Annotated in this window: 41 protein-coding genes and 1 pseudogene; 31 read left to right on the top strand and 11 right to left on the bottom strand. The window is 60.1% G+C overall.

Annotation, left to right across the window (positions count from 1 at the left end):
• From BLW21_RS21315 to BLW21_RS18575, 8 genes and pseudogenes are all read right to left on the bottom strand, one after another.
• A pseudogene (locus tag BLW21_RS21315) lies at positions 1-326 on the bottom strand (DUF6503 family protein); the annotation flags it as partial.
• A gap of 40 nt (positions 327-366) precedes the next feature.
• A complete protein-coding gene (locus BLW21_RS18605) occupies positions 367-717 on the bottom strand; it encodes a hypothetical protein (RefSeq protein ID WP_092743226.1) in 351 nt (116 codons plus the stop codon).
• Between the two features lie 49 nt (positions 718-766).
• Positions 767-1,075 (bottom strand): hypothetical protein, encoded by a 309-nt coding sequence (locus BLW21_RS18600; RefSeq protein WP_092743224.1) that lies wholly within the window; start codon positions 1,073-1,075, stop codon positions 767-769.
• A 44-nt stretch (positions 1,076-1,119) separates the two neighbouring features.
• A complete protein-coding gene (locus BLW21_RS18595; protein ID WP_092743222.1) occupies positions 1,120-1,434 on the bottom strand; it encodes a DUF6122 family protein in 315 nt (104 codons plus the stop codon).
• Between the two features lie 72 nt (positions 1,435-1,506).
• The gene (locus BLW21_RS18590; RefSeq protein ID WP_245711961.1) at positions 1,507-2,112 is read right to left on the bottom strand and encodes a DUF305 domain-containing protein; all 606 of its coding nucleotides are present in this window, start codon (positions 2,110-2,112) and stop codon (positions 1,507-1,509) included.
• Between the two features lie 140 nt (positions 2,113-2,252).
• Positions 2,253-2,879 (bottom strand): helix-turn-helix domain-containing protein, encoded by a 627-nt coding sequence (locus BLW21_RS18585; protein WP_092743218.1) that lies wholly within the window; start codon positions 2,877-2,879, stop codon positions 2,253-2,255.
• Between the two features lie 5 nt (positions 2,880-2,884).
• Positions 2,885-3,262, bottom strand: coding sequence for a cupredoxin domain-containing protein (locus tag BLW21_RS18580; protein WP_092743216.1), 378 nt, complete (start codon positions 3,260-3,262; stop codon positions 2,885-2,887).
• Positions 3,263-3,298: 36 nt separating this feature from the next.
• Positions 3,299-5,632: a heavy metal translocating P-type ATPase gene (locus tag BLW21_RS18575; RefSeq protein WP_092743214.1), complete on the bottom strand. Its 2,334-nt coding sequence runs from the start codon at positions 5,630-5,632 to the stop codon at positions 3,299-3,301.
• A 367-nt stretch (positions 5,633-5,999) separates the two neighbouring features.
• On the opposite strand from BLW21_RS18575, the gene BLW21_RS18570 reads away from it, so the two are divergent.
• The 13 genes from BLW21_RS18570 (at position 6,000) to BLW21_RS18515 (ending at position 17,909) form a co-directional block, all read left to right on the top strand.
• Positions 6,000-6,506, top strand: a complete 507-nt coding sequence (locus BLW21_RS18570) for a hypothetical protein (protein WP_139255311.1) — start codon at positions 6,000-6,002, stop codon at positions 6,504-6,506.
• Positions 6,507-6,637: 131 nt separating this feature from the next.
• Positions 6,638-6,769 carry a hypothetical protein gene (locus BLW21_RS22010; protein WP_262490459.1) on the top strand — a complete coding sequence of 44 codons (132 nt, stop codon included), beginning with the start codon at positions 6,638-6,640 and terminating at the stop codon, positions 6,767-6,769.
• Between the two features lie 65 nt (positions 6,770-6,834).
• Positions 6,835-7,794, top strand: a complete 960-nt coding sequence (locus tag BLW21_RS18565; RefSeq protein WP_092743210.1) for a heavy metal-binding domain-containing protein — start codon at positions 6,835-6,837, stop codon at positions 7,792-7,794.
• Between the two features lie 58 nt (positions 7,795-7,852).
• On the top strand, positions 7,853-8,554 hold the full coding sequence (locus BLW21_RS18560; protein WP_092743208.1) for a DUF305 domain-containing protein: 702 nt from the start codon (positions 7,853-7,855) through the stop codon (positions 8,552-8,554).
• Positions 8,555-8,602: 48 nt separating this feature from the next.
• Positions 8,603-9,157: a heavy metal-binding domain-containing protein gene (locus BLW21_RS18555; RefSeq protein ID WP_092743206.1), complete on the top strand. Its 555-nt coding sequence runs from the start codon at positions 8,603-8,605 to the stop codon at positions 9,155-9,157.
• A 104-nt stretch (positions 9,158-9,261) separates the two neighbouring features.
• On the top strand, positions 9,262-10,509 hold the full coding sequence (locus tag BLW21_RS18550) for a TolC family protein (RefSeq protein WP_092743204.1): 1,248 nt from the start codon (positions 9,262-9,264) through the stop codon (positions 10,507-10,509).
• A 12-nt stretch (positions 10,510-10,521) separates the two neighbouring features.
• The gene (locus BLW21_RS18545) at positions 10,522-11,151 is read left to right on the top strand and encodes a hypothetical protein (protein WP_092743202.1); all 630 of its coding nucleotides are present in this window, start codon (positions 10,522-10,524) and stop codon (positions 11,149-11,151) included.
• Between the two features lie 12 nt (positions 11,152-11,163).
• The gene (locus BLW21_RS18540; protein WP_092743200.1) at positions 11,164-12,309 is read left to right on the top strand and encodes an efflux RND transporter periplasmic adaptor subunit; all 1,146 of its coding nucleotides are present in this window, start codon (positions 11,164-11,166) and stop codon (positions 12,307-12,309) included.
• A 61-nt stretch (positions 12,310-12,370) separates the two neighbouring features.
• On the top strand, positions 12,371-12,856 hold the full coding sequence (locus BLW21_RS18535) for a YybH family protein (protein ID WP_217633891.1): 486 nt from the start codon (positions 12,371-12,373) through the stop codon (positions 12,854-12,856).
• Positions 12,857-12,956: 100 nt separating this feature from the next.
• Positions 12,957-16,178 carry an efflux RND transporter permease subunit gene (locus BLW21_RS18530; RefSeq protein ID WP_092743196.1) on the top strand — a complete coding sequence of 1,074 codons (3,222 nt, stop codon included), beginning with the start codon at positions 12,957-12,959 and terminating at the stop codon, positions 16,176-16,178.
• A gap of 10 nt (positions 16,179-16,188) precedes the next feature.
• Positions 16,189-16,773: an AraC family transcriptional regulator gene (locus tag BLW21_RS18525; protein WP_092743194.1), complete on the top strand. Its 585-nt coding sequence runs from the start codon at positions 16,189-16,191 to the stop codon at positions 16,771-16,773.
• Positions 16,774-16,888: 115 nt separating this feature from the next.
• Positions 16,889-17,224, top strand: coding sequence for a four-helix bundle copper-binding protein (locus BLW21_RS18520; protein ID WP_092743230.1), 336 nt, complete (start codon positions 16,889-16,891; stop codon positions 17,222-17,224).
• Positions 17,225-17,318: 94 nt separating this feature from the next.
• The gene (locus BLW21_RS18515; RefSeq protein WP_092743192.1) at positions 17,319-17,909 is read left to right on the top strand and encodes a ceramidase domain-containing protein; all 591 of its coding nucleotides are present in this window, start codon (positions 17,319-17,321) and stop codon (positions 17,907-17,909) included.
• A gap of 353 nt (positions 17,910-18,262) precedes the next feature.
• On the opposite strand, the gene BLW21_RS18510 is transcribed toward BLW21_RS18515, so the two are convergent.
• Positions 18,263-19,819 (bottom strand): IS1182 family transposase, encoded by a 1,557-nt coding sequence (locus BLW21_RS18510; RefSeq protein ID WP_139255310.1) that lies wholly within the window; start codon positions 19,817-19,819, stop codon positions 18,263-18,265.
• Positions 19,820-19,971: 152 nt separating this feature from the next.
• On the opposite strand from BLW21_RS18510, the gene BLW21_RS22005 reads away from it, so the two are divergent.
• From BLW21_RS22005 to BLW21_RS18475, 9 genes are all read left to right on the top strand, one after another.
• Positions 19,972-20,097, top strand: a complete 126-nt coding sequence (locus BLW21_RS22005) for a hypothetical protein (protein ID WP_262490458.1) — start codon at positions 19,972-19,974, stop codon at positions 20,095-20,097.
• Between the two features lie 92 nt (positions 20,098-20,189).
• Positions 20,190-20,570, top strand: coding sequence for a DUF6799 domain-containing protein (locus BLW21_RS18505; RefSeq protein ID WP_092743228.1), 381 nt, complete (start codon positions 20,190-20,192; stop codon positions 20,568-20,570).
• Between the two features lie 108 nt (positions 20,571-20,678).
• A complete protein-coding gene (locus tag BLW21_RS18500) occupies positions 20,679-21,326 on the top strand; it encodes a class I SAM-dependent methyltransferase (protein ID WP_217633890.1) in 648 nt (215 codons plus the stop codon).
• Between the two features lie 179 nt (positions 21,327-21,505).
• The gene (locus BLW21_RS22000) at positions 21,506-21,631 is read left to right on the top strand and encodes a hypothetical protein (RefSeq protein ID WP_262490457.1); all 126 of its coding nucleotides are present in this window, start codon (positions 21,506-21,508) and stop codon (positions 21,629-21,631) included.
• 127 nt (positions 21,632-21,758) lie between these two features.
• On the top strand, positions 21,759-21,968 hold the full coding sequence (locus BLW21_RS18495) for a heavy-metal-associated domain-containing protein (protein ID WP_092743187.1): 210 nt from the start codon (positions 21,759-21,761) through the stop codon (positions 21,966-21,968).
• Positions 21,969-22,341: 373 nt separating this feature from the next.
• Positions 22,342-23,589 carry a DUF2231 domain-containing protein gene (locus tag BLW21_RS18490; RefSeq protein ID WP_092743185.1) on the top strand — a complete coding sequence of 416 codons (1,248 nt, stop codon included), beginning with the start codon at positions 22,342-22,344 and terminating at the stop codon, positions 23,587-23,589.
• Between the two features lie 6 nt (positions 23,590-23,595).
• Complete coding sequence (locus BLW21_RS18485) at positions 23,596-25,977, top strand: multicopper oxidase domain-containing protein (RefSeq protein ID WP_092743183.1); 2,382 nt, start codon at positions 23,596-23,598, stop codon at positions 25,975-25,977.
• A 436-nt stretch (positions 25,978-26,413) separates the two neighbouring features.
• Entirely contained in the window at positions 26,414-28,939 is a 2,526-nt protein-coding gene (locus BLW21_RS18480) for a multicopper oxidase domain-containing protein (protein WP_092743181.1), read from the top strand.
• A gap of 107 nt (positions 28,940-29,046) precedes the next feature.
• Positions 29,047-29,517 (top strand): DUF305 domain-containing protein, encoded by a 471-nt coding sequence (locus BLW21_RS18475; protein ID WP_092743179.1) that lies wholly within the window; start codon positions 29,047-29,049, stop codon positions 29,515-29,517.
• Positions 29,518-29,971: 454 nt separating this feature from the next.
• Here BLW21_RS18475 and BLW21_RS21760 read toward each other — a convergent pair whose 3' ends face one another.
• Together BLW21_RS21760 and BLW21_RS18465 are read right to left on the bottom strand one after the other, a co-directional pair.
• A complete protein-coding gene (locus BLW21_RS21760) occupies positions 29,972-30,547 on the bottom strand; it encodes a DUF6122 family protein (RefSeq protein WP_217633889.1) in 576 nt (191 codons plus the stop codon).
• A 320-nt stretch (positions 30,548-30,867) separates the two neighbouring features.
• The gene (locus tag BLW21_RS18465; RefSeq protein ID WP_092743177.1) at positions 30,868-31,482 is read right to left on the bottom strand and encodes a DUF305 domain-containing protein; all 615 of its coding nucleotides are present in this window, start codon (positions 31,480-31,482) and stop codon (positions 30,868-30,870) included.
• A gap of 187 nt (positions 31,483-31,669) precedes the next feature.
• Here BLW21_RS18465 and BLW21_RS18460 point away from each other — a divergent pair, with 187 nt between their 5' ends.
• The 9 genes from BLW21_RS18460 to BLW21_RS18420 form a co-directional block, all read left to right on the top strand.
• A complete protein-coding gene (locus BLW21_RS18460) occupies positions 31,670-32,071 on the top strand; it encodes a hypothetical protein (protein ID WP_175471044.1) in 402 nt (133 codons plus the stop codon).
• 274 nt (positions 32,072-32,345) lie between these two features.
• Positions 32,346-32,888, top strand: a complete 543-nt coding sequence (locus BLW21_RS18455) for a hypothetical protein (protein WP_092743173.1) — start codon at positions 32,346-32,348, stop codon at positions 32,886-32,888.
• Position 32,889: 1 nt separating this feature from the next.
• Entirely contained in the window at positions 32,890-33,189 is a 300-nt protein-coding gene (locus BLW21_RS18450; protein ID WP_092743171.1) for a hypothetical protein, read from the top strand.
• Between the two features lie 48 nt (positions 33,190-33,237).
• A complete protein-coding gene (locus BLW21_RS18445; RefSeq protein WP_092743169.1) occupies positions 33,238-34,290 on the top strand; it encodes a tyrosine-type recombinase/integrase in 1,053 nt (350 codons plus the stop codon).
• 112 nt (positions 34,291-34,402) lie between these two features.
• On the top strand, positions 34,403-37,123 hold the full coding sequence (locus BLW21_RS18440; RefSeq protein WP_092743167.1) for a TrlF family AAA-like ATPase: 2,721 nt from the start codon (positions 34,403-34,405) through the stop codon (positions 37,121-37,123).
• Between the two features lie 182 nt (positions 37,124-37,305).
• Positions 37,306-38,892 (top strand): site-specific DNA-methyltransferase, encoded by a 1,587-nt coding sequence (locus BLW21_RS18435; protein WP_092743165.1) that lies wholly within the window; start codon positions 37,306-37,308, stop codon positions 38,890-38,892.
• 9 nt (positions 38,893-38,901) lie between these two features.
• Positions 38,902-41,559 carry a DEAD/DEAH box helicase gene (locus tag BLW21_RS18430; protein ID WP_092743164.1) on the top strand — a complete coding sequence of 886 codons (2,658 nt, stop codon included), beginning with the start codon at positions 38,902-38,904 and terminating at the stop codon, positions 41,557-41,559.
• Positions 41,560-41,613: 54 nt separating this feature from the next.
• On the top strand, positions 41,614-41,778 hold the full coding sequence (locus BLW21_RS22165; protein ID WP_092743162.1) for a DUF3606 domain-containing protein: 165 nt from the start codon (positions 41,614-41,616) through the stop codon (positions 41,776-41,778).
• A 228-nt stretch (positions 41,779-42,006) separates the two neighbouring features.
• On the top strand, positions 42,007-42,398 hold a 392-nt coding region (locus tag BLW21_RS18420), incomplete at its 3' end, for an Abi family protein (RefSeq protein ID WP_092743160.1).

Raw genomic sequence — 42,398 nt, 5'->3', positions numbered from 1 at the left:
TAGGCCAGTTTTTTATCTTCTGACAGGTCAATCCTTTTGCCATTCACTTCCCGGTAAAAGCCGTTGTTCTGCAGCACGTCCTTCACCTGGCCAGAAGAATCGCTAAAAGCTCTTGTATAGGTAAAAAAGCCACCCTTTCTAAAAGCTGTATACTGCCTTTCTCGGAAGGTGAAGCGAACCCGGATTTTATCAAACAATTTGCCGCCGTGCGCTTTGATAGATAAGTCTACCACCTCCTGGGCTTTGCTGTTAGCCTTTTTAGAAACGGTTATTTTATCAACTCCCTCCTGGCACGAAAGAAGCGCGACGGCGGGTATTACAGCCAAAAAAAAATTACACCCTCGAAACCAATTATTTCTCATAAAATCAGCTAATCAAAGAAATACCTGTACCCAGTAGGCAGGCAAGAACGAGTTTCCTACTACCAACCTTTCGGACTGCTATTCCATCTTTGCTCATCTCTTGTACCCTTGTCATAACCTGGCTTTTGTTCCAGTACCACCAGGGTGTCCCCTTCAGCTGCCGCTGCATATGCTGCCCCAAGTTCCACAACTTGGCAATAGGAACCACGCCCCGCTTCGTTTTGCCCACGTTCTTACCCTCCTTGGTGAAGAGAAACGGGTAACAGGCGACGTAGGCCACTGACAAGGCGGTCAAGGCAAACCAAATCCACAGCAGGTACTCGGGAAACAGTGGTTCAGACATCTGGTGCTGCATGGGACGGGGAAGTAATGAAAAAAGACAGGAAGCAAGCAAGAGCGGAGCTTTAGCGCGGTGGCAGGCGCAGCTGGGCCTCCATGGTGGCGGTCAGCGGGTCGGCGTATACGCCATAGGCATTGACGAGTACGCCCCGTAGGTCGAGGCCGGGGGCACTGATGGCGTAAAGGATGGACTGGTCGGCCGGGTCGGAGGGCCCCTCAAACCGAAAAACGGCGTCCACCTTAAACTGCTCGGGCGCTAGCCGCAGGTCGCGGGCCACGCAGTACAGGCAGTCGGGCCGCAGGTTAAAGTCCTCAGCATAGCCCCGGCCGCGCAGCTGCTGCATGGTGGTGGAGAGCGTATCGGAAGGTTCCATAGAAGAGAAGTAAGGAATGAGTGCGCAAGAAACTGGACAGCTGATTACTGCGGCCAGATGATGCCTAGTTGCCAGCACTCGGCGTAATCGAGGACCATGTGCAGCAAAAATCCCACGCCCCACACGCGGGTAACCCGTGGGAAGAGCATCAGGACGTAGCCGCCCATGGCCCAGTAAGTATGCAGCGGGTGGAAGTTAATGCTGCAGCGGGCGGGGTCGAACATGGGCGTGGCCAGCACGTGGTCCACGTCCAGCAGCAGCGCCGCCGCCAAAATGAGCCAGGCCCGGCGCCAGCGCGGCCGGTAAAACAGCAGGGCCACGACACCGGGCACCAGCAAATGAAGAAGAATGTGCACCATAGGCAGCAAGTAATGAAAAGCAAAAGAGCGGCCCCACTGGAGCCGCTCTTGGAGAAGTGAATGAGCCGCAGACTAATACTTTTTGTTGGCCAGCAGAAAATCCTGGAGCATCTTGATTTCCATCTTCTGGTCTGTGATAATTTGCTGAGCAAGCGTCTTGGTGGCGTTTTCGCGGCCGTACTTGAGCAGGGCGTCGGAGTTCTCCACGGCGGCCTGGTGGTGGTCAATCATGAGTTGAGCGAAGTCGAAGTCCGGGTCACCGGTCAAGGGGCGCAAATCCACGGCTTTCATCATCTGCATCATGTTCATCATTTGCAGGGCGTTGAACTCGGGCACGGCCGGGGCGTGCGCCGGGTGGCCAGCCAGGAAGGCGTTGAACTGGGTAATTTCGGCCAGTTGCTTGTCGATAATCGACTGGGCCATGGCCTTCATCTCGGCGCTTTTACCGCTTTTGAGCTCCTCCTGGCTGTTTTTGATGGCTATCTGGTGGTGCATAATCATCATGGTGGAGTAGTCGTTGTCGGGGTCGCCGGTTTTGGGCATGGCTTCCATCATGGCCATGCCCTCGTGCATGTTGCGCATGTACACGCTTTCATCGTGGGCAATGACCATCAGGCCATCGGAATCGTCTTTGTTACAGGAAGTCAGCGCGCCAAAAGCCAGAAGGGAAGCGAGCAAGGGGAGTCGAAGGGTGCGTAGCATAGGGTAGGGTTTTGTAGTGAAGCAACAACATGTGTTGCGCTGACTAAACGGCATACTTCCTCCCCCGGTTCGTGCACTATTCCCCCTATTTAGTTGCAAAGTTTCCAGCCCTAACCCTACGCCAGGTTGTGGAGGCTCAGCCGGCCGGCGCTGCCGGGGCCCAGGGCCTGGAAGTCCGAAGGCGACAAGCCCGTCACCTGCCGGAACTGGTTGGTCAGGTGCGCCGCGCTGCTGTAGCCCAGCAGGCGGGCCACCTCGGCCACCTTAGCGTCTTGGTAGCTGAGCAGCTCCTTGGCACGCTCCACTCGCTGGCGGATGATATACTTCTCCAGCGTCAGGCCCTCGCGCAGCGAGAACTGGTGCGAGAGGTAGGCGTAGGACCGGCCCAGCCGCTCGCTGATGAAGTGGGAGTAGGTCTGATAGGGCTGCAACTCGGCCGGGGTGTAGTGGATGAGCTCCACCACCAGGGCCTTCACCTGCTCCACCAGTTGGTCGCGCGGGTCGTCGACGAGGGCGAAGCCGAACGCCTGCAAGGCGGTTTCCACCGCCGGCATATCCACCGGGCTGCCATCGGCCGTGTGCACGTTGGCGGCCCCCAGGGCCACATTATCCACCACCAGTCCGGCCTTTTCCAGCTCGCGCTGCACTACCCGCAGGCAACGGGGGCACACCATGTTGCGAATGGAGAGGCGGGTGGCCCCGGCCGCGGGGGCCGGCAAAACCGAGGTAGCAGATTGCAGCATCACACTTATTTAACGACCAGGCTCCCCCGCAGCATGTGCATGCCGCAGGTGAACTCAAAGGTACCGGCTTGCTTGGGCAAAAACTCAATGGCCGTGGTTTTAAACGGGGCCAGGTCCCGCCGGATGTTGAAGTCGGGCAGCAGCAGCTCTTCCGAGCAGGTGCTTTCCTCGTCGCGGTAGAAATTGAGCTGCACGGGCTTACCGTGCTCCACCTCAATAACGTTGGGCGAGTAGCCGCCCTTCACCAGGATGTCCACTTGCTGCACGCCCGCCGAGGAGGATACGGCCGCCGCCACCCGGTGCGGCGCCAGAAAGAAAAACCAGCCGACAAACGCCAGCAGGCCCACCCCAACCACAGTCACGATTATTTGAGAAGTATCCATGAGAACGAGAACAAAAGGGAGAGAAATAGCCCGGCGTTAGGCCTTGGCCTGATAGCCGCGCAAACGCAGCGAGTTGGTGAGCACCGACACCGAGCTCAGGGCCATGGCCGCCGCGGCAATCATAGGAGAAAGCAGCCACCCCGTGAACGGGTACAGCAGCCCGGCCGCGATGGGAATGCCCAGCGTATTGTAGATAAAGGCAAAAAACAGGTTCTGCTTGATGGTGCGCATGGTCTGGCGGGAGAGGTCGATGGCCGTGACCACGCCCTGCAAGTCCGAGCGCATCAGCGTGATGCCGGCCGCTTCCATGGCCACGTCGGTGCCGCCGCCCATGGCCAGGCCGATGTCGGCCTGCGCCAGAGCCGGCGCGTCGTTGATGCCGTCGCCCACCATGGCCACCACGCGGCCCTCGGCCTGCAGCTCTTTCACCTTGCTGGCCTTATCGGCCGGCAGCACTTCTGCGAAGTAGCGTTTAATACCCACCTGCTCGGCCACCTTGGCGGCCGTCTGCTGATTGTCGCCGGTCATCATCACCACTTCGATTCCGTCGGCCTGCAGGGCCTGAATGGCCGCCAGACTAGACTCGCGCACCGTGTCGGCCACCCCAATCAGGGCGGCTACGTGCCCGCCGATGGCGGCGTAGAGCACGGTTTTCGCCTGGCCCAGTAGTTGGGCCGCGGCTTGCTCGGTATCGTTGGAAAGCACCACGTTGTTTTCGCTGAGCAGGCGCCGATTGCCGAGCAGAATCACTTGTCCGTCGACGGTGGCGCCGGCGCCCCGGCCTTCGTAGGCCTGAAACGCGGTGGCCACTAGCGGCGCACTACCCTGGTTATCGGCGTAGCGCACCACGGCTTCGGCCAAAGGGTGCTCGCTCTGCCGCTCCACTGCCGCCAATATGGGCAGCAGGTGGGCGGGGGTGTCGCCGTTGGTGGGCACGAAGTCCGTCACGGCGGGCTCGCCACGGGTGATGGTGCCCGTTTTATCCAGCAGCACGGTGGTCACTTTCTCGGCTTTTTCCAGGGCTTCAGCGTTGCGAATCAACACACCGTACTCAGCCCCTTTGCCCGTGCCGACCATGATGGCCGTGGGCGTGGCCAGCCCAAGCGCGCAGGGGCAGGCAATGATGAGCACGGCCACGAAATTGACCAGCGCCAGCGGCACGCGGCTCGCTTCGGGGGCAAAGTCAAACCAGAGCACGAACGTGGCAATGGCAATCATGATGACCACGGGCACGAACACGGCGCTGACCTTGTCGGCCAGCTGCTGGATGGGGGCGCGGCTGCCCTGGGCTTCCTCGACCAGCTTCACAATCTGGGCCAGCATGGTTTCGGCGCCTACCTTGCTCACGCGGAAACGGAAGGAGCCGGTTTTGTTGAGGGTGGCGCCGAACACGTTGTCACCTTCCTTCTTCTCAACCGGCAGGCTCTCGCCGGTAAGCATGCTCTCGTCCACGGCCGAGCGGCCGGTGAGAATCAGGCCGTCGGTGGCCACCTTTTCGCCGGGGCGCACCACTACTTCGTCGCCCACCAGTACCTGCTCGATGGGGATGTCCAGCTCCTGGCCGTTGCGCACCACACGGGCTGTTTTGGCCTGCAAGCCCATCAGCGCCTTGATGGCGGCCGAGGTTTTGGACTTGGCCCGGCTTTCCAGCACCTTGCCGAGTAGAATCAGGGCAATGATGGTGGCCGTGGTATCGTAATAGACTTCGGGCATTATGCCGTGCCCCATGAACCAGTCAGGAATCAGCGTCGCGGCCAGGCTGTAGAGGAAAGCCGCGCCGGTGCCCACGGCAATCAGGGTGTCCATGCTGGCGGTGCGGTGCATAAACCCATTCCAAGCCGAAACGAAGAATTCGCGCCCGCTGTACAGCAGCACGGGCAGGGTCAGGGCCAAGAGTACGTAGTTGAGAATGGGCGTTGAAATACGGCTCATCATCGCGGGCCAAAGCATGAGCATGCTCAATACCATGACAATTACCGCCAAGACCACGGCCACCTGAAACCGGCGCTTCAGGTTCGCGTAAGCGGCCGCCTTGCGGGCGTCGAGCTCCTCGTCGGAGGCCAGCACGTTGGCGGCCACGGCGGGGTTGGCCTCGTGCACGCCGTACCCGGCCTGCTCCACGGCGGCTTTCAGGCCGGCGCGGTCAATCTGGCCCGGCAGGTATTCAATGGTGGCCTTTTCACTGGCCAGGTTTACCGTGGCGCTTTTGACGCCAGGCGTGCGGCTCAGGGCCTTCTCCACGAAGTTGGAACAGGAGGCGCAGGTCATGCCTTCGATGTTGAGGGTCGCCGTTTCGGTGCCGGCGGCCGGCGCCGGGGGCAGACCCACGGGCGCCGCCGGAGCTGGATGGTGAGGATGAATGGTTTCCATAAGTAGTAAGGTACAGGGCGAAGCAGCAAACCGCTGACGTCTTATCAACACCAACTAAACTCCTTTCGGTTGGCAATAGATGTGTAGAATTGAGCGTAGCGCTTGCAACATTCCTGGCCGAGGCCAACATTCTGCCACAGTTGTACATGATTAGGCCGCTGGGCTTGTAAGATTTCCAGAGCCGAAGGGTAGTGAGCAAATTGGGCAAGGGCTTGGCGGGTGGGCTCCAGGGCCGGTTACCGCCCTGAAACCCGCATTTTCAGTTTGGTAGAACATGGGCCGCTCAAGCTGTCTGGCCGCAGGAAGGAGGCAAGCGCGTTGCGGGCCTTTCAAACCTTTCGAATAATTTTGTCGTTGCTTCGTACCAATGTTCCGACTTAAGACCTATTCCCGACGCACGATGGCGGCCTCCTTGCTGGTGGTCTTCCTCAACGTGTTCTTTGGGCAGGTCGTCTGCGCGCTGGCCATGCCCACCACGCCGGCCGTCGGACAGCAGCACAAGCACCCGGCCGGTACGCCAGCGCACAAGCACGAGCACCAGGTGCCGCACTCCCACGGCAAAGAACACGGCGCTACCGCCAAGCACGAACACCAGCACGACGATAAGCAAACGCCGGGTTCGCACAAGCACGGCGCTAAAGGAGCCTGCTGCGAGGACGATGCCGCTGCCGTGTGGGCTTCGCTGGCGCACCCACCGAAAGCTGGCATCGAGAAGATAACGTTTATGCCGGTGGCGTTGCCCCCGGCCCCGCTGGCCCTGGTGGTCCGCTTTCAACAATGGGACCGCACGCGGCCCGTGCTGCTGGTGGCCCGCCGGCAGCTGAAACCCAAAATACCCGACATCCGCATTTTCATCCAGTCGCTGACTGTCTGATTGCTCCGACGCGCTAAGGCTTGCGCCGGCACAGCTATGCTGTGTCCGGGGCGGGCCTTTTCGTTTGCCCGTCGCGCCGCTTAAGCCGGCTATTTCTCCCCCCTAATCTTCCGGGTTTACCCTGCTCCGCAATGAAAGATTGTTGCGAACCGGCCGCCGGCCCGCCACCCCGCGGCCCGCTGCGCCGGCTGCTCACGGGTCTGCTCTACGCCGTGCTGGCGGCCGCCCTGGGCTTCGTGCTCTGGCAGCAGTGGCAGGCCTAACGCAGCTGCCGCCGGGGTCGCCGATGCTGGCGCCCCACCCCATTTTCTCACCCAACCCTCATTTTATGTTCCGCATACCCATTTCCCTGCTGGCCCTGGCCAGCCTGTTAACCGTGGCCAGCTGCTCGTCCGATTCCGCGTCGAGCAGCGCCACCAAAACCGTTACGACCCCTACGGATGGGCCGGCCGAAGGCACGGCCGACCACGCCAGCGGCCACACCTACGCCTGCCCCATGCACCCGGAGGTGACCAGCACCAAGGAAGGGGAGACGTGCCCCAAGTGCGGCATGAAGCTCGAACACAACGACCAAGTTGCCAATGGTAAGTCCTACGCCATGAAGTTTGAGCCGCAGCCCATGCAGCTCACGGCCGGCCAACCTTCGCAGCTGGCCTTCACGCCGCAGGAAGTTGGCAATGAGGCGGCGCCCGTCCCGCTGGCCGTGGTGCACGAGAAGAAAATTCACCTCATCATCGTGAGCAAAGACCTGGGCCAGTTCTACCACGAGCATCCCGAGTACACGGCCCAGGGCAACTACAAAGTCAACTACACTTTCCCCAAGGGTGGTGACTACGTGCTGTTTCAGGACTATACGCCCACGGGCTCGGGCCATCAGTTGGGCCGCCAGCCTATTTCGGTGAAGGGCCCGACCTATGCGCCGGTCAAGTTTAAGAACGACGACATGCAGTGGGAAAAGGACGGCTACTCGGCCACCCTGGCGTTCGACAAGCCGCTGAACACGGGCCAGCTGCTGGGCATGAAAATCACCATTAGCAAGGACGGCCAGCCTGTCACCGACCTCGACAACTACCTCGGCGCGCTGGGCCACGTGGTGGTTATCAGCGAGGACACGGAGCGCTACCTGCACGTGCACCCCAACGACCAGGCCGACAAAGGCCCCGCCATTGGCTTCAACACCAACTTCGAAGCCCCCGGCCTGTACCGCGTGTTCCTGCAGTTCAACCACGCCGGCAAAATTCACACCGGCGACTTTACCATTAATGTGAAAGGCCCGGCCGCCAGCTAGGCAGCCCGGTTCTCCGCGCTTTTCCCACTCGTTTTTCCTGCCCTAATCCCTCAAACTCATGAAAACCCAAGCCATTTTTTGCGCCCTGCTGTGTTCCGGCACCCTGTTGCTGAGCAGCTGCGACACCAAAACCACTACGGAAACCGCCGCCACCGAAACCGGCGCGGCCGGCGATATGACAGCTATGGACCATTCTGCCATGGGCAATGCCGCCACAGCCGGCACCTCGCCTCTGAACGCCTCAATGGATGAGATGATGGCCAAAATGGACGCCATGAAAATGAAGGGCAACACCGACCACGACTTTGCCCACATGATGCTCGAGCATCACAAAGGCGCGGTGGCCATGGCCGACATTCAGCTGCGCGACGGCAAAGACGCCACCATGCGCCAGATGGCCGAGAAAATCAAGGCCGACCAGCAGCAGGAAATCGGGGAGCTGGAAGCCGTGGCCACCCGCCTCGACAATGCCCCGACCAACTACCAGCCCCAGGACCCGAACGACCCGTTCACGGCCCAGATGAAGATGTCGATGACGACCATGATGACGAACACGCCCAAAACGGTGGCCAACCCGGATATGAACTTCAACATGCTGATGACCACCCATCACCAGAGCGCCATGGACATGGCCAAAGCCGAAGTGGCCCACGGCAAAGACAGCAAGCTCAAGGCCATGGCCGAGAAGATGATAGCCACCCAGCAGAAGGAAATTGACGCCTTCAAGACCTGGCACGCTAACAACGCCGACAAAATGTAGCCTTCCGTGCTACCTGCTTTTTTCTCGCAACTCACTTTCCCCTTCCCCATGAAGATTTATCAGATTCTGCTCGCCGCCGCCCTCGTGGCCACTGCTTCTTTCTCGGCCCAGGCCCAGCACAGCCACAAGCCCGGCGCCGCCGCCCACGGCCATAAAGCGGCCGGCGAAACCCACGCCCACCAGTCGCCCCACGGCGGCGTGGTGCGCACGGCTGGCGCCTACCACCTGGAGCTGGTGCAGCAGGCCGGCGAAGTACACGTGTACCTGCTCGACGCCAACGAAGCCACCATGGCCCCCACGGGCACCACCGGCTCGGTGATGCTGCTGACCACGGCCGGCAAAACCAGCACTGCCGCCTTCAAGCTCACCGGCGACCACCTTGTGGCGCAGGTTCCAGCGGGCACCACCGTGCGCACGGCCATTGTCAGCCTCAAAGCCCAGGGCAAGTCGCTGTCGGCCCGGTTCGAAAAGCTTGACGCAGCGGCTAAAACCGGCAAAGCCGTGAGCGCCGCCTACCAGTGCCCCATGCAGTGCGAAGGCAGCGCCAGCGACAAGCCGGGCGCGTGCCCGAAGTGCGGCATGGCCCTGGTCAAAAAAGCCTAGGCGGAGCCTGTTTTTCGGACGCAGTGCGTCCGGGCCTTTCTCCGTCTTGGGCCGTCTGCTGCTGCAACGGTGGGCGGCCCTATGACTGGCCTTAACCTGACTATATGAAGTATTTGAAAATGAAACATGCGGCGAGCCGGCTGCTGCTGCTGACCCTGGTACTCCTGGGTCTGGGCCCGGCGGCGGTGCGCGCGCAAACCGTCGTGCGCCTAGACAGCGCCGAGGCCCAGACCCTGCGCCGGCACCCGCGGCTGCGCCAGTCCGACCGCGAAATCGAGGAGCAGCGGGCCCTCAAGCGCGGCTCGTTCGCGCCGGCCAACCCGGACTTTCTGTTCTCGGCGCCCACGGGCGAGATGTGGGCCCCGGGCGTGGTGCAAACCATCGACCTGCCCAACGTGTACCGCCAGCAGTCTAAAGTGGCGCAAGCCGGCATCACCCTGGCCGAGCGCAACCGCGACGTGAGCCGGGCTAGCGTGCTGCGCGACACCCGCCTGGCCTACCTAGCGCTGCAGTTTGCCGAGGCCCAGGTGCGGCAGCTCACCTACCAGGACAGCCTGTTCCGGGTGCTGCGCCTGGCCACCGAGCGCTTGTTCACGGCCGGCGAAGTCACCTCGCTGCAGCGCATCAGCACCGACGCCGAAGCCCGGCAGGTGAGTGTGCAGCTGCAGCAGGCCACCGCCGACCGGCAGGCCGCCCAGCGCCGCCTGGGGTTGCTGCTGGGGCGGCCCAACGAAGCCCTGGCCACCAGCACCGACCTGGGCCGCACCGGCACGGAGCTGGCCCAAACCGGCACCGCGCTACTCGCGGGCCTGCCCGCCGAAGACAGCACGGCCCTGGTGCGCAGCCCCACGCTGGCCGCCGCCGCCCAGAATGTGGCGCTCAGCCAGTCGGGCATCAGTTTGGTGCGGGCCCGCCGCACGCCGGCACTGACGGTGGGCTATCAGAACCAAGCGTTTGAGAATTCCGCTTTGAAGTACCGCTTTCAGTTCGGCGTGTCGGTACCCATCTGGTTCTGGACCTACCGCTCCCAGCTGCAGGCAGCCACCGCCCGCTCCCAGGCAGCCGGCTACCAGCTGCAAGCCCAACGGCTGGAACTCAGCTCGCAGTACCAGCAGGCGCTGGCTGACACGCGCAAGTTCTCGGCCTCGCTGGGCTACTACGAGCAGACCGGCGTGCCGCAGTCGCGGGCCATCATCAGCCAGTCGCAGCGCCTGTTCCGGGCCGGGGAAGTGAGCTACCTGCAACTCATCCTGAGTTTGAACCAGGCCTTTGCCATCCAGAATACCTACCTGACCACCATCCGCGACTACCGCCAAGCTTTGGTCGAGCTTAACTACCTGCGGGGCGAATAACCGTCAACCATCATGAAACAACTCCTGATTTTGCTGCTGGGCCTGCTGCTAAGCGGCACGGCCTACGCCCACGGGGGCGAAGACCACGGCGACGGGCCCAAATCGGGCACCGCGGCCGGCGCGACGTCGTTTTCAGTGGCCGCGCTCTCGGAACAGTTCGAGGCGCTGCTGCGCTACGAGCCCCTGGAAGGAGGCAAGCCCGCCGACTTGCGCTTGTTCCTGTCGGACTACGCCACCAACGCCCCCGTTAAGGGCGCCAGGCTCACGCTCACCACCCCGGAAGATGCCAACTTAAAGTGGGCGGTGACCGAGCAGGAGCCGGGCGTGTACCTCGTGGAAGGCCAGTTTCCGGCCAACAAGGCCTACAGCTTTGCCCTCAACGTCGTGGCCGGCGAGACGGCCGACTTGCTGCTGCTTGAAGGCATCAAGGTCGGGGAGAAGCTGCCCGTGGCGGCCACTGCCCCCGCCGCGGCCCCGTCGCTGTTTTCGTCCTGGAAAACCATTCTGGCCCTGGCCGGGGCCTTTGTGCTGGGTATCGGCCTCACGGCCCTGCTTCTGCGCCGCCGGCGCCAGCCCCCGGAGCCCGTGCTGCAAACCTCGGAGCAGGCGTTGACCGCCAGCCGCCGCACCCCCTTCCCTTAATGCTCCCCCGATATGAAAACCAAGCATAAATTCCTGGCGGCCACGGCCGCCGCGGGACTGGTCCTGACGGTGCTGCTCCCTCCCCCGGGCCTGGTGCAGGCGCACGGCGGCGAAGACCACGGCGGCGAGGCCAAGGCCAGCACCGGCGTGGCCCTCACCGACGAGGTGCTGCTGCCCAAAGAAAGCCAGTTCCTGTTCGAGGTACGCACCAACCTGGCCGCCTTCTCCACTACCTACAGCCGGGCCACGCTCTACGGCACGGTATCGGCGGCCGCCGGGGGCGAAGGCCGCGTGGTGGTGCCCCAGACGGGCCGCATCGTGAGCCTGTCCGCGCAGGTGGGCAAGGCCGTGCGCGCCGGGCAGACCCTGGCCGTGATTGAGCAGACGCTCGATGCCACCCAGCAAATTGGCCTCAGCACCGAGCGGGCCAATGCCCAGGCTGAGCTGCGCGCCGCCCAGCAGGACTACGCCCGCCTGCAGAGTATTGCCGACATCGCCGCTCGCAAGGACGTGGTGGCTGCCGAGCTGCGCCTGCGCCAGGCCCGCCAGAACGCCGGCATCCAGAACGGGCAGGCCGGCCAGCGCCGCGTCAGTATCACCTCGCCGGTTAGCGGCACGGTGGACGTGTTTAACCTGGCCGTGGGCCAGCAGGTCAACCAGGGCGACGAGCTGTTCCGCGTCATCAACCCCGGCAAGCTGCGCGTGGAGGCCCAGGTGTTTGCCCAGGACTTGGCCAAAGTCACGCCCGGTGCCCGGTTCCGGGTGGAGGGCCTGCAGGGCCAGGCCGGCGTACCCGCCAGTCTCGTGGTGTTCAGCAATGTGGTGAACCCCGTGAACCAGGCCCGGCAGCTGGTGCTGGAGCTCGATGCCCAGGAGGGCAGCGCCTACCGCGCCGGCCAAGCCGTGAACGTGCAGGTGGTGGGCCAGACCGGCGGCGGTACGCCGCAGCTGGTAGTGCCCACTTCGGCCATCACCGACCTCAACGGCAAGCCCGTGGTGTTCGTGCATACCGAGCCCGAGCGCTTCAAGATTCGCTACGTGCAGCCCGGCGCCGTCAACGGCCAACAGACCGTGCTGGTGCAGGGCCAGGTCAACGAAAACGACCGGGTGGTCACCGCCGGCACCTACCAGCTCAAATCCATTTACCTCAATCAATAGGTCCCGTTACGCGGTGACTGCTTTCTCCCTCCCCATGAAAAACCTCTTTGCTCTCGCGGTAATGACCGCCCTGCTTCCCCTCGCCGCTGCAACGGCGCAGGCCCAAACGGCCCCGGCCGCCAGCTCCGCCGCCGACGAAACCGCCGTGAAAGCGGTGCTCACCAAATACCAGCAAGCCGTGCAAAAGCTCGACACCGCGGGCACCGCCCGCCTGTTCACGGCCAACTCCCAGGTGTTCGAGTCGGGTGGGGTGGAAGGCACCTACCGGCACTACGCCGAGCACCATCTGGGCCCGGAGCTCAAGGAGTTCAGTGCCTTCACCTTCAGCGACTACAAAGCGGCGGTGCAGGTCGACGGTCCCTATGCTTTTGCAACGGAAACCTACACCTACACCATCAACTTGAAAAAGGACCCTAAGGATAAAGAGGCCAAGGCGCCCATCGTCCGCCGCGGGGTGGCTACCTCGGTGCTGCGCAAAAACGCCGCCGGGCAGTGGCAAATCATGAGCACTCACTCCTCGGCCCGCACCCCCCGCGTCAAAAAATAAGCTGTTCGGCGGGCCTGGGCTCCTACCTAGGATGCTGCCGATTCTGGGAGGGGAGAGGCCACCCGGCCGCTCTCGTCTCTTCCTCTTTGCGTAACCACCGATGCTAGACAAGATAATTCGCTTTGCCCTGCAGAACCGCCTGCTCATGTTGGCCTTTGCCGTGGGCCTCATCATTGCCGGCACCTACACGGCGAACCAGCTGCCCGTGGACGTGCTGCCCGACCTGGACCGCCCCCGCGTGACCGTGTTCCTGGAAGCGCCCGGCATGGCCCCCGAAGAAGTGGAGGCCCTGGTAACCCTGCCCGTGGAAACGGCCCTGAACGGGGCCACCGGCGTGTCGGCGGTGCGCTCCAACTCAGCCATCGGGCTGGGCATGGTGTTCGTGGAGTTCGACTACGGCACCGATATTTTCACGGCCCGCCAGATTGTGAGCGAAAAGCTGCAAACCACCGGCGAGCAGCTGCCGCAGGGCATCACGCCGGTGCTGGGCCCTATTTCGTCGGTTATGGGCCAGATAATGCTGGTGGGGCTCTCGGGCGGCAAGGAAACCAACGCCGCCGATTTGCGCACACTGGCCAACTACACCGTGCGCCAGCGCCTGCTCAGCATTCCGGGCATTGCCCAGGTCATTCCCATCGGCGGCGACAACCTGCAGTACCAGGTGCTGCTGGACATGCCGCGCCTGAACGCCACCGGCCTGACCGTGAACCAGGTGGAAGAGGCCTTGCGCCAGTCCAACCTGAATACCACCGGCAACTTCTTCGACCGCAACGGCTCGGAGGTGCTCATCCGCAACCTGGGCCGGTTGCGCTCGGTCGAAGACATTGAAAACATCGTGGTGGGCTACCGCGCGCAGTCGCCCGTGCGGGTGGCCGACGTGGCCAACGTGAAGTTCGGGGCCCGCTTCAAGCGCGGCGACGGCAGCGTGAACGGCCAGCCCGCCGTGATTCTGAGCATCGAGAAGCAGCCCGGGGCCGCGACCGTGGGCCTGACCGAAGCGGTGGAAAAAGCCCTGGTGGAGCTCAAGCCCTCCTTGCCCCAGGACGTGCGGGTAAACACGCGCCTGTTCAAGCAGTCGGAGTTCATTGAATCCTCGATTTCCAACGTGGAGGAAGCCCTGCGCGACGGCGCCATTCTGGTCGTCATCGTGCTGTTTGCCTTCCTGCTGAACGTGCGCACCACCTTCATTTCGCTGGTGGCCATTCCGCTGTCCTTGCTGGTCACGGCGCTGGTGTTTCGGGCGGCGGGCATCAGCATCAACACCATGACGCTGGGCGGCCTGGCCATTGCCATTGGCGAGCTGGTGGACGACGCCATCGTGGACGTGGAAAACGTGTACCGACGCCTGCGCGAGAACAAGCAAAAGGCCAACCCGCAGCCGGTGCTGAAAGTCATCTATGCCGCTTCTTCCGAGGTGCGCAACTCCATCGTGTACGCCACCATCATCGTGGTGCTGGTGTTTTTGCCGCTGTTCGCGCTGGAAGGCATGGAGGGCCGCATTTTCGCGCCGCTCGGCATTGCCTACATCACCAGCATCGTGGCCTCGCTCTTCGTTTCGCTCACCGTGACGCCGGTGCTGTGCTATTATTTGCTGCCCAAGATGAAGCAGATGGACCACCCCGAAACCGATGGCGGGCTGGTGCGCTGGCTCAAGAAAAAGGACACCCGCCTGCTGGGCTGGGGCCTGCAGCATCCCAAAGCCATCCTTGGGGTGACCGGGGCGCTGTTCGTGGCGGCGATGGCGTTGATTCCGTTCTTCGGCACCGAGTTTCTGCCGCCCTTCAACGAAGGCTCGCTCACGGTCAACTTCTCAGCCCCGGCGGGTACTTCGCTCACTGAATCCAACCGGCTGGGCACGCTGGGCGAGCAGCAGATGCTCAAGATTCCGGAGGTGGCTTTCACGGCCCGCCGCACCGGCCGCGCCGAGCTCGACGAGCACGCCGAGTCGGTGAACAACTCGGAAATCGAGGTGGCTTTTAAAACGGAAGAAGAGCTGGAAAAGGAAGGTAAGACCATGCGCAGCCGCGACGAAATTCTGGCCGACATGAGGGAGAAGCTGAGTTTGATAACGGGCGTGAACGTGAATATCGGCCAGCCCATTTCCCACCGCCTCGACCACCTGCTGAGCGGCGTGCGGGCCCAAGTGGCCATTAAGGTGTTCGGCAACGACCTGCTGGAGCTGCGCCGCTACGCCAACGAAGTGCGCGCCGCCGCCGGCACCGTGCCCGGCGTGGTGGATTTGCAGGTAGAGAAGCAGGTGCAGATTCCGCAGCTGCTCATCCGGCCCAAAGACGACGCCCTGCGCGCCTACGGCATGGCCCGCGGCGAAGTGGTGCGCGACCTGGAAACGCTGTTCCAAGGCGCGGTGGTGTCGCAGATGCTCGACGGCCAGAAGCGCTTCGACCTGGTGGTGAAGCTGCCGGAGCAGCAACGCAACGACATTGCGGCAATTGGTCAGACGCGCATTGAAACCCCCAGTGGCGCCCTGATTCCGGTCAGCCAAGTCGCGGACATCGTTTATGAACCGGGGCCCAACACCGTCAACCATGAGAACACGCAACGGCGCATCACCATTTCCCTGAACGTAGCCGAACGGGATTTGGGCTCCACGGTGAAGGAGATACAAGCTAAAGTAAATGCGCAGGTGAAGCTTCCTCCTGGGTATTACCTCACCTACGGTGGGCAGTTCGAGAGCCAGCAGTCGGCTTCGCAGAAGATTTTGTGGCTGAGTTTGTTTTCGCTGGCCGGCATCTTCCTGGTGCTGTTCTCACACTTCAAGTCCTCGCTGATGGTGGGCCAGATTATGCTCAACATCCCGCTGGCTCTTATCGGCTCGGTGGTGGCCGTGCTGCTCACGGGCGGCACGTTCAGCATTGCCTCGCTCGTGGGTTTTATCACGCTCACCGGCATTGCCTCGCGCAACGGCATCATGATGATTTCGCACTACATCCACCTGGTGGAGCACGAGGGCGAGAAATTCGGCTTGTCCATGATTATTCGCGGCTCGCTGGAGCGGCTGGTGCCGGTGCTGATGACGGCCCTGGTGGCCGCGCTGGCCCTGGTGCCGCTCACGCTGGCCAAGGACGCGCCGGGCAAGGAAATTCTCTACCCGGTGGCTACCGTGATTCTGGGCGGCCTGCTCAGCTCCACCTTCCTCGACATCATCGTCACGCCCGTGGTGTTCTGGCTGGTGGGGGATAAGGCGCTGGCCCAATACTTCGCCGCGCACCGCGAAACAGGCCTCGATGAGCACCCGCAGGAGCTGGACACGCAGCCGCTGACGCCGCCCGCCGACCAGGACGCTTTATCGCCAGCCTTGTAACCGCCGACCCATGGCCTCCACGCTCCTTTTTATCCGGCACATGGTCTGCGTCAAGTGCATCCTAGTGGTGCGCGAGCAGCTCGTGGAGCTGGGCCTGGTGCCGCTCCGGGTGGAGCTGGGGGAGGTGGAGCTGCGGGACGACGCGGCTACCATCGACTGGCCCCGGCTGCGGCAGTGCCTGGAAGCGGAAGGCTTTGAGCTGCTGGACCAGCTTTCGCCGCAGCAGCGGCTGGTGGCCCAAATCAAGGAAATCATTGCCCACTTGCTGGCCACCGAGCCGGCGGCGCTGCGCAGCGGGCACTTTTCGCGGCAGCTCAGCGAGCGGCTGCAGCGGCGTTTTGCCTACCTGAGTGACGTGTTTTCCGCCATTGAGGGCCGGAGCCTGGAGCACTACGTCATCCGGCAGCGCGTGGAAGCGGCCCAACGCCTGCTGCGCGAGGGAACCCTGCCCGTGGGCCGCGTGGCGCGGGAGCTGGGCTATAGCAATTTGGGGCACTTGTCGCGGCAATTCCAGCGCGAAACGGGCACTTCGCCCAGCGAGTACCGGCAGCAGTGCCTGGCCACACCGGTGAGTCAACTGAGCGGCGAGCAATAGCATGCTTTTGACAAATCGCATGAATTATGCAGGAAAATGCTGGCAATCGTGCATAACGAGGTCGGCTTTTAGGAGTAAACCAGTTGACACCATCATCCACCTAACCTTTCACGCCATGCATAGCCAAAATCAAAGCCTCCTCGCCGCGCTCTACGCCTGCGTTAACTCCTGTGAACACTGCGCCACCGCCTGCCTCAATGAGGAGGACGTAAAAATGATGGCCCGCTGTATTCAGCTCGACCGCGACTGCGCCGATATATGCGCCCTCACGGCCCGCTTCGTGGCCCGCGGCTCGGAGCACGCCCAGCACCTGCTGAAAGAATGCGCCGAAACATGCAAGGCCTGCGGCGACGAGTGCGAAAAGCACGGCGCCCACATGGAGCACTGCCGCGAGTGTGCTGAGGCGTGCCGCCGCTGTGAGCAGGCCTGCCGCCAGGGCATCACTGCTTAACCAACTTTTTCTGAATAGCCCGGTAAAGCCTGACCCGCCAAGGTCAGGCTTTGCTAGTGGCAGGCAGCCCTAGCGCCCCACCCAACCTGAGTGCATGGTATCCCCTTCCTGCCCCTGGCACGAGTTTGAGTATTCGCCGGCCCAGTTCTGCGAAGAATCGCTCTGCGGCTGGGTGCGGCAGCCCGGCAACACTGTTTCCAACCTGGGCTTCCTGGTAGTGGCTTACCTGATATTTCGGCACGCCCGAAAGCACGACGCGCGCCACCTGCTTCCCTTGGCGTACATCTCCATTGCCACAGGGCTGGGTTCCGCCTTTTTCCACGCCTCGGAAACGTGGGTGGGGGGCATTGCCGACTTCGCGACCATTTACCTGGGCTCGGCGTTCATGTTTGCCATGAACGTGCGGCGGCTCACCCAGTGGCGCAAGCCTGTCATTGTTGGGATATATTGGCTGTTCTTTCTGGCGTTCTTCGGCTTGCTGTTCTGGGAGCGAGATTTGGCCCGTACCTCGTACGCGCTGCAAAGCGTGCTGTGCTGCATCGTGCTGGAAGCGGTGCTCTTTTTTCGGCAATCCTACCGGCCGCCGTATGGTTGGTTTTGGGCATTCTGGGGGGCTTTTTTGCTCGGCTACGGCCTCTGGCTGCTCGACGTGAAGCACCTCGTCTGCGACCCTGGCCTTGGTTAAAAGTTTGGTACAAAGGTTAAACGGCGAGCTGAAAATAGGCCTCCACTTGACCATGAATACTGCCTCTACATACAATGAGTGGGCTTTTATAGGGTCTTCCAGAGAAGTCGAACTCGCCCTGAAGTTTGCGCGATAGCTAACTTTTCAGCGAGTCGTCCCCTTGTTCACTCCGGAGTGAACTGGTTGTCGTTGGCCCTGCGGTAGGCAAACTCGCTGAGTGGGCCAAACAGGTCAATAAGGTGGGGCCAGCAACATACGGTAGTGGTTCCACTTGCTGGCCCCCTTTCTACCGGCACTACCGCCCCCGATTGGTGGGGGCCAGTAAGGCACAGTGGCTGTTGCAGAACTCTGGGTCATCCGCTGTCTTTCCATTTTCTGGCCAGCGTTTGGACCCGCCGTCCTTGGTTTAGTGCTGGAAAAAGCAAGGGATAAGGTGGTGAAGGGGGCCTGGGCAGCGCGAGCGCGAGTCCTAGTTGCTGTTGAGGTCGGTACTTGAGTAGCTTTTTGAGATTGTAGGCCATGGCGGCTAGCAACATCGTCTTGTGAGCACTAGCGCGGCCGCGCGTGTTGACCTGGCGCAGTCCGTAGTGTTGAAGTAAGCTGCCAAACACGGGTTCCACCGTGCTCTGACGCACCAGCCGCATGCGCTGCCCTTGCCGGCTCCGTTGCCGGGCGAGTGCGCGGCGGTAGTGCGGGTCGTAGGCCGTGCGCGTGATCTTGCGTTTGTTGGTTTTTGGGGCACAAATAGCCTTGCGGGGGCAGAGCCGGCAGTCCCGCGTGGAAGCGCGGTAGGTCTTGGAGAGGGCGCCGTCCAGACTCGTTTCAAAACTTTTGAAGGGGAGCCGTTTACCCGCCGCACAGGTAAAGCGGTCGGCTTCGGCATCGTAGGCAAACCCCTCTACGGCGGGCTTGTATTGGCCGAACACGGGAATCCAGGGCGTGATCCCGCGTTGTTCGAGCAGGGCATAGTTTACTCCATTCGAGTAGTTAGTGTCGGCTACCAGCTCCTGCAGGGGCAAGCCATGGGTGAGCAAGCGCTGGTGCAAGTGCGTGACCAGGCCAGGCAAGTGGACACTGTCGCGGGAGTCAGCAAAATCGGCCTGCACGTGGCTGATTACCCCGTGGCCCGTATCGACGGCCAGGCTGCAGAGGTAGTTGAGGGCCCGAACTTTGCCCAGCTTGACGGAAATGCGCGCGTCCGGATCCGTGGGGCTATAGTGGGTTTTATTGCTCACCAGGCGGGCGCGGGGGCGCCGCGCGCCGAAGTGTCCTGTCCCGTGGTGGGCTTGGCGGGTAGCCACGCGGCGCAACACGTGTGCCGGGGTGTCTAAAACGGCTGCCGGTGGCGGAGATGGTGCCTCTGACGCGGGCTCTCCCGCTAGCTGCATCCGCGGGATAAACGTCTCAAGTGGCTGCTTTTCACAGAGCCGATAGAGGGAGGCATTGGCTTTAACGGGGGCCGAGTCCACGGCCTGCGTGTCGCCGGCGACCAGGCCCTGGGCCACGCATTGGGCAAAGACGTGGTCGAACAGCTGTTCGAAGACTGCCACCGGGTATAGCTGTCGGGTACGGCTAATCGTCGAGTGCCAAGGCAGCTCTTCGTCCACCTCGTAGCCGAGGAAGTACAGAATATCGAGGCGTAGGGCGCAGTGCTCGACGAGGCGGCGGTCACTGACCAGGTTTTCCAGCCGGCCCACGAGCACGAGCTTGAAGAACACGACCGGATCGAGCGAGGGCTGGCCGGTGTGGCTGTAGAGCGCCCGTGTCTGCTCATAGAGAAACGACCAATCCACTACCTCCGCCAGTCGGCGGTAGAAATTGTGCGCGGGAACGCGCTGGGAGAGGCGAAAGTGGGTGACCTCTTTGTCGGAAAACTGCTTCTGGCCTTGCATCATCTTATTACGAAGCACAGCCCCTAGTAGGTCACGCGTTCTGCAACAGCCACCACACCTTTCTGGCTCCTCCCTCCGCGCTATAGGGCACGTTGACACGCCCACCGAGTAGCCGCTCGTTTAACCTTTGTACCAAACTTTTAACCAAGGCCGACCCTGCCAACCACTGGGTGTCGGGTCATGCCCTCTGGCACTGGTTCGACGCGCTGGCCCTGTACTGCGTGTACCGCTTCTACACCGGCATCCCCCTGCTACGCTTTTCCCAGCAGCCCTCGGTCACCGGAACAGACGCATAGAGTTGCTTCACCAGCTCGCTTTTCTCTGAAATTCTGGAAAGCATTCTCCTGTAATTACTCGTTTTACTTTCTCGCTTTTAATGCTTATTCCCATGAAAAACGCAATAAAACTTCTGTCCCTTGTGGTGCTCAGTGGCGTGTTCTCCCTAGCACAAGCCCAGACCACCCCTGTCAAGAGCAAGCCGATGGCAAAAAAGGCCCAGCAGGGCAAGATGGCCATGGACGGCTGCACGATGATGGACGGCAAGATGATGATGATGAAGGGCGGCAAGATGATGCCGATGACCAAAAACATGACCATGAAAGATGGTACCATGTGCATGACCGACGGCACCTGCAGGATGAAGGATGGCACCACCATGATGATGAAAGACGGCCAGTGCATGATGATGGACGGCGAGATGACGACCATGGACAAGATGAATAAAGGCAAGATGATGAAAGGCGGAAAAATGAACCACATGAAGATGTAGTTCCCGCTGCCAAGCTGCCAGAGGAAGCTTTGACTCATTCGTTTCTCTCCCTAATTGATTTCTAATGACGAGTATATGCCAAGCTCTCTGCCGCCTGCCGGGCGTGATTTGCCGTCAGCCCGTCGCTTGTATTCCGCCCGCGACCGGCTCTACGACGGGTTTATTCACCTGCTTCGCTATCCGCAGGGCCTGCAGCGGTTTTTTGAGCAGGCGGATTTCCTGCGTTTCCACCTGAAGGTGCTGGACGCGGGCTGCGGTACCGGGGCCACGACCCTGGCGCTGCACGCGGCCCTCAACGCGCGCCACCTGCTGCCGGCTCACTTTGCCGCTTTCGACCTGACCCCGCGGATGCTCAGTCGGTTCTGGGCAGCCCTGGCGCAACACCCCGTTCCCAATTTGGAAATTGTGGCCGCCGACGTGCTGGCCCTCGATAAGCTTCCCGCTGATTGGCACGATTTCGACCTCATCGTGTCGGCGGCCATGCTGGAGTATCTGCCAAAAGCCCGCCTGGCGGAGGCCCTGGCCGGTTTGCGTCAAAGGCTGGCGCCGGATGGCACGTTCGTGCTCTTCATCAGCCGCCAGTCCATCTGGATGGACTGGCTCATTCGGCGGTGGTGGAATGCCAACCTCTACACCCGCGCCGAGCTGGAAGCCGCGTTGGAGCAGGCGGGCTTTACTACGCGCCGCTTCACCCGATTCCCCGGCCTTTACGGCTATCTTAACTGGTGGGGCCACGTGGTCATTGCCTGCCGCTAACGCTTCGTGAGCCCCCCACCCCAAAGGCCGGGGGGCTTTTTTCACCGATAATTTCTTTCGCTTTTTCTAAATTTTGTACCTGCTTCCGCACTTGGAGGCCAGGGGCATCAGCTACCCGCATCAGAAAGAAATGACGGCTTATGCGGATGGGCTCTTATATTACTTATCAACCCTTCAGGATGCTGACACCTTCTTTGCGCAAACTGATGCTCACGGCCCACATCGCCTTTTCGGTGGGTTGGCTGGGGGCGGTGGCCGTATTTGTCATCGTGCACCTGCTGGGCGATGGGCTCGGGCATCACTGAGGGCACAGGCCTACAAATCATGTAAGCTGCCGGCGCAATCCTGTACCCCTCGCGGCGCACCAGCCGCTACCTTTCAGCGTTACTTATTTGAAACCGACCCGCTCGGCTTACCCTAAATTCTGCTCTCATGAAAACCCTTCAGTTTAAAACCAATATTAATTGCGGCGGCTGCATCAAAGCCGTGACGCCCACCCTCAACCAACAAGCCGGGGCCGGCAACTGGCAGGTGGACACGGCCAACCCCGACAAGCTGCTCACCGTGACTTCTGACCAGCTCACGGCCGAGCAGGTGATGCAGGCTGTTGAGGATGCGGGATTTAAAATTCAGGCTGCTTAATTCGCAACGCGCACTGTGACATCCGCCGCCCGGCCCTGCCGGGCGGTTTTGTTTTGCCCCGCTGCCGGTTAAAACGTGGTCTGTTGCCCCAATCACATGGAATTATGTAGCACTCCAACCGTAATCGCAGCTAACATTACCCCCGTCGGATGGCGTAAACAGACCCGGTGGAGCGGCCGCTCCTTCCAACTGACCGGGGGCGAACTCGCGCTGGTTCAGCGGCGGCGTTAGGTCACGAATTGGTGGCGCTGGCGGGGCTCTCAAGGCGGGTGGGCTTCCACCAAATACTCGATTGAGAACGGCGAACGGCCAGGTTTTTGGCAGCGGCTCCGCCCTTTTTTCGGTTTCGTTTATTCCTGTTCAGCACGCGCGTATGTTTGAAGGTTTTCCCAACCTGCACCCCCTGGTGGTGCACCTGCCCATCGTTCTAATACTGCTGGCCGCCGCGCTGCAGGGGCTATTGGTGTACCGCGAATGGCCCGCGGTGCGCTGGATAACACTGGCAGTGATGGCCGGCGGCTTTGCCGGGGCGGTGGCCGCCAGCACCGTGTTCCACGCTTTGCCCATGGGCTTGCCGCCCAAAGCCGCGGCCGTTTTCGCGGAGCATGAGCAGTTTGCGAGCTATACCACCTGGCTCTCGGGCATCACGCTGCTGCTGGCCAGCATCGGGTTTTACTTTAAGGTGCAGCGCCGGGCCTACGAGGTGTTGGTGCTGGTGGCGGCGGTGGCGGCGGCGGGTACGCTGTCGGTGGCCGGGCACCGGGGCGCGCAGCTGGTGTATGTGGAGGGCGTGGGCCCCAAGGGCAACCTGCTCGACAAAAGCCATGGCCACGGCGGCAGTGGGGAAATAGAGGACATGAACGCCCCCGCAGCCGGCGCGCACGACGAAGCAGCAGGGCAAACCGAGCAGGGGCACGGCCAGGAACCCGGGCTCAACGACGGTGGCCACGACGGCGCCCCAACGCGTGAAGGCGGCCAGGCAACCGGCATGGAAGGCATGAATATGAGCGGTTCAGCCCGCAAAGAAGGCAATAACGCGACTCCCTCCGGCACTATGGGCGACATGCCGATGCCGAAATCCCGGCCAGACCGTTCCGCCAAGTCTTCCTCGCCAGCCGAAGCGATGCCGGATATGCCCGGAATGAACATGCCCGCCGCGAAAAAACAGTCATCCGTCCCCGAAGGGATGGACATGCGCCGCCCAGCCGGCAAGAACCAAATGGCGGATATGCCCGGCATGAAGGGCATGGATAACATGCCCGGTATGGACCGGCCACCGGCCGGTGCCAAAAAGCCCACTAAAGCCCCGGCTTCGATGGAGGGCATGGAGGGCATGGGCAACATGGCGGATATGCCCAACATGAAGATGGATAAAAAGCCCTCGCGCACCCGAAAGCCGGCCGCGAACAAGGCGGGAATGGATAACATGAGCGACATGCCGGGCATGAAAAAAGGGCAGGACCCGTCCGGCATGGACACGCAGGGTGGCGCCGACATGAAAGGCATGCCGGGCATGGGTGAGAGCAAGGCTATGCCCGGCATGGCGATGCCCAGCCCAATGGACAAGTTCCGCTTCAAGGACAACAACCCCGCCTTGAATCAATCCAAGAAGGACAACTAACGACTGATGAGACTATCGATACTATTTCCCCTGCTGCTGCTGGCCGTGCAGGCTTGGGCGCAAACCCCGCAGCACTCGGCCATGCCCAAGCGCAAGGACGCCAACGGCACGGTTTCCGTCCCGCCCGCCAAGGAATTGATGGGGCACGTGGTGGAGCCCCGCGCGAACTACGCGGGCAAACGCGTGGAGTACGATTTGTACGTGGACGAGCGCCAGGTGAACTACACCGGCAAAACCCGGGTCGGCATTGCTATCAACGGCCAGATTCCGGCCCCCACGCTGCGTTTTAACGAGGGCGACACGGCCGTCATTCGGGTGCATAACCAAATGAACGTGGAAACCAGTATTCACTGGCACGGCATCCTGCTGCCCAACGAATACGACGGCGTGCCCTACCTGAACACGGCCCCCGTTGAGCCGGGCGGCACGCACACGTTCGTGTTTCCGCTGCGGCAGAGCGGCACCTACTGGTACCACTCCCACACCATGCTGCAGGAGCAGAACGGCCTGTACGGGTCCATTGTCATTCAGCCCCGGCAGATTCAGTACCAGCTCAAGGAGTACGTGCTGGTGCTCTCCGACTGGACCGACCACAACCCCAAGGAGGTGCTGCGCTACCTCAAGCGCACGGGCGAGTGGTTCGCGGTGCAGAAAGGCGCCACCCAGAGCTACGGCGAGGCGCTGGCCGCCGGCTACTTCAAGGACAAGGTGAAGCAGGAGTGGGGGCGCATGCCGGCCATGGACCTGACTGACATCTACTACAACAAGTTTCTGACCAACGGCCAGGAGAAGGGCTATTTCAAGGATACCAAGCCCGGCGAGGTGGTGCGCCTGCGCGTCATCAACGGCAGCGCTTCTTCGTACTTTTTCCTGCAGTACGCCGGCGGGCCCATGCAGGTGGTGGCGGCCGACGGCATCAACGTGGAGCCGTTCCCGGTCAATAAACTGGAAATTGCCACGGCCGAAACCTACGACTTGCTGGTGACCGTGCCCGCGATGGGCGCGGCCGAGTTCCGGGCCACCGCCAGCGACATTACGGGCTACACCTCCACCTTCATCGGCGACGGCGAGGCGATGAAAGCCCCCGGCCTGCCCCGCATCAACTACTTCCAGATGATGCGCGAGATGGGCAGCATGGGCAATATGAGCGGCATGGACATGGGTGGCGGTGGCATGACCAAGCAGCAGGGTGGCATGGAAGGCATGAATATGAAAGGCAGTTCTGACATGAAAGGCACCGATATGAGCGGCATGAACATGCAAAACGGCACCGCTCCCGCCAGCACGGCCCCCTCGCCCGAGAACCGGCCGATGAACATGCAGGAAAAAGCGGGCAAAAGCATGGGCAGCATGCAGGACATGGGCAGCATGAGTGGCATGGGCGGCGACTTTAACTACAACCAGCTGCGGGCGCTGAACCCGACAACGCTGGACTCCACGCAGCAATGGCGCGAAATCAAGCTTACTCTGACCGGCAACATGCTGCGCTACGTCTGGTCGTTCGATAACAAGACCCTGTCCGAAGCCGACAAGATTCCGATTCGCAAGGGCGAGAACGTGCGCATGACCTTCACCAATACTACCATGATGCGCCACCCGCTGCACCTGCACGGGCACTTTTTCCGGCTCGTGAACGCCCAGGGAGCTTATTCGCCCATGAAGCACACCTTCGACATCCAGTCCATGGGCACCGTGACCATCGAGTTCGACGCCAACGAAGAGCAGGACTGGTTTTTTCACTGCCACATCCTCTACCACATGATGGCCGGTATGGCCCGCGTCATCAGCTACGAGGCCAGCCCGCAGAACGAATATGGCAAAACCGACTATAAAGTGCTTAAGAAGGAAGACAATGCCGTTTACCCGTGGGCGGACCTGGCGGTGCACTCGCAAGGGGCTTTTCTGGAAGCCAACCTGTCCAACAACCGCAACGCGCTGGAATTTGAGGGCCGCGTGAACTACCAGGGCAACTACGAAACCGAAACCCACCTGCTGCGCTACCTCGACAATCGCCAGTTCCTGTCAGTGTTCATCGGCTACGACTTCCGCGACAACAAAACCCTACGCTCGGCCGCCGATGCCGAAGGCGGCAACCGCCGCACCTCGGAAAACAACCGCAACTTCCGCCGGCAGGCCGAGTTTGGTGCCTACTACCTGCTGCCCCTGCTGGTGCGCGCCGAACTGCGCACGGACCTGACTGGCCAGCTGCGCCTGCGCTTGGAGCGCCGCGACCTTCCCTTGAGCAACAACGTGTTCATGGACATCAGCGGCAACACCGACAAGGAGTTTAACATTGGCTTCCGCTACATGGTCAGCAAATACGCCTCGCTGAGCACTAACTACGACAACCAGTACGGCTGGGGCGCCGGCCTAACGTTTCACTATTAGCGGCGTTTTCCAGGCGGTGTTCGGGGTTTGGTTGTTGGGCTTCCCATTTTCTTTTTGAAGAAACGATTGGTGCATCTTTCAGGAGCGCAAATGTCATCGGGCATTCTTCGGGGGCGACTTGGTCCGGGACGTGCCAAGTCGCAGGCGCAAAAAGTGCAAGGTGGCGGTAGAAGGTGCATCCTGCCCCTAATTATGCAAGCCAGCGCGGCAATTGTGTTTAACCAAGGCGTAAATAGCACCGTAAACCAAGAATAGTGGTCCGGCCCGTTGCAGGCCATCTAACCCGAATGTTTATGCTACTACAACCCGCGCTTGCGGCGGGGCTGACGCTGTTGCTGGCAGCCTGTTCGGCCAATCAGGGCACGACCACCGAGCCGCGCAAATAAACAAGCTACATCAGCGGGCCCTTCCCCGGCGGCCCTTCAACGACTCCGATATGCGATTTAACTTCTTACTCTCCCTTTCCCTGCTCCTGACGCTGCTGCTGGCCGGCCCGCCCGCCCGGGCCCAGACGGACACGACCGTATATAACCTGACGCTGCGCCAGGAGCCGGTGAATAAGGCGGGCAAAACCGTGATGGGCATGACCGTGAACGGGGGCATTCCCGGCCCCACCATCCGGTTTAAAGAGGGCGGCTACGCCGTGATTTACGTGAAAAACGAGATGGACGTGGAAACGTCGGTGCACTGGCACGGGCTGCTGCTGCCCAACTTCTACGACGGCGTGCCTTACCTGAACACGCCCCCCATCGAGCCGGGCCAGACGCAGAAATACGAGTTTGCGCTCCGGCAGTCCGGCACCTACTGGTACCACTCGCACACCATGCTGCAGGAGCAGAGCGGCGTGTACGGCTCTATCGTGATTGAGCCTAAGCAGGAGCGTCTGACCTATGACAAAGACCTGGTGCTGGTGCTCTCGGACTGGACCAACCAGAAGCCCCAGAACGTGCTGCGCTTTCTCAAGCGGGGCACCGAGTGGTACAATATCCGCAAGGGCACGGCCACACCGCTCAACCGCGTGGTGGCCCGTGGGGCCTTCGGGGCGCAGCTCAACTTCTGGAAGCAGCGCATGGAAGGCTTCGACATTGCCGACATTTACTACGACGCCTTTCTGGTGAACGGCCAGCCGGTGCAGCAGTACCCCGAGTTTAGGCCCGGCGAGCGGGTCCGGTTGCGCATTATCAACGGGGCGGCCTCGACGCAGTTCTGGATGACGTTTGGGGGTGATGCCCCGCTGCTGGTGGCTGCCGACGGCCAGGACGTGGTGCCGGTAGCCCGCAACAAAACCTTTATTGCGGTGGCCGAAACCTACGATTTTCTGGTGACGGTACCCGCCAACGGTCAGCTGGAGCTGCGGGCCATGGCCCAGGACGGCTCCGGCACCACCTCGGCTTACTTGGGTACCGGCCCAGTGCTGGCGGCGCAGGTGCTGCCCCGGCCCGACAAAATTGGGCTCATGCAGCAGATGGCTCAGATGAAGATGCGCATGGGCGCCCCCGCCCTCAAGTTCCGCCCCCACCACGTCGACCCCCAACAGATGAAAGAAAACTGGGGCATGCAGATGGACAAGAAAAGCCAGGACGGCCAGATGGGCGGCATGAAGATGGGCGGCCACCAGATGGGCGCCGACAAGCCCATGGCCGGCATGGACATGGATGGCAGCAAGATGAGCAAGCAGCCCGCCCAGCCCAAGCCCGACATGGCCGGAATGCCGATGAAGGATAAGAAGAAAACGGCGGGCATGAACATGCCTGCCGACACGGCCCACGCCGGGCACCAGATGCCCATGAAGGGCATGAAAACGGCTGCCAACAAGCCCATGGCCGGTATGAATATGGGCGGCCAGAAGAAGGCCGGCGGCATGGATATGGGGGCCGACAAGTCGATGGCCGGTATGGACATGGGCGGCATGGATATGTTTGCCGAGTACAACTACGATTACCTGCGCGCGCCCCAGAAAACGGCTTACGCCGACACGGTGCCGGCGCGCGAAATTCTGCTCAACCTCACCGGCAACATGCAGCGCTACATCTGGAGCATGAACGGCGTGCCCCTGTCGTCGGCCGATAAAATCCCGATTCGCAGCAACCAGCTTACGCGCATCACCTACAACAACCTGACGATGATGCACCACCCCATGCACCTGCACGGGCACTTTTTTCGCGTCGTCAACGAAAACGGCGACTACTCGCCCCTCAAGCACACCGTAAATGTGCCGCCCATGCAGCAGGTGACGATTGAGGTGCTGGGCACCGAGCCGGGCGACTGGTTTTTGCACTGCCACATCCTCTACCACATGATGGGCGGCATGGCCCGCATTGCCAGCTACGACACGCCCCGCGACCCGCGCCTGAAGGGCGCGCCGCTGAGCAACCTGCTGGCCGAAACCAACCACTACTACAACTGGGGCCGCCTCGATGTAGCCTCCCAGATGAGCAGCCTGAACCTGACGTCGTCCAACCTGCGCAACCAGTTCAACCTGAGCGTGGAATACGGCTGGAACCGCAACTGGGAAACCGAGGCTACCTACGAGCGGTACCTCTACGACTACCTGCGCGTGTTTGGGGGCGTGAACGTGGAAAACTCCCGCCGCCGGGCTGCGCCCGCGCCCACCGAGCAGGGCCCCGGCCGCATGACGAACGAAACCTCCACCACGGCCGTCGCCGGCCTGCGCTTCTTTACGCCCTACATGTTCAACCTCGATGCCCGCATCGACAACAAGCTACGCCCGCGCCTGAGCCTGGGCCGCGAAATCATGATTTTTCCCCGGCTGGCCGCGTTCGGCTACTATGAGTTTCAAGCCGATTTCGGCTGGGTGAACAAGCTCGAAAACAACCGCAGCTTCAGCAAGGAAGTGGTCTGGAGCACCGGGCTGGAATACTTGCTTTCGCGCAATTTCTCGCTCGTGGGCAGCTACGACAACCGCTTCGGCGGCGGCGGCGGGTTGAGCATACGGTTTTAATTCCGGCCCGGCAAATCATTCGCCGGGCCTTACCCCATCTGCCTTGGCCGGCTGCTTTACATCTGGCCTTCAGGCAAACCCTTTTTTTCACTTATTCCCCTTTCCCTATGGAGCACAAAAACCCCTACTCCCGCTTTTTCCTGATGCTGGGCGCCTCGCTGGTGGCCATGTACGTGGTGATGTACCTCAACGTGTACGAATGGGACCACGTGTATTTCAGCCTCACCCGCCTGTACATGGCCCTGATTATGCTGGTGCCGATGACCCTGATTATGATGGGCTTCATGTGGAAGATGTACCCCAACAAGCAGCGCAACGCCCTGATTATGGGCGGCAGCCTGGTGCTGTTCGTACTGGCCACCATTATGGTGCGCTCCCAGACCTTTGTGGGCGACACGCTGTGGATGAAGGCCATGATTCCGCACCACTCCATTGCCATCATGGTCAGCAAGCGGGCCGACATCAAAGACCCCGAAGTGCGGAAGCTGGCCGACGAGATTATCGAGGCTCAGGAGCGCGAAATTAAGCAGATGAAGCAGATGATTGTCCGGCTGGAGCGCGAGCGGGCCGCGCAGTAGCCTACCAGGGCTACTGGCAAGCCTGCACCAGGGCGCTCACGCTCAGCGTGGCCGTCGCGTCGGTGGTGTAGTTGTCATTGTTCACGCCGGCGCGTGCCGGGGGGCAAGGGAATGGGGCGCGTTTCCTGGGGCGTGTTGAGCGCCGCCCGCAGAATAATTTTGTCTTGGCTGATAGTGTCCTTGGTATCCAGGAATTGTTGGGCGGCGTCTTCATCCGGCGTAATGTACCAGTGGCACTTGGTGCTGACCGTGGGCGGGCAGCATGCCGGGGCCGGGGTAGCCGCCCGAGCGCCGGGTGAAATAGCGCACATCGAACACGTCGTTCACGCCGCCGCTGATACGGTAGCGGCCGTCGCGTCCCGGCTTCCAAGTGGCGCAAAGGCCGCATCTTGGAAGCCGGGACGACCACGGCCTGGGCATTAGCCGGTGCCGCCTCCAACGCTTCTGTACCTATTTACTCAGCAACCTCCCGGCCCAGAAGCTTCTTAACCCAATTGCGCAAGGCGTAAATACGGGAGCTGAGGTAGCACTCGTGGCAGTGGCTGAAGTTCCACAGGCAGTCTACTGTGTCGGTGAACAGGTGGAACAGCAGGCCCACGGCAACCGGCTGCAAGGCCGGCAGCAGGAGCAGCAGCGCATACACCGGAATGGCATAAAAAGAGTGCAGCGGGTGATACCCCACGCTGCAGCGCAGCGGGTCGAAGATGGGTTTGGCCAGCAGGTGGTCCAGGTCCATCAGCATCGTGGCCAGCATCATCAGGTAAGCGGCCTGCCACATCGCGGGGAATAACACCAGCGCCAGCACGGCCGGAAAAAGAAAGTGCAGGCTGTAATGCACCAGCGTTTGGGCGCTGAATAGTTTGGTGGGGAATTGCCGGCGTAGCCCGCGCGGGCCCATTGGCTTGGTGGCGCGGCGCACGGTATCCCCGGGCGTGGCTTTCGCATACACCCTGCCCGATTTGTCCGTCAGCTCTTGTTTCTCCCGGGGCACGTGGCGCCCCAGGCCCACTACCCGAGGTCGTACTTCCACTTTATTTCGACCCTGTGGGGTGGTCGGGTGCTCGGGGGCAGTGACGACCGTCGCCGTGTCCAAGAGCGGTGCCCGCAACGGGGGACGGTATCCGGCAGCAGCGGGAAACAGAGGAACTACAGCGGATGACCGGCACCCGGTTAAAGCCAGACCAGCGACTATGCAGGGATACAGAACGAGGCGGAAAACCGACAATGGGAGCATGGTAGATATTTCCATGGTAGAAGCCTGCTGATAGCTCACTTGGCCACTCACCGGTCGCTAAAAGCAAAAAAAGCAGCTCCGCAAGAGCTGCCTTTTTACATAAATTAAAGCTCAATCTAGCGGTTGCGCGTCAGCCAGTTTTGCAGAGCGGCAATTTCCTGGCGCTGGTCGGTGATGATGCTCTGGGCCAGCGCTTTGGTGGTGGCGTTGCGGCCGTACTGCAGCAAGGTCTCCGAATTGTCAATTGCAGCCTGGTGGTGGTCTACCATGAGCTGGGCGAAATCGTAGTCGGCCCGCCCCGTAATCATGCGGGCATCGCTGGCCGCCATCATCTTGTCCATGTTGGTTTTCTGCACGGTGTTAAACTGGGGCACCAGGGGCTGCATGGGCTGGTGGCCGCTCGTGAAGGCGTTGAACTGCCCGATTTCGGCCCGCTGCTTGGTGATGATGTCCTGGGCGGTGGTCTTCATTTCCTGGTTGCTGCCGGTGCGCAGCTCCTCCTCGGCCATTTTGATGGCAGCCTCGTGGTGCATGACCATCTGAGTGGCGTAGTCGTGGTCCGGGTCCTGTGTTTTGACCTGCGTGTCCATCTGGGTCATCATGTCCATCATGATTTTCATATACGGACTGTCGTGCTTCATGTCGTCCATATCGTGGTCCATCTTACAGGCCGTGAACAGCACGCTGAAGACCAGTAAAGAGAGGAAGGGCAAACGCAAAAATCGGTTCATGAGCTGGGATTAAAAGTGGTGAGCAGTACACCGGTATTAAGCCGAGCTTACGCACTTTGTTTGTGCACCGTGCGGCCGATTTGCTTGCATAATTTCCAGCCGTTTTGCTGCCTTGCAGCCGAGGCAAGAACGGTTTTCATATCCCACCTGTACGTCCTATTTCGACCTAATTAGCTTATCCTTGTCTTTGAATAAATACCCGTCACTGATGAGCCTCACACTGCATAGCGTTACCAATGCATCCACTCCCGCTGCCGAAGGCGTTTGGCTTCGCGCCTCCGCCTCGGTCAGCACCCTCGGTTTTGCCGTGGTGGACCGTACGTTTAACCCTGATGGCACCCCATCCAACGAGTTTCGCCACATCTACCTATTCGGGGACGTGGCCATCGCAAAGGACGAATGGATACGCCTCGTAACCGGCCCAGGTAAGTACCGCAAAGCCCCGGCGGACAAGGACGGTCATGTGGTCCACTACTTCTATTGGGGCTCCGGTAACTGCGTTTGGAATGATGCGGGCGGCGACACCGCGGCCCTGATTCGCTATACGACCATTAATACAAAGCCCGTTCCTCCGGTGCCCAAGCCGTGAGCTCAACCATAAGCTTCTCTTAAGGTAAAGGCGCTGGAAGCAGTACCGCGACAACTGCTTTCCTAGCTTTTACTAAAAAGCCACCGAATGAGGGGCTTTCTTCTGTATTCATATAGGTATCGATTAGTAAGTCTTATCAATACCTACCATTTTCAAAGATAAGTTATGATAATACCCAATTATCATAACTTATCTTTCTAGCCTACTTTTATCCCTGATATTGCTGATAAGCGCTTCCTTTACTTGGCGACTAACACTCCTAATATATACACCTATGTCTGACTATGAAGATGGCTACGAGGCCGGCCGCAATGCGCCCAACATTCGGCAGTCCTATCAAAACGGTAAAGCCATCGGCAACGGTCTGTCCGTGCTACTAGGCCTGGGCTTTCGCTTGGTAGTCGAAACATTGGTGCTGGCCCCGTTCTTGGTGCTGGGCCTGGTGTTGACGACCAACCTGGCTTTTCTAGGGCCGGGTTTCGGGTATGCCCGGCTGCTAAGCATCGGGGCGCTGGCCTACGGCTTCTACGCGCTGCTCTATTTACTTAAAGGAGTAGCTATCGGCCTGCGCCTGCGCGGCACCAGGCACTGGCTGCTGCCGTTCACGCTTTGCCTGCTGGTAGCCTGCTTCATCCCGTCGCTGCTGCTGCACCTGTTCATCGTGCACACCGTCAAAGCGGCTCACCCGGTTTTGGTGTGGGTGGTGCCGGGGCTGTTCGCCCTCTACACGTATTCCCGCTACCGCTTCACGGAAGACATCGCCCCCAACATCGTGCTCTGGGCTTACCGGCGCGGCTACCACTGGACGGTTAAATAATATGAGTCAACTGGAATTTGTTGAGCGCGTGACAACGCAGGCATTGGCCTACCTGCAGCAAGCCCGCGTTTATAAGCCCACGCCGGAAGAATACATCAAATGGGTGGATAGCCACCCCTCGGCCATTCGGGTGCTGCTGTTGCGGCGGGGCATGGCGGCCTGCTGGGCGGGTGGCTCCCCCTCGTTTCAGGATTTCATCCTTACCCAGCGGGGCCACTCGGTCCACGACTACATGGCCCATCAGCTCAGTGAAGCGGATTACCTGCGCTGGGTGAACTTCATGGATGACACCACCTTCTAAGCATAGTCTTGTCCATCCGCTGTTCAACTTTGCCCTTCCCCCCGAATCATGAGTAAACCCCTACGCAACGTACCGGCCGTAACGGCAAGGTCAGGAGTAGCGACCAACTTGGCGCGGGCTTCTTCCAAAGTGACCGGCTTCCTGGAAACGGGCCTGAGAGGGGCCGCCAACACGGAACGCGCTTATAAGTCGGACCTGAACTCCTACGCTGAGTTTTGCACACTGCACGGATTTACGGCAGTGCCGGCCGAGGTCACCACCCTGACGGAATACGTGGCCTACCTGGCCTCCGAAAAGCCGGCTCCAGATGCTGGGGGCGGTAGGGAGAGAAAGAAAGGGCAACAACCGCTTACCGGGCCGCACGCGCTGGCCACCATCCGGCGGCACCTGGCCGCCATCCGCAAGGCGCATCAGCTCAGCGGCCACCCGATGCCGGCAACGGTGGATGCGCTCAACATCGTTATGGAAGGCATTGCCCGCACCCTGGGCAAGCGGCAGGACCAAGCGCTGGCTTTTACCGTCGAAGAGCTGAAACAAGCCATTCGTCGCATCGACCTGGAAACGACGGCGGGCCTGCGGGACCGGGCGCTGCTACTGGTCGGCTTCGCGGGGGCTTTCCGGCGCTCCGAACTGGTGGACATTAATATCGAGCAACTGGAATTCACGGAGCGGGCCTTGCTGGTGCATCTGGCCAAAAGCAAGACCAATCAGTATGGAGCGGTGGAGGATAAAGCCATTTTCTACGCCCCCAATGCGGATTTCTGCCCCGTGCGCTGCCTCCGGGCCTGGCTTAATCTGCTGGGCCGGACCACGGGGCCGCTGTTCGTGAAGATTCCGCGGGCAACTCCGGGGCAGATGGCCGCGCCCTCAGACAAGAGACTCTCGGACATTTCCATCAATAAACTGGTGCAAAAGCGCCTCGGCCCGGATTACTCGGCCCACTCGTTGCGGGTGTCTTTTGTTACGGTAGCTGTACTCAATGGGCAGTCTCACAAGGCTATTAAGAATCAGACCAAGCAGAAAACGGATGCCATGATTGAACGCTATACCCAGCTCAACAATGTGATTTCTTATAATGCGGCTCAAAGCCTAGGGCTATAGCATACAAGCTTTTAAAATAGGTCCGCTCCTTCGATTTGCTTCTAAGCAGTGGGTAACAATTAAGCACCTTATCGATGCTTTCAAATGCAAAAAGGTCCTCTACCTTTGGCGCATGAAATTCTCTTTCGGACTTCCTGAAACCCACCCCATACGTCAAGCGCTTGCTCAACCCAATGGGTCTCAATTTTATCGTTGTGCCTTACAAGTCAATCCTTTTGCTTACACGCAGGAGAACGGCAAAGCGGGGCATGGCTTTGCTACAGAGGAAGAATACAACGTTGCGTTTGTAGCTGCGCTGAAAGAGGCCAATGTTCAAATTATAGCAATTACGGACCATTGGCGGGCCCGAACGGGTGCTGGGCTACGGGATGCTGCTGAAGCGGCGGGAATCACGGTTTTTCCAGGATTTGAAGCGGCTACGAGTCTAGGGCACCATGTGCTTTGTCTTTTCAATCCTGGCACTGAAATAACCCGACTGGACTTACTGGCCGGGGAGTTGCGCGGCATCACTGGCCCGGTGCCTTGTGGCGACAACGGCGATGGGGTGAAGACGATGGACGAGCTGGTGCATAAAGTGCAGGGGGCCGAGTGGGGTGGCATTTGCATTGCGGCTCATGTAACCCTGGCAAATGGTGTTTTATGGGATGGTGGAGAACGCAGCAGCAAGCCCTGGAAATGCGAAAATCTGTATGCCTCGGCGATACCAGGAGCCATCACGGATTTGCTTCCGGGCAAATTGGATATCGCTCAAAATGGCCAAACAGAGTACCACAGAAAGCGCCTGATGGCACTGGTCAACGCGGGCGATGTCAACGGGCCGGCGCAGGTAAGTAAAGTAGGAGCAACCAGTTCCATCAAATTAGCTGATTTAACAGTCGAGGGGTTGCGGCAAGCTTTTCTCGACCCCACACCGCGTATTCGGCTCGATAGCGAAACCGCGCCTGATGGCCACATGGAAATACTCGGTGCAGCTTGGGAGGGCGGCTTGCTGGACGGCTTGCGTCTCTCCTTTAACACCAATTTGAATGTTCTTATTGGGGGGCGAGGCACAGGTAAGTCCTCTATCCTAGAAACCTTACGCTATGCCTTTGATGCGCCGATAGCTGGCTCGGAAGCCCGCCGGAACCACGACAGCCTTGTGAAAGCCATGCTGCGAAACGGCGGAAAGATATCGGTAGCAGTACAGCGGCACACGCCCGCCGTTGTGGCATACCTCATTGAGCGCACCTACGCCGGGCCGGCCATTGTGCGCGACGAAAACGGCGATGTGCTGGACGTAAAACCATTGGATGTATTACGTCAGCTTCCCGAAATATATGGTCAGCACGAAATTGCCGAACTAGCCCGCGACCCTACCCATTTAACCACCTTGCTGCGCCGTTTTTTGCCTCCTCGTGCCGCCGCCGCTGCTAGTCAGAAAGAGGCGCTTCAAAAAGAGTTGGGTGAAACACGCCAGCGGCTGCTGACACTGGACAAGGAAATTGCTACGAGTGATGAGCGACTGGCACGCCTGCCCGCACTTCACCTACGACGGGCAGAGTATGAAAAAGCGGACTTACCAGCAAAATTGGATGCTCATACTCGCTGGCAGCGCGAAGGGACTTTATTCCAAATTGCTCGTGACCGGCTGAAACCGGTCCAAGAGGCCCTGGAGGCTTTGCGGACGGCTTCTGCTCTTGACCACGATGGGCTTACCCCATCTGCGCTCCAAGACCTGCCCAACGCGGAACTGCTGGGTGGACTTGACGAGTCATTGCGTCAAGTTGAAGCGGTGACGCTTCGTACAGCTACCGAATTAGATGCTGCGCTCACTTCGTCGCGCGCCCAGTTGGAGCTGGTGCAGCAAACCTGGAAGCCGCTACGCACAGCCGCGGATGAAGAGCTGCAGGTTCAGCTCCGGGCGTTGCAGGCCGAAAATGTAGATAGTTCTGATTATTTACAATTAGCGAAGGATATATACCAGCTGCAACTTATCGAAAAGCAGCGGACTGGTCTGCTTGCTGAACGTGACACCGTGCGACAGCGGCGGCGCAACCTTTTTACCGACTATCAGGGAATATTAGGTGATGAGCAGCGAGACCTAGTACGCACCGCTAGTCAGGTGACAACCAAGCTGGGCAATCGGGTACGAGTGCGGGTAAAGCACCTCACTCCTCGCGACGGGTTAGTTAAACTGGTTCGGGAAGCTATGGCAGCCAACAATCAGGGGGGCCAAAAGTACACCGTAGTTTTGGACGCCTTGCAGAATAAAGCCGATATCTCCTTGCTAGGGCTAGCTGAAGCCTGCCGCCGGAATGAGACGGCAAACCTTCGTCAGGAATATGGTTTATCAGCTGGTCAGGCAGAGCAACTTGCCGGTATTGGTGCTGAAGCGTGCATGAAGCTGGAAGAATTGGATTTGCCTTCCTCCACCGACTTGGAGCTAAATGTAGCAGAAGTGGGAGCGGGTGAAGCGGTCTGGCGCCCGTTGGCAGAACTATCGGTAGGGCAGCGGGCTACCGCAGTATTGCGGCTTCTCTTACTAGATTCGTCGGTGCCGCTCATGATTGACCAACCAGAGGATGACCTTGATAACCGCTTTATCGCAGATGATATCGTACCCATCATCAAAGACCAGAAACAAAAGCGTCAATTTCTCTTCGCTACCCACAATGCCAACGTGCCTGTGCTGGGTGACGCCGACCTGATTGTGGGCCTAGCCTATGAGCACGACCACATCCGCGTTGGCACGAGTGGAGCCCTCGAAACGCCAGCTGTTCATCAACTGGTTGAGAAGGTGCTTGAGGGAGGTAAAGAAGCCTTTGCCCGCCGGCGGGCGAAGTATAATTTTTAACAAACCTGCTGACGGTATGGGAGGAAACAAATGTGTTTTATTCCTGTCGCCAGGTAGTTTGGGCGTTTGCTGTACTTTGGAGGTCCGAAGAGTGCGGCATTTAGGGGCCCAATATGCTTTCGCATTAGCACCGGCTTTTAGCATGGTTTATCTTCGCAGGTTCATCCACGCGACGCTTTTTTATGCCCACCCTCCACTGGATTGGTAAAGACAAAGTCATCAACCACCACCAGGACGTTCCGTTTCGCCTCCTCGACCACCAGTATGGGGCCCTGGCCGACGGCACCAAAACCGCCGAACCTACTGGCAGCGGCAACCAGATTATCCACGGCGACAACCTCGAAGCTCTGAAAGCTCTGCTGCCCCAGTACGAGGGCCGGGTGAAGTGCATATACATCGACCCGCCCTACAACACCGGCAACGAGGGCTGGGTGTACAACGACAACGTCAACGACCCCAAAATCAAGAAGTGGCTCAGCCAGGTAGTGGGCAAGGAAGGCGAAGACCTTTCCCGCCACGATAAATGGCTGTGCATGATGTACCCGCGCCTCAAGCTGTTGCACAAGCTACTAGCGGAAGATGGTAGCATTTGGATTTCGATTGATGATGTTGAATACGCCAACCTCAAGCTGGTTTGCGACGAGATTTTCGGCTCTGGCAACTTCGTAACGAATGTTATTTGGCAGAAGAACTACAGCCCGAAAAACTCAGCAAAGCACTTCTCCGTGGACCACGATTCCATTTTGGTGTATGCCCGAAATGCTGAATTATGGCGGCCCAACCTAATGTCACGCAGTGAGGAGCAGAATAGCCGTTATAAGAATCCAGACAATGACCCACGAGGACCGTGGAAGTCGGGCGACCTATCAGCAAGGAACTTCTACAGTCTTGGCACATACTCGATTACATCTCCCTCTGGCAGAATCATTGAAGGCCCCCCAAAGGGCCGTTATTGGGTCATAAATGAGGAAAAGTTTTGGGCGTATCACGAGGATAACCGAATTTGGTGGGGCAAAGACGGTAAGTCTAGTCCATCTGTAAAGCGCTTTCTATCAGATGTTCAGGATGGTGTCGTACCGCAGACTCTTTGGTTTTATTCAGAGGTAGGCCACACGCAAGACGCTAAAAAGGAAGTCAATAAGATTCTTCACGATGAACTGACTTTCTCAACCCCAAAGCCTACTAAGCTGATTGAGCGAGTTTTAAAACTTGCTACTGACGCTGACTCCATCGTCCTCGACAGCTTCGCTGGCAGCGGAACTACGGCCCACGCCGTGCTCAAGCTCAATCAGCAGGACGGCGGCAACCGCAAATTCATCCTCACGGAGATGGAAGACTACGCCGAGCACATCACGGCGGAGCGAGTGAAGCGCGTGATGCAGGGCTACGCCGCCCAGCCCGGCACCGGCGGCAGCTTCGACTACCTGACCCTGGGCGAGCCAGTATTCACGGAAAGCGGCGACCTGAATGAGCAAGCCGGCCTGCCGGGCCTGCGCCAGTACCTCTACTACGCCGAAACCAAGCAACCGCTCCCGGCCGAAACCACCGACGACAACGCGGCCTTCCTCGGCCAGAACGACGGGACAGCCTACTACTTACACTACGTGCCGGACGAGGTAACGACGCTCGACCACGAGTTTTTGAGCACCATCCGCACCAAGGCGGGCCAGTACATCATCTACGCCGATAATTGCCTGCTCACCCCGGAGTTTATGACGCAGCACGGCCTCATTTTCAAGAAAATCCCGCGCGACATTTCGCGTTTCTAGACCACCCCGATGGAGCTTAAACCCTACCAGCAGGAGGTCATTACGGACCTCGCCCGCTTCCTGGACTGCGTGCAGGCCACCAAAAACCTGCCCGACGCCTTCCATGACTTCTGGGCTACCCACCCGCGCACGCCGCTCAAGCCATTTCCGGGCACGGCCATTGAGCCCTACAAAAACACGGTGCCGGGCGTGCCGCACGTCACCATCAAGGTGCCCACGGCCGGCGGCAAGACCTTCATTGCCAGCAACGCCCTGCGCACCATCTTTGCCGCCTTCCCCGCCGACCGGCCCCGGGTTGTCGTGTGGCTGGTGCCGTCCATCACCATTCTCGACCAGACCCTGCGCAATTTGCGCGACCCGCGGCACCCCTACCGCCAGAAAATCAGCACCCACTTCGCCGGCCGCGTCGAGGTCTACGACAAAGCGGCCCTGCTGCAGGGCAGCGGCTTTTCGGCCAGTAGCGTGCAGGAGCAGCTGAGCCTGGTGGTGCTGAGCTTCGACAGCCTGCGGGCCCGCAACAAAGAAGACCGCAAGGTGTACCAGGAAAACGGCAACCTGCAGTCCTTCAGCACCCTGCTCGGCCCCGGCGACGAGGACATTACCCTCATGCGCGTGATTCAGGCCCTGAACCCGGTGGTGGTGGTCGACGAAAGCCACAATGCGGAGAGTGATTTAAGCGTCGACATGCTCAAGAGCCTGAACCCCTCGTTCATTCTCGACCTGACGGCCACGCCCCGCAAAAACAGCAACATCATCACCTTCGTCGACGCGCTGGCGCTCAAGAAGGAGCACATGGTGAAGCTACCCGTCATCGTCTACAACCACAACGATCTAGCCGAAGTCATCAACTCGGCTCTGCAGCTGCAACGCAACCTGGAGCTGCAAGCCCGGCAGGAGCAGAAAGCCGGCGGGCGCTATATCCGGCCCATCGTGCTATTTCAGGCCCAGCCCAAAACGGCCGACGACAACACCACCTTCGAGCTGCTGAAAAAGAAGCTCATTGAGTTAAAAATACCTGAAAGCCACATCCGCATCAAAACGGCCGGGCTCAACGAACTTAAAAACGAAGACCTGTCCTCGCCTAAGTGTGAGGTGCGCTATATCATCACCGTGAATGCGCTGAAAGAGGGCTGGGACGCGCCGTTTGCCTATATCCTGGCCTCGCTGGCCAACAAGTCCTCGGCCGTGGACGTGGAGCAGATTCTGGGCCGGGTGCTGCGCCAGCCCTACGTGGCGCCCCACACCGCGCCCATGCTCAACATGAGCTACGTGCTGACCGCCTCCACCAAGTTCATCGAAACCCTGGACAAAATCGTGCAGGGTCTGAACAAGGCCGGGTTCAGCTCCCGCGACTACAAAGTAGCCGATGCGGCCACCCTAACGGCCAAGCCCGCCCAAACGGGCACCTTCACCCAGGCCCCCCTCGACTTCGACCAGAAGCCGGCGGCCAACACGGGCATGGACGACCTGGCCGCGGTAGATTTCTCCCGCGTCGCGCCCGTGGAACCCGTTACGGACGAGGCCGAAACGGCAGATACGACACAGGCACTGAGCGGGCCGGCCACCAGTACTGTGGAAGCCATTGCTAAAGCGGCGCTGGAACAGGACGCCGCCTTTAAAAAAGTCGTGGATGAAAGCACAACCGGGAACATCCCCGTGCTGCCCACTGAACTTCAATCGCTCGTGAAAACCTACCCCATTAAAGACATTTTCCGCGAGCAGGCTCAGGCACTAATGCTCCCCCAATTCTACTGGAAAAAGCCGTCCGCCAGCCTCTTCGACAGCGGTGATGGCGGTACGACCGTGCTGCTGGAAAAGGAATACTTGCTACAGGGCTTCCAGCTGGGTAAGGCCGATACCGATATTCGGTTCAACGGCATCTCCTCGGAACTCTACCGGGTAGACCTTGACGAAACCAAAAAAGAAGCCACCCCCACCTTCACCCGCATCGACGGCGACGCCAAGGAGCGCATCATGGCCTTCATCCTGGACCCCTCCCGTAAGGACAGCCGGGTGAAGAACTTCACACGCCGCATTCTGGACCAGATCGGCAGTATGTATCCTATCGCCGATAAGGAGATAGAGCGCTACTTGCGGCGCATCTTGGAAGACTTCACCGACGAGCAGTTCACCGACTTTGCCAACCATGAGTACTCGTACTCGCGCAAAATCAAGCTCAAAATCGATCAACTTTCCGAGGAGTATGCTTACCAGCAGTTCAGCAACTTCCTCGACCAGGACAAGGCCATTATCAAGCCCGCTTATACCTTCCCACTGCAGATTGCCCCCGGTGATACCAGCAAAGCCATTACCAAGTCCCTGTATGAGAAGGAAGGCAAAATCAACGGCTTTGAGGAGCGGGTCATCAACGAAATAGCCAACCTGCCCAACATTGCCTTCTGGACCCGTAACCCCGAGCGCAAAGGCTTCCGCATCAACGGCTTTATCAATCACTACCCGGACTTCATCATCCAGACCAAAAGCGGTAAGACGCTGGTGGTGGAAACCAAGGGCGACCACCTCGATGCGGAAACCAAAATCAGCCTGGGTGCTACCTGGGCGCACAAAGCCGGCAACGACTTCCGCTACTATATGGTGTATGAGCGGCGGGCCGTCGACGGGGCACATACACTCGATAACTTCCTCAACCTTTTGCGGGAGATATGATGGGTTTGCTGTCTGAGAGTGGAGTTTTTATTGGTTTTTGCGTGTTTACTAAACATGGTCCCATCTCCTCCCGTCGATGCTTCCCGCGTTAATCTTACTTCCACAATGGAAGTCAATTACTGGTGTCAGGCGCTAAACTGCGCGGAAACCCGGCTGCGCAATGCGGTACTTGCTGTAGGCCCGTTGGCGGCTGATGTGCGAGCTTACTTGTACCGGTAAAGCCTACTTGCTGACAAGATTTGCCACTAATAGCTGGGGCTCTGAGGAGCTGGGATTGCCATTTCCCTCTGAAAGTTGTATCTTTGGTCTACAAACAAAGTATCCGCCACACCGGCTTTGCCGGTGCTGTTTGGCTGGTACCGTAAAATTCTTCGGTCACAAGCTTCGGCTTGCTGTTTGACCGGAAGCCCACCCCGCTGAGGGTGGGTTTTTTTTTGCCTATACCCTATGCCGCCCCGCCCTACTCGCTACTTTACCAAGCCTGCCATCGACTTCACCCAGCAGCTGCAGAAGCTGCAGGCCCGGGGCCTGGTGGTGGCGGACGAGCCGAGAGCCCTACGCTACCTGGCCAACATCAGCTACTACCGGCTCAGCGGCTACTGGGGTAGCTTCCTGACGCCCGGTACCAGCCACTTTCAGCCCGGCACTACCTTCGACGACATTCTGCGCCGCTACCAGTTCGACAAGCAACTGCGTCTGCTCTGCCTGGAAGCCATTGAGCGGCTGGAAATATCGTTTCGCACCCAGATTATCTACCACATCACCCGCTACACCGGCGACAACAACTGGTACGAGCAAGCCCGCTTCTTTAAGCGCAGTACCCCGGCCGAGCAGGCGGC

Source organism: Hymenobacter psychrophilus (assembly GCF_900107135.1).
Lineage (GTDB): Bacteria > Bacteroidota > Bacteroidia > Cytophagales > Hymenobacteraceae > Hymenobacter > Hymenobacter psychrophilus.
Note: the sequence above shows the minus strand (reverse complement) of the source record. Positions and strands in the feature narration are given on the sequence as shown.

Bases quoted from the DNA above. Each gene is read 5' to 3' on its own strand.
- BLW21_RS18445 (WP_092743169.1), top strand. From the start codon at position 33,238: ATGAGTAAACCCCTACGCAACGTACCGGCCGTAACGGCAAGGTCAGGA.
- BLW21_RS18450 (WP_092743171.1), top strand. From the start codon at position 32,890: ATGAGTCAACTGGAATTTGTTGAGCGCGTGACAACGCAGGCATTGGCC.
- BLW21_RS18605 (WP_092743226.1), bottom strand. From the start codon at position 717: ATGCAGCACCAGATGTCTGAACCACTGTTTCCCGAGTACCTGCTGTGG.
- BLW21_RS18535 (WP_217633891.1), top strand. From the start codon at position 12,371: ATGACCGCCCTGCTTCCCCTCGCCGCTGCAACGGCGCAGGCCCAAACG.
- BLW21_RS22000 (WP_262490457.1), top strand. From the start codon at position 21,506: ATGCTGACACCTTCTTTGCGCAAACTGATGCTCACGGCCCACATCGCC.
- BLW21_RS18585 (WP_092743218.1), bottom strand. From the start codon at position 2,879: ATGCTGCAATCTGCTACCTCGGTTTTGCCGGCCCCCGCGGCCGGGGCC.
- BLW21_RS18495 (WP_092743187.1), top strand. From the start codon at position 21,759: ATGAAAACCCTTCAGTTTAAAACCAATATTAATTGCGGCGGCTGCATC.
- BLW21_RS22010 (WP_262490459.1), top strand. From the start codon at position 6,638: ATGAAAGATTGTTGCGAACCGGCCGCCGGCCCGCCACCCCGCGGCCCG.
- BLW21_RS18580 (WP_092743216.1), bottom strand. From the start codon at position 3,262: ATGGATACTTCTCAAATAATCGTGACTGTGGTTGGGGTGGGCCTGCTG.
- BLW21_RS18545 (WP_092743202.1), top strand. From the start codon at position 10,522: ATGAAACAACTCCTGATTTTGCTGCTGGGCCTGCTGCTAAGCGGCACG.
- BLW21_RS18480 (WP_092743181.1), top strand. From the start codon at position 26,414: ATGCGATTTAACTTCTTACTCTCCCTTTCCCTGCTCCTGACGCTGCTG.
- BLW21_RS18540 (WP_092743200.1), top strand. From the start codon at position 11,164: ATGAAAACCAAGCATAAATTCCTGGCGGCCACGGCCGCCGCGGGACTG.
- BLW21_RS18505 (WP_092743228.1), top strand. From the start codon at position 20,190: ATGAAAAACGCAATAAAACTTCTGTCCCTTGTGGTGCTCAGTGGCGTG.
- BLW21_RS18435 (WP_092743165.1), top strand. From the start codon at position 37,306: ATGCCCACCCTCCACTGGATTGGTAAAGACAAAGTCATCAACCACCAC.
- BLW21_RS18555 (WP_092743206.1), top strand. From the start codon at position 8,603: ATGAAGATTTATCAGATTCTGCTCGCCGCCGCCCTCGTGGCCACTGCT.
- BLW21_RS22165 (WP_092743162.1), top strand. From the start codon at position 41,614: ATGGTCCCATCTCCTCCCGTCGATGCTTCCCGCGTTAATCTTACTTCC.
- BLW21_RS18570 (WP_139255311.1), top strand. From the start codon at position 6,000: ATGTTCCGACTTAAGACCTATTCCCGACGCACGATGGCGGCCTCCTTG.
- BLW21_RS18565 (WP_092743210.1), top strand. From the start codon at position 6,835: ATGTTCCGCATACCCATTTCCCTGCTGGCCCTGGCCAGCCTGTTAACC.
- BLW21_RS18455 (WP_092743173.1), top strand. From the start codon at position 32,346: ATGTCTGACTATGAAGATGGCTACGAGGCCGGCCGCAATGCGCCCAAC.
- BLW21_RS18520 (WP_092743230.1), top strand. From the start codon at position 16,889: ATGCATAGCCAAAATCAAAGCCTCCTCGCCGCGCTCTACGCCTGCGTT.
- BLW21_RS18595 (WP_092743222.1), bottom strand. From the start codon at position 1,434: ATGGTGCACATTCTTCTTCATTTGCTGGTGCCCGGTGTCGTGGCCCTG.
- BLW21_RS18530 (WP_092743196.1), top strand. From the start codon at position 12,957: ATGCTAGACAAGATAATTCGCTTTGCCCTGCAGAACCGCCTGCTCATG.
- BLW21_RS18600 (WP_092743224.1), bottom strand. From the start codon at position 1,075: ATGGAACCTTCCGATACGCTCTCCACCACCATGCAGCAGCTGCGCGGC.
- BLW21_RS18465 (WP_092743177.1), bottom strand. From the start codon at position 31,482: ATGAACCGATTTTTGCGTTTGCCCTTCCTCTCTTTACTGGTCTTCAGC.
- BLW21_RS18560 (WP_092743208.1), top strand. From the start codon at position 7,853: ATGAAAACCCAAGCCATTTTTTGCGCCCTGCTGTGTTCCGGCACCCTG.
- BLW21_RS18485 (WP_092743183.1), top strand. From the start codon at position 23,596: ATGAGACTATCGATACTATTTCCCCTGCTGCTGCTGGCCGTGCAGGCT.
- BLW21_RS18525 (WP_092743194.1), top strand. From the start codon at position 16,189: ATGGCCTCCACGCTCCTTTTTATCCGGCACATGGTCTGCGTCAAGTGC.
- BLW21_RS18575 (WP_092743214.1), bottom strand. From the start codon at position 5,632: ATGGAAACCATTCATCCTCACCATCCAGCTCCGGCGGCGCCCGTGGGT.
- BLW21_RS18550 (WP_092743204.1), top strand. From the start codon at position 9,262: ATGAAGTATTTGAAAATGAAACATGCGGCGAGCCGGCTGCTGCTGCTG.
- BLW21_RS18440 (WP_092743167.1), top strand. From the start codon at position 34,403: ATGAAATTCTCTTTCGGACTTCCTGAAACCCACCCCATACGTCAAGCG.
- BLW21_RS18515 (WP_092743192.1), top strand. From the start codon at position 17,319: ATGGTATCCCCTTCCTGCCCCTGGCACGAGTTTGAGTATTCGCCGGCC.
- BLW21_RS18490 (WP_092743185.1), top strand. From the start codon at position 22,342: ATGTTTGAAGGTTTTCCCAACCTGCACCCCCTGGTGGTGCACCTGCCC.
- BLW21_RS18430 (WP_092743164.1), top strand. From the start codon at position 38,902: ATGGAGCTTAAACCCTACCAGCAGGAGGTCATTACGGACCTCGCCCGC.
- BLW21_RS18475 (WP_092743179.1), top strand. From the start codon at position 29,047: ATGGAGCACAAAAACCCCTACTCCCGCTTTTTCCTGATGCTGGGCGCC.